This window comes from Ornithinibacillus massiliensis (genome assembly GCF_018310345.1).
In the GTDB taxonomy this organism is placed as follows: Bacteria; Bacillota; Bacilli; order Bacillales; family Amphibacillaceae; genus Ornithinibacillus; species Ornithinibacillus massiliensis.
The window spans coordinates 461,370-519,040 of the sequence record NZ_JAGXBY010000002.1 but is presented as its reverse complement, the minus strand read 5'-3'; the positions used below and the strand labels follow the sequence as shown (position 1 = coordinate 519,040).

61 protein-coding genes (2 of these 61 cut by a window edge) are annotated in these 57,671 nt (G+C 36.0%); 50 read left to right on the top strand and 11 right to left on the bottom strand.

Features of this window, described 5'->3' with window-relative positions; translation table 11 throughout:
* On the bottom strand, window positions 1-279 hold the 5' portion of the coding sequence (locus KGF86_RS06900; protein WP_186868767.1) for a DUF2621 domain-containing protein. 189 nt of this gene lie to the left of the window's left edge; the window shows 279 of its 468 coding nt (coding positions 1-279); it begins with the start codon at window positions 277-279; its stop codon lies off the left edge, out of view.
* A gap of 252 nt (window positions 280-531) precedes the next feature.
* Here KGF86_RS06900 and KGF86_RS06895 point away from each other — a divergent pair, with 252 nt between their 5' ends.
* From KGF86_RS06895 to KGF86_RS06865, 7 genes are all read left to right on the top strand, one after another.
* Window positions 532-1,647 (top strand): ATP-binding protein, encoded by a 1,116-nt coding sequence (locus KGF86_RS06895; protein ID WP_211741443.1) that lies wholly within the window; start codon window positions 532-534, stop codon window positions 1,645-1,647.
* A gap of 257 nt (window positions 1,648-1,904) precedes the next feature.
* Complete coding sequence (gene acnA / locus KGF86_RS06890) at window positions 1,905-4,613, top strand: aconitate hydratase AcnA (RefSeq protein ID WP_281413772.1); 2,709 nt, start codon at window positions 1,905-1,907, stop codon at window positions 4,611-4,613.
* A gap of 198 nt (window positions 4,614-4,811) precedes the next feature.
* On the top strand, window positions 4,812-5,405 hold the full coding sequence (locus KGF86_RS06885; protein ID WP_186868770.1) for a TlpA family protein disulfide reductase: 594 nt from the start codon (window positions 4,812-4,814) through the stop codon (window positions 5,403-5,405).
* 77 nt (window positions 5,406-5,482) lie between these two features.
* Window positions 5,483-5,629, top strand: coding sequence for an FbpB family small basic protein (locus KGF86_RS06880; protein ID WP_186868827.1), 147 nt, complete (start codon window positions 5,483-5,485; stop codon window positions 5,627-5,629).
* Window positions 5,630-5,790: 161 nt separating this feature from the next.
* Window positions 5,791-6,015 carry a small acid-soluble spore protein Tlp gene (tlp, locus tag KGF86_RS06875; protein ID WP_186868771.1) on the top strand — a complete coding sequence of 75 codons (225 nt, stop codon included), beginning with the start codon at window positions 5,791-5,793 and terminating at the stop codon, window positions 6,013-6,015.
* A 274-nt stretch (window positions 6,016-6,289) separates the two neighbouring features.
* Window positions 6,290-6,715 carry an acyl-CoA thioesterase gene (locus KGF86_RS06870; RefSeq protein ID WP_211741441.1) on the top strand — a complete coding sequence of 142 codons (426 nt, stop codon included), beginning with the start codon at window positions 6,290-6,292 and terminating at the stop codon, window positions 6,713-6,715.
* The gene (locus KGF86_RS06865) at window positions 6,715-7,014 is read left to right on the top strand and encodes a hypothetical protein (protein ID WP_186868773.1); all 300 of its coding nucleotides are present in this window, start codon (window positions 6,715-6,717) and stop codon (window positions 7,012-7,014) included. Before KGF86_RS06870 ends, KGF86_RS06865 begins: the two co-directional genes overlap by 1 nt.
* Before the next feature lie 22 nt (window positions 7,015-7,036).
* On the opposite strand, the gene yidD is transcribed toward KGF86_RS06865, so the two are convergent.
* From yidD to plsY, 3 genes are all read right to left on the bottom strand, one after another.
* Window positions 7,037-7,270: a membrane protein insertion efficiency factor YidD gene (gene yidD, locus KGF86_RS06860; protein WP_186868774.1), complete on the bottom strand. Its 234-nt coding sequence runs from the start codon at window positions 7,268-7,270 to the stop codon at window positions 7,037-7,039.
* 30 nt (window positions 7,271-7,300) lie between these two features.
* The gene (folE2, locus tag KGF86_RS06855; protein ID WP_186868775.1) at window positions 7,301-8,215 is read right to left on the bottom strand and encodes a GTP cyclohydrolase FolE2; all 915 of its coding nucleotides are present in this window, start codon (window positions 8,213-8,215) and stop codon (window positions 7,301-7,303) included.
* An 81-nt stretch (window positions 8,216-8,296) separates the two neighbouring features.
* Window positions 8,297-8,878 (bottom strand): glycerol-3-phosphate 1-O-acyltransferase PlsY, encoded by a 582-nt coding sequence (gene plsY, locus KGF86_RS06850; protein ID WP_186868776.1) that lies wholly within the window; start codon window positions 8,876-8,878, stop codon window positions 8,297-8,299.
* Between the two features lie 164 nt (window positions 8,879-9,042).
* Between plsY and KGF86_RS06845 the strand changes: the two genes are divergently transcribed.
* From KGF86_RS06845 to KGF86_RS06785, 13 genes are all read left to right on the top strand, one after another.
* A complete protein-coding gene (locus tag KGF86_RS06845) occupies window positions 9,043-9,456 on the top strand; it encodes a CoA-binding protein (RefSeq protein ID WP_186868777.1) in 414 nt (137 codons plus the stop codon).
* Between the two features lie 308 nt (window positions 9,457-9,764).
* The gene (parE, locus tag KGF86_RS06840; protein ID WP_186868778.1) at window positions 9,765-11,720 is read left to right on the top strand and encodes a DNA topoisomerase IV subunit B; all 1,956 of its coding nucleotides are present in this window, start codon (window positions 9,765-9,767) and stop codon (window positions 11,718-11,720) included.
* A 34-nt stretch (window positions 11,721-11,754) separates the two neighbouring features.
* Window positions 11,755-14,205 carry a DNA topoisomerase IV subunit A gene (gene parC / locus KGF86_RS06835; protein ID WP_186868779.1) on the top strand — a complete coding sequence of 817 codons (2,451 nt, stop codon included), beginning with the start codon at window positions 11,755-11,757 and terminating at the stop codon, window positions 14,203-14,205.
* A 154-nt stretch (window positions 14,206-14,359) separates the two neighbouring features.
* Complete coding sequence (locus KGF86_RS06830; RefSeq protein WP_186868780.1) at window positions 14,360-15,136, top strand: class I SAM-dependent methyltransferase; 777 nt, start codon at window positions 14,360-14,362, stop codon at window positions 15,134-15,136.
* 135 nt (window positions 15,137-15,271) lie between these two features.
* Entirely contained in the window at window positions 15,272-15,790 is a 519-nt protein-coding gene (locus KGF86_RS06825) for a TetR/AcrR family transcriptional regulator (protein WP_425516476.1), read from the top strand.
* A gap of 99 nt (window positions 15,791-15,889) precedes the next feature.
* Complete coding sequence (locus KGF86_RS06820) at window positions 15,890-17,032, top strand: acyl-CoA dehydrogenase family protein (protein ID WP_211741440.1); 1,143 nt, start codon at window positions 15,890-15,892, stop codon at window positions 17,030-17,032.
* Window positions 17,033-17,067: 35 nt separating this feature from the next.
* A complete protein-coding gene (locus KGF86_RS06815) occupies window positions 17,068-18,420 on the top strand; it encodes an acetyl-CoA carboxylase biotin carboxylase subunit (protein ID WP_211741439.1) in 1,353 nt (450 codons plus the stop codon).
* Window positions 18,421-18,444: 24 nt separating this feature from the next.
* Window positions 18,445-18,663: an acetyl-CoA carboxylase biotin carboxyl carrier protein subunit gene (locus tag KGF86_RS06810; protein ID WP_186868783.1), complete on the top strand. Its 219-nt coding sequence runs from the start codon at window positions 18,445-18,447 to the stop codon at window positions 18,661-18,663.
* Between the two features lie 24 nt (window positions 18,664-18,687).
* On the top strand, window positions 18,688-19,467 hold the full coding sequence (locus KGF86_RS06805) for an enoyl-CoA hydratase (RefSeq protein ID WP_186868784.1): 780 nt from the start codon (window positions 18,688-18,690) through the stop codon (window positions 19,465-19,467).
* Between the two features lie 18 nt (window positions 19,468-19,485).
* Window positions 19,486-21,015, top strand: a complete 1,530-nt coding sequence (locus KGF86_RS06800; protein ID WP_211741438.1) for an acyl-CoA carboxylase subunit beta — start codon at window positions 19,486-19,488, stop codon at window positions 21,013-21,015.
* A gap of 249 nt (window positions 21,016-21,264) precedes the next feature.
* Window positions 21,265-21,726: a CBS domain-containing protein gene (locus tag KGF86_RS06795; RefSeq protein ID WP_186868786.1), complete on the top strand. Its 462-nt coding sequence runs from the start codon at window positions 21,265-21,267 to the stop codon at window positions 21,724-21,726.
* Window positions 21,727-22,200: 474 nt separating this feature from the next.
* A complete protein-coding gene (locus KGF86_RS06790; RefSeq protein ID WP_211741437.1) occupies window positions 22,201-25,818 on the top strand; it encodes a dynamin family protein in 3,618 nt (1,205 codons plus the stop codon).
* A 14-nt stretch (window positions 25,819-25,832) separates the two neighbouring features.
* On the top strand, window positions 25,833-26,696 hold the full coding sequence (locus tag KGF86_RS06785) for a 5'-3' exonuclease (protein ID WP_186868788.1): 864 nt from the start codon (window positions 25,833-25,835) through the stop codon (window positions 26,694-26,696).
* Between the two features lie 52 nt (window positions 26,697-26,748).
* On the opposite strand, the gene KGF86_RS06780 is transcribed toward KGF86_RS06785, so the two are convergent.
* Window positions 26,749-26,931: a hypothetical protein gene (locus KGF86_RS06780; RefSeq protein WP_211741436.1), complete on the bottom strand. Its 183-nt coding sequence runs from the start codon at window positions 26,929-26,931 to the stop codon at window positions 26,749-26,751.
* Window positions 26,932-27,128: 197 nt separating this feature from the next.
* Between KGF86_RS06780 and KGF86_RS06775 the strand changes: the two genes are divergently transcribed.
* The 3 genes from KGF86_RS06775 to KGF86_RS06765 all read left to right on the top strand — a co-directional run bounded on the left by KGF86_RS06775 (window position 27,129) and on the right by KGF86_RS06765 (window position 29,237).
* Window positions 27,129-27,791 (top strand): CPBP family intramembrane glutamic endopeptidase, encoded by a 663-nt coding sequence (locus tag KGF86_RS06775; protein WP_186868790.1) that lies wholly within the window; start codon window positions 27,129-27,131, stop codon window positions 27,789-27,791.
* A gap of 97 nt (window positions 27,792-27,888) precedes the next feature.
* Window positions 27,889-28,509 (top strand): CAP domain-containing protein, encoded by a 621-nt coding sequence (locus KGF86_RS06770; RefSeq protein ID WP_186868791.1) that lies wholly within the window; start codon window positions 27,889-27,891, stop codon window positions 28,507-28,509.
* A gap of 68 nt (window positions 28,510-28,577) precedes the next feature.
* A complete protein-coding gene (locus KGF86_RS06765; protein ID WP_186868792.1) occupies window positions 28,578-29,237 on the top strand; it encodes a DNA alkylation repair protein in 660 nt (219 codons plus the stop codon).
* Between the two features lie 12 nt (window positions 29,238-29,249).
* Here KGF86_RS06765 and KGF86_RS06760 read toward each other — a convergent pair whose 3' ends face one another.
* Window positions 29,250-29,732 carry a ribonuclease H-like YkuK family protein gene (locus tag KGF86_RS06760; protein WP_186868829.1) on the bottom strand — a complete coding sequence of 161 codons (483 nt, stop codon included), beginning with the start codon at window positions 29,730-29,732 and terminating at the stop codon, window positions 29,250-29,252.
* Between the two features lie 259 nt (window positions 29,733-29,991).
* On the opposite strand from KGF86_RS06760, the gene KGF86_RS06755 reads away from it, so the two are divergent.
* From KGF86_RS06755 to KGF86_RS06715, 9 genes are all read left to right on the top strand, one after another.
* Window positions 29,992-30,711, top strand: coding sequence for a GntR family transcriptional regulator (locus tag KGF86_RS06755; protein WP_222618976.1), 720 nt, complete (start codon window positions 29,992-29,994; stop codon window positions 30,709-30,711).
* Between the two features lie 222 nt (window positions 30,712-30,933).
* Window positions 30,934-31,356 (top strand): phosphonate C-P lyase system protein PhnG, encoded by a 423-nt coding sequence (gene phnG / locus KGF86_RS06750; protein ID WP_211741435.1) that lies wholly within the window; start codon window positions 30,934-30,936, stop codon window positions 31,354-31,356.
* Window positions 31,357-31,389: 33 nt separating this feature from the next.
* Window positions 31,390-31,983: a phosphonate C-P lyase system protein PhnH gene (gene phnH, locus KGF86_RS06745; protein ID WP_186868794.1), complete on the top strand. Its 594-nt coding sequence runs from the start codon at window positions 31,390-31,392 to the stop codon at window positions 31,981-31,983.
* A gap of 2 nt (window positions 31,984-31,985) precedes the next feature.
* Window positions 31,986-33,095: a carbon-phosphorus lyase complex subunit PhnI gene (locus KGF86_RS06740; protein WP_186868795.1), complete on the top strand. Its 1,110-nt coding sequence runs from the start codon at window positions 31,986-31,988 to the stop codon at window positions 33,093-33,095.
* Entirely contained in the window at window positions 33,085-33,951 is an 867-nt protein-coding gene (locus tag KGF86_RS06735) for an alpha-D-ribose 1-methylphosphonate 5-phosphate C-P-lyase PhnJ (RefSeq protein WP_186868796.1), read from the top strand. The genes KGF86_RS06740 and KGF86_RS06735 overlap by 11 nt, the downstream gene beginning before the upstream one ends.
* On the top strand, window positions 33,941-34,783 hold the full coding sequence (locus KGF86_RS06730) for an ATP-binding cassette domain-containing protein (RefSeq protein ID WP_211741434.1): 843 nt from the start codon (window positions 33,941-33,943) through the stop codon (window positions 34,781-34,783). The genes KGF86_RS06735 and KGF86_RS06730 overlap by 11 nt, the downstream gene beginning before the upstream one ends.
* Before the next feature lie 12 nt (window positions 34,784-34,795).
* Window positions 34,796-35,971 (top strand): phosphonate metabolism protein PhnM, encoded by a 1,176-nt coding sequence (gene phnM / locus KGF86_RS06725; protein WP_211741433.1) that lies wholly within the window; start codon window positions 34,796-34,798, stop codon window positions 35,969-35,971.
* Between the two features lie 19 nt (window positions 35,972-35,990).
* Window positions 35,991-36,710: a phosphonate C-P lyase system protein PhnL gene (locus KGF86_RS06720; RefSeq protein WP_211741432.1), complete on the top strand. Its 720-nt coding sequence runs from the start codon at window positions 35,991-35,993 to the stop codon at window positions 36,708-36,710.
* Window positions 36,700-37,500, top strand: a complete 801-nt coding sequence (locus tag KGF86_RS06715) for a PHP domain-containing protein (RefSeq protein ID WP_211741431.1) — start codon at window positions 36,700-36,702, stop codon at window positions 37,498-37,500. The genes KGF86_RS06720 and KGF86_RS06715 overlap by 11 nt, the downstream gene beginning before the upstream one ends.
* Window positions 37,501-37,598: 98 nt before the next feature.
* Here KGF86_RS06715 and KGF86_RS06710 read toward each other — a convergent pair whose 3' ends face one another.
* Entirely contained in the window at window positions 37,599-37,838 is a 240-nt protein-coding gene (locus tag KGF86_RS06710) for a Parvovirus coat protein VP1-like protein (RefSeq protein ID WP_211741430.1), read from the bottom strand.
* 248 nt (window positions 37,839-38,086) lie between these two features.
* On the opposite strand from KGF86_RS06710, the gene KGF86_RS06705 reads away from it, so the two are divergent.
* Complete coding sequence (locus KGF86_RS06705) at window positions 38,087-39,538, top strand: DHA2 family efflux MFS transporter permease subunit (RefSeq protein ID WP_211741429.1); 1,452 nt, start codon at window positions 38,087-38,089, stop codon at window positions 39,536-39,538.
* A gap of 188 nt (window positions 39,539-39,726) precedes the next feature.
* On the opposite strand, the gene KGF86_RS06700 is transcribed toward KGF86_RS06705, so the two are convergent.
* Window positions 39,727-40,452, bottom strand: coding sequence for a ZIP family metal transporter (locus tag KGF86_RS06700; protein ID WP_186868803.1), 726 nt, complete (start codon window positions 40,450-40,452; stop codon window positions 39,727-39,729).
* A 177-nt stretch (window positions 40,453-40,629) separates the two neighbouring features.
* Between KGF86_RS06700 and KGF86_RS06695 the strand changes: the two genes are divergently transcribed.
* From KGF86_RS06695 to KGF86_RS06665, 7 genes are all read left to right on the top strand, one after another.
* A complete protein-coding gene (locus KGF86_RS06695) occupies window positions 40,630-40,956 on the top strand; it encodes an ArsR/SmtB family transcription factor (RefSeq protein WP_186868804.1) in 327 nt (108 codons plus the stop codon).
* Window positions 40,957-41,019: 63 nt separating this feature from the next.
* Window positions 41,020-41,952, top strand: coding sequence for a cation diffusion facilitator family transporter (locus KGF86_RS06690; RefSeq protein ID WP_186868805.1), 933 nt, complete (start codon window positions 41,020-41,022; stop codon window positions 41,950-41,952).
* 170 nt (window positions 41,953-42,122) lie between these two features.
* Window positions 42,123-42,821, top strand: coding sequence for an FAD-dependent thymidylate synthase (gene thyX / locus KGF86_RS06685; protein ID WP_211741428.1), 699 nt, complete (start codon window positions 42,123-42,125; stop codon window positions 42,819-42,821).
* Window positions 42,822-42,950: 129 nt separating this feature from the next.
* The gene (locus tag KGF86_RS06680; protein ID WP_186868807.1) at window positions 42,951-43,919 is read left to right on the top strand and encodes an HD domain-containing protein; all 969 of its coding nucleotides are present in this window, start codon (window positions 42,951-42,953) and stop codon (window positions 43,917-43,919) included.
* A gap of 105 nt (window positions 43,920-44,024) precedes the next feature.
* Window positions 44,025-44,438 (top strand): helix-hairpin-helix domain-containing protein, encoded by a 414-nt coding sequence (locus tag KGF86_RS06675; protein WP_186868808.1) that lies wholly within the window; start codon window positions 44,025-44,027, stop codon window positions 44,436-44,438.
* An 18-nt stretch (window positions 44,439-44,456) separates the two neighbouring features.
* Complete coding sequence (locus tag KGF86_RS06670; RefSeq protein WP_186868809.1) at window positions 44,457-44,813, top strand: VOC family protein; 357 nt, start codon at window positions 44,457-44,459, stop codon at window positions 44,811-44,813.
* 285 nt (window positions 44,814-45,098) lie between these two features.
* On the top strand, window positions 45,099-45,794 hold the full coding sequence (locus KGF86_RS06665; protein ID WP_211741427.1) for an aspartate/glutamate racemase family protein: 696 nt from the start codon (window positions 45,099-45,101) through the stop codon (window positions 45,792-45,794).
* Window positions 45,795-45,856: 62 nt separating this feature from the next.
* Here KGF86_RS06665 and KGF86_RS06660 read toward each other — a convergent pair whose 3' ends face one another.
* Window positions 45,857-46,771, bottom strand: coding sequence for a class I SAM-dependent methyltransferase (locus KGF86_RS06660; RefSeq protein WP_186868811.1), 915 nt, complete (start codon window positions 46,769-46,771; stop codon window positions 45,857-45,859).
* Window positions 46,772-47,118: 347 nt separating this feature from the next.
* Between KGF86_RS06660 and KGF86_RS06655 the strand changes: the two genes are divergently transcribed.
* Both KGF86_RS06655 and KGF86_RS06650 read left to right on the top strand, forming a co-directional pair.
* Entirely contained in the window at window positions 47,119-47,610 is a 492-nt protein-coding gene (locus tag KGF86_RS06655) for a DUF2798 domain-containing protein (RefSeq protein WP_186871452.1), read from the top strand.
* Window positions 47,611-47,844: 234 nt separating this feature from the next.
* Entirely contained in the window at window positions 47,845-48,255 is a 411-nt protein-coding gene (locus KGF86_RS06650) for an NUDIX hydrolase (protein WP_186871451.1), read from the top strand.
* A 183-nt stretch (window positions 48,256-48,438) separates the two neighbouring features.
* On the opposite strand, the gene KGF86_RS06645 is transcribed toward KGF86_RS06650, so the two are convergent.
* Window positions 48,439-48,969, bottom strand: coding sequence for a GNAT family N-acetyltransferase (locus KGF86_RS06645; RefSeq protein WP_211741426.1), 531 nt, complete (start codon window positions 48,967-48,969; stop codon window positions 48,439-48,441).
* A 158-nt stretch (window positions 48,970-49,127) separates the two neighbouring features.
* On the bottom strand, window positions 49,128-50,084 hold the full coding sequence (locus tag KGF86_RS06640; protein WP_186871449.1) for an acetamidase/formamidase family protein: 957 nt from the start codon (window positions 50,082-50,084) through the stop codon (window positions 49,128-49,130).
* 482 nt (window positions 50,085-50,566) lie between these two features.
* Here KGF86_RS06640 and KGF86_RS06635 point away from each other — a divergent pair, with 482 nt between their 5' ends.
* The 8 genes from KGF86_RS06635 to KGF86_RS06600 all read left to right on the top strand — a co-directional run.
* Window positions 50,567-51,295, top strand: coding sequence for an alpha/beta fold hydrolase (locus tag KGF86_RS06635; RefSeq protein ID WP_211741594.1), 729 nt, complete (start codon window positions 50,567-50,569; stop codon window positions 51,293-51,295).
* Between the two features lie 173 nt (window positions 51,296-51,468).
* Window positions 51,469-52,023 carry a CPBP family intramembrane glutamic endopeptidase gene (locus KGF86_RS06630; RefSeq protein ID WP_186871448.1) on the top strand — a complete coding sequence of 185 codons (555 nt, stop codon included), beginning with the start codon at window positions 51,469-51,471 and terminating at the stop codon, window positions 52,021-52,023.
* Between the two features lie 141 nt (window positions 52,024-52,164).
* Complete coding sequence (locus KGF86_RS06625; RefSeq protein ID WP_186871447.1) at window positions 52,165-52,641, top strand: GNAT family N-acetyltransferase; 477 nt, start codon at window positions 52,165-52,167, stop codon at window positions 52,639-52,641.
* Between the two features lie 194 nt (window positions 52,642-52,835).
* A complete protein-coding gene (locus tag KGF86_RS06620; RefSeq protein WP_211741425.1) occupies window positions 52,836-53,522 on the top strand; it encodes a VOC family protein in 687 nt (228 codons plus the stop codon).
* A gap of 206 nt (window positions 53,523-53,728) precedes the next feature.
* Window positions 53,729-54,436: a response regulator transcription factor gene (locus KGF86_RS19565; protein ID WP_211741424.1), complete on the top strand. Its 708-nt coding sequence runs from the start codon at window positions 53,729-53,731 to the stop codon at window positions 54,434-54,436.
* Window positions 54,429-55,439, top strand: coding sequence for a sensor histidine kinase (locus KGF86_RS06610; RefSeq protein WP_186871444.1), 1,011 nt, complete (start codon window positions 54,429-54,431; stop codon window positions 55,437-55,439). The genes KGF86_RS19565 and KGF86_RS06610 overlap by 8 nt, the downstream gene beginning before the upstream one ends.
* A gap of 70 nt (window positions 55,440-55,509) precedes the next feature.
* Window positions 55,510-56,277, top strand: coding sequence for an ABC transporter ATP-binding protein (locus KGF86_RS06605; RefSeq protein ID WP_186871443.1), 768 nt, complete (start codon window positions 55,510-55,512; stop codon window positions 56,275-56,277).
* Window positions 56,264-57,671 carry the 5' portion of an ABC transporter permease gene (locus KGF86_RS06600; protein ID WP_211741423.1) on the top strand. It continues 590 nt past the right edge of the window, so the window shows 1,408 of its 1,998 coding nt (coding positions 1-1,408); its start codon is at window positions 56,264-56,266; its stop codon lies off the right edge, out of view. Before KGF86_RS06605 ends, KGF86_RS06600 begins: the two co-directional genes overlap by 14 nt.

Genomic DNA, 57,671 nt, shown 5'->3' with positions numbered 1-57,671 from the left:
CCCTTGTTCAAGCGCCACTTGCCCTATTTTACTAGCAATTTTTTGCCTAGCTACATCTCGGAATAATTCAGGGACGGGGGAGACCAACTCCTCAAGTAGATCTTTCTCTTCTTGATTCCACATATGCTTCGACTTCTCTATATAATGGAGCTCCCAATCCATCATGGATTTTCCATCTTCTTTTGGAAGCTGTTTTAAGAATTTGCGGAACATAAAGTATCCACCGATTGCCATAAATCCAATCATAAAAAATCCCCAAAACACTATAAAATATGACATAATATCCACCTTTTTCCTTCATTTTACTTTACTATCGTATCAAAATTTAGTTGAATTATAGGTAGCAGTTATGTAATTTTACTACTAAGCGTTAAAATTCTGATAAACTTATTACTTTTAATAATTATCTATGCTAATATTATTATAATTATAGTTTACTTTTTAAACAACTTTCATATTTGGATAAATATCAACATATAGTATAGTAAGCTTGTGAGATTGTAAGAATTTTGTAGTAAAGGGGCGGATCCAATGGAGAAAGAATCAAATAAAGACAGTATAGAGCAAAATTCAGCAGTGGTAATCAGCCCTTTTGAAAGCGTATTATCAGAAACGGATAGTCTTCATATGTTACCAGAGTTTATCACAGATTGGATAGAGCAAAATAGTAATGAGTTTTTCTCTTTATGGGATAGTAGAGGTATAGGTCTATATTTTTCAAAATCGATTGAACATATACTCGGTTTAAAACCTAGAGAATTAGTAGGTAAATCTTTTCAGGATTTTATACTTCCTGAAGATGTTGCATACATAAAGAAGGATTTTAATCAAGACACGTTTACAAACCAAACCTTTAATGTACATATCGTTAATTATGATCAAAAATACATATGGTGTGAAGTTAAAGTTGCAAAAATTACCGATCCAACAACTGGGGAACATCTCTATATTTGCACGACAAGAGATATTACAGAAAAAAAAGAAACCGAGGAAATGATGATTCGTTCAGAAAAAATGTCTATTGCCGGTCAACTAGCAGCTGGTATTGCGCATGAAATTAGAAATCCGCTAACATCCATTAAAGGGTTTCTTCAATTACTACAGGCTGGGGTAAATCGCAAAGATGTATATTATAAGATTATGATTGATGAGATTGAAAAAATGGAAACTATTACATCAGAGCTGTTGTTTATTTCCAAACCGCTTACAGATAATAAGAAGCAAGAATCTATCTTACAAATGATCAAAGATGTAATGGAATTACTTAAACCCCAAGCAAATCTGAAAAATATATTAATAGAAATAATTGGGGATGAACAATTTATCTATTGTGATAAATCCCAGATAAAACAAGTACTAATCAATATTATTAAGAATGCAATTGAGGCAATGGAGGAAGCTGGAAAGATTACGGTAATACTAAAGGATATGGCTGATGAGATTAAGATTGACATAGTCGATGAAGGGCCAGGCATAGATGAAGAAGTTATCCATAAGCTAGGTGAACCGTTCTTCACTACTAAACAGCAAGGTACTGGACTAGGTTTAATGATTACAAAGCAATTATTGGAAAGACATAATGCAAAGTTAGAAATCTTACAAAATGAAATTAAAGGGAGTACATTTCGGATTATTTTCCCAAAATAGGACTCATTGTTACTGCTATTGATATAATTAAGTAGGAAATTAATTCGAACTTGTGTATAAGTAATGCTTATCACCTTGAATAAGATTTTTGTATAGTAAATCGAGTATGAAACAATTGTTTTATACTCGATTTTCATTTAAGATGAGTATGTAAGAAAACTAATAGACTTTGGAAGCGCTTATGTGTAGTTGAAATTATGTTATCTTAGTAAACGTTCCAAATCTAGAGAATTCCGTTTTGAAAGGGGTTTATGAAAATGGGGGAGAATAGTGTCTTCAATGCAAAGAAGAAATTCGAACTTAATGGTAAGTCTTATAACTACTATCAGCTTAAAGCATTAGAAGAATCTGGCTTAGGCAAAATTGATAGATTACCATTTTCTATTCGTGTTCTTCTAGAATCTCTCGTACGTCAATACGATGGCCGTGTAATTAATGATGATCATGTAAAAGGATTAGTAAAATGGGGAACAAAAGATGGTAAAGGGGTAGATGTCCCTTTTAAACCGTCACGTGTTATCCTACAGGACTTCACAGGAGTACCTGCAGTAGTTGACTTAGCTTCTTTACGTAAAGCGATGGTAGATTTAGGTGGAAAGCCTGAACAAATTAACCCAGAGGTACCGGTTGATTTAGTAATTGACCACTCAGTTCAAGTCGATCAATATGGTTCTCCAAGTGCATTACAAGCAAATATGGATTTAGAATTCAAACGTAATGGGGAGCGCTATGAGTTCTTACATTGGGCTCAAAAAGCATTTGATAACTATCGTGCAGTACCACCAGCAACTGGGATTGTTCACCAAGTAAACTTAGAGTACATTGCCAATGTAGTTCATGAAGTAGAAAATGGAAATGGTGAGTATGATGCATTTCCTGATACATTAGTAGGTACTGACTCACATACTACTATGATTAACGGGCTAGGTGTACTAGGTTGGGGTGTAGGTGGTATTGAAGCAGAAGCAGGAATGCTTGGCCAACCTTCATACTTCCCACAACCAGAAGTAATTGGTGTTAAATTTACTGGCAGCTTCCCACAAGGAACTACTGCTACAGACTTAGCACTTAAAGTTACTCAAGTACTTCGTGAGCGTAATGTAGTTGGTAAATTTGTAGAATACTTTGGTCCAGGTCTAAAAGATATGCCGCTTGCAGACCGTGCGACTATTTCTAACATGGCTCCAGAATATGGTGCTACTTGTGGATTCTTCCCAGTAGATGAAGAAGCACTTAACTACCTACGCTTAACTGGACGTAGTGAAGAGCATATTAAATTAGTTGAAAAGTATTGTAAAGAAAATGACCTATGGTATTCACCTGAAGTAACGGATCCTGAATATACTGAGGTTGTTGAAATTAACTTGTCAGAATTAGAACCAAACCTTTCTGGTCCTAAACGTCCGCAAGACTTGATTCCACTTTCTAAAATGAAAGAAGAATTCAATAAGGCAATTACGGCACCACAAGGTAACCAAGGCTTTGGACTAGATAAATCAGAGTTTGATAAAGAAGTAACCATTAAGCTTTCAAATGGTAAAGAGACCGTGATGAAAACCGGTTCTATTGCAATTGCAGCAATCACTTCTTGTACCAATACATCTAACCCATATGTTATGTTAGGTGCTGGATTACTTGCTAAGAAAGCAGTTGAAAAAGGCTTGGAAGTACCGGCTTATGTAAAAACTTCTCTAGCACCAGGTTCAAAAGTTGTAACGCGTTACTTAGAAGATGCTGGTTTAATGCCGTACCTAGATAAATTAGGATTTAGCCTAGTTGGGTATGGTTGTACTACATGTATCGGTAACTCAGGACCGCTTTTACCTGAAATTGAAGAAGCAATTGCAAGCAATGACTTAACGGTTGCATCTGTATTATCTGGTAACCGTAACTTTGAAGGTCGAATTCATCCATTAGTAAAAGCAAACTACCTAGCTTCACCACCATTAGTAGTTGCTTATGCACTTGCTGGCACAGTAGATGTCGACTTAGCTAAAGATGCTATCGGTACAGATGCAGATGGTGAACCAATTTATTTAAATGATATTTGGCCATCAATGGAAGAGATTAAGAATGAGGTTAATCGTGTCGTTAATCCAGAAATCTTCCGTAAAGAGTATGAGAATGTATTCAATTCTAACGAGAAGTGGAACGAAATCGATACAACTGATGAACCGTTATTCGAGTGGGATGAAGATTCTACTTACATTCAAAACCCTCCATTCTTTGAAGGGTTATCCAAAAATGCAGGTACTGTAAAACCTTTAAACAACCTACGTGTTATTGGTAAATTTGGTGACTCGGTAACGACTGACCATATTTCACCTGCTGGAGCAATTGCTAAAGATATGCCTGCAGGACTTTACTTACAAGAAAAAGAAGTTTCACCAAGAAACTTCAACTCTTATGGTTCCCGTCGTGGTAACCATGAAGTCATGATGCGTGGTACATTTGCGAATATCCGAATTCGTAACCAGATTGCACCAGGTACTGAAGGTGGTTATACAACCTACTGGCCAACAGGCGAAATCATGCCAATCTATGATGCGGCGATGAAGTATCAAGAAGAAGGTACTGGTTTAGTTATTCTAGCTGGCAAAGATTATGGTATGGGATCTTCTCGTGACTGGGCAGCGAAAGGTACTAACCTTCTAGGTATTAAGATGGTTATTGCGGAAAGCTTTGAGCGTATTCACCGTTCTAACCTTGTTATGATGGGAGTACTTCCATTAGAATTTGAAAAAGGTCAAAATGCTGAAAAGTTAGGTCTAACAGGTAAAGAAACATTCAATCTAGAAATTGGTGAAGATGTTAAACCTCATGACCTTGTAAAGGTTACTGCTACAGATGAAAATGGTAAAACAACTGAATTCAAAGCTGTAGTACGCTTCGATAGTGAAGTTGAAATTGATTACTACCGTCATGGTGGTATCCTACAAATGGTATTACGTAATAAACTAGCCTAATACTCAAGAAAGCGAGCTCCTTTGGGGCTCGTTTTTACATGGATAAAATGTATTATATGTCAAATAACGACGTACGAAATAGTTGTATTTGTGAAATCTCTTTGACAGATAGGTTTATTTCTTTATTATTTTAGCTAAGATTGTATACTATAAGCATAGATAGCAGAGATGGAATACATAATGTTGGGAGTTTAACTAATGATAAAAAAGTTTGTAGGTATTACAATCTTACTAGCTCTAGGTATTGCGTTAGTCATTAACGTATTGGATTTAAATAATAAAGAGACATCTGGTCCTAATTTAGTCGATGTAACAGGTGACACGTCTGTTGAAGGCGTAACCATCGTATCTCCTGGTACTAACGGCTTAAATGTCGGAGATCAGGCACCAGAATTTGAACTACCGTTATTAAATGGGGATGTAGTAAAGCTCTCAGATTTAAAGGGCAAAAAAGTACTGATTAACTTCTGGGCGACGTGGTGTCCGCCTTGTAAAGAGGAAATGCCTGAGATGCAGCAGTTGTACGAAGAATATGGAGATGATATTACGATTATAGCTATTAATGCCACCGGTTCAGAACGTAATGAATCTGCTGTTCGTGATTTTATTGATGAATATGGCTACACATTTCCAGTAGCAATTGACAAAAATAACGATACGACAGATAATTATATGGCTTACACGATTCCAACTTCTTATTTTATTGGTACGGATGGTGTTATACAAGTACCGCGAAAAGTCGGTCCGATGACATATGATTTTATGGTGGAAATGATGAATTCCTTAAACTAAAGGATTATATTTTTCTAAAAATTATTATACAAACCAACAGAAATGGTAATACTTCTATTAAAAAGGGAGTGATTACCATTTCTTTGAAAAAACGACTTTCATTTGAAGAATTGGTTCAAGCGAATAGACAGCAAATACTAGATGATAAAGAAATCTTGGACCGAATTGAGCAAAACCTAGAAAAGAGAGCCAGAGATTTACTATCAAAACGAAAAGAAGCATAGTTATTAGTATCAAGTACTTCAGACCTCCACTATGTGTAGCAAATTTGTTACATAGGGTGGAGCTTTTTCATTTTGTGCTTATTGTTTTCTTGAATAGTTATAGCAGAAAATCAAACAATAACATTGCCAATGGCAATCGAATACAACAAGGAGGAATGAACATGACGGAAAAAAATCATACACCAAAGCCAGATGATCGCAGTGATAATGTAGAAAAACTACAAAATATGGTTCAAAACACGATTCAAAATATCGAGGAAGCGCATGAAACCATGCAATTTGCTTCAGGTGAGGAAAAGCAGAACATTATCGAAAAAAATAAACGTCGAGAAGAAGCAATTGAAGGCTTCCGTTCTGAAATTCAAGATGAAGCGCATGATCGTTAGCCATAGGAATATTTGTGAAGTCACTTGGTAAAAGCCTCATAATATATAGCTGTCCTTGTTATATCTTTTGAAGAGGCTAATTATACTAAACATGGATACGCCACCAATCTATAATTTTGTTGAAGTATTAAACCGAACTATTATGAAATCGAACAGAATGGTATAGTAGTTCGGTTTTCCCTTTAGTAAATAGGATAAATTCTGAAGCCTCTTTATTTATGTTTCGACCAGGGTATATGCTAAACTAAACATACATAATAAGGGAGGACTTCAATTGAATAAAGTAAAAATACCAATCGAAGTAAGATATCAAGAAACCGATCAAATGGGAGTAGTGTACCATGCTAACTACCTAGTTTGGTTCGAAATTGGACGCACCAAATTTATCGAGCACTTAGGACTAAGCTATGTAAACTTGGAAAAGAATAATGTGGTTTCTCCTGTCTTGGATGCGCAAGTTTCTTTTAAAAAACCAGTTCGTTATGGTGATAACGTATTTGTAGAGACATGGATAGAAAAATATGATGGACTAAGAACCGTGTATGGTTACCAAATTATTGATGAAGAAGGGGAAATAAGGGTAACAGGAACGACTAAACACGTTATCGTGAAAAAGGATAACTTTAGACCTGTTTCTTTAAAAAAAGCATTTCCTAATTGGCATGAACGATATATGCAGAGTATAGAAGGGGAACAGTAATGGCTTTTGGATTGAACAGAGATGAATTAATAGAATGGAAAAGAAAAGTGGCAAAAGGGGAAATTGCCATTTTGACCCATTATTGGTTAGATGATCGTTTTCCAGGTTGCACAAGTGTAACGAAAGTAGGTTGCAAAGACGTTGAGAAGTTAATAGAGTGGGGCAATCAATATCATCTGAATCCTAACTATATCCACCTTGATGAAAGATACCCTCACTTCGACCTATTTGGTCAAAGGCAAAAAGAGGTATTAATCCAAGAGGGTAAATGGGATCATATAACCAAATTTGATTTATAAAAAGCGCTAAAGTACATAAATTTTAGCGCTTTTTCTTTTGCTTCTTTTCTGGTACATAGTCCACTCCACCAGGATGAAACGGATGGCATTTACTTATTCGTTTAATTGTTAAGTATCCGCCTTTTATTGCCCCATGCTTCCGTATTGCCTCAAGTCCATATTCGGAACAGCTTGGATAAAACCGACATGTAGATGGTGTAAAGGGACTAATGGCACTACGATAAAACTTAATAAGGCCTATAAATAGATATTTCATATACGAACCTTCTTTAAAAAGGAGTTAATATTATTTATTGAAGCGTATAGTTGCAATGGCATCATGCATATGGATAGATTCTTCATTTTGACATGATACCTTAAATCCTGTCACATAAGGTAATTCGTATAAATCAGCAGCTACTAATCTCGCCATATCCTCAACAAATCGGGGATTTTCATACGCTTCCTCGGTTACCATTTTTTCATCTGGTCGCTTCAAAATTGGGTGTAATCTAGCACTTGCATTACTCTCAGCAGCCTCTAATAAAGCAAGCTTCCAATCCTCCTCTAAATCAGTGAAATCATTGGAGAGGGAAACCTCCATCCTTACATTTCCACGTTGGTTGTGGGCACTGTATTCACTAATTTCTTTTGAACAAGGACAAAGTGTTGTAATCAGGACAGACATTCCAACATTCATGATGTATCCACTATCCTGATTGTAGGAAACTTCCATCGTTAAGTCGGCATGATTTAACCCCGCTATACCTGTACTAGGTCCTTTGCGTTCATAAAACCAAGGAAATTGTATCGTTATCTTCGCATCTTTTTGACCTAATCGTTCAGCAAGCTCTTTAGTGAATTCCTTTAACATGGAAAAATCAGCATGAAATCCATTTACACTATAGGCAGCTAATTGCTCCATAAACCGACTCATATTCGTACCTTTACTTGATTGTTGGATACTTGATGTAAAGGTAAATGATGCAACACTTGTTTGTGAATGTGGTGCAGTAGCACTGTCGATTATAATAGGGTATTTCACATTCGTAATACCAACTTCATCAAGCTCAAATAAAAAGTCTTTTTGTATATTTTGTAAATCAGCCATTTTTTCTTTTTCCACTGGTTTGTGCTTGGGACCAGGTTCTACAGTTCCAAATAATTTATGTCTTTCTTCTTTTGTAGGTAATGTTTTACGCGGTATGTTGTTTGAATTCATGACTATTTCCCTTTCTAGTGCAAGACTTGTCTCTGTCCAAAGTATAAGGCAAGTATTCATTCGATTTCAATTATACCGCTTTTACATCCACTTAATTTTAGGCTCGGTTTTATTTATAATCCGTTTTATATTTGCTAAATGTCGATAAATGACAAAAAGTGTTAAAACAGCTATCACAATCATTAAACCAATATCCCCAAAGAAAATAGAAACAATAAAGGATACTAGACCAGTAATCATAGAAGAAAGTGAAACATATTTTGAGATTTTTAATGATACTAGAAATGTCAACACCATTACACCAAATAAAATTGGATTGACACCTAATATAATCCCACCTGATGTTGCGACGGCTTTACCACCTTTAAAACGAGCAAAAATCGGGTAAGTATGTCCCAATACAGCAAAAATCCCAATCGCTAGTCTATATACATCCGCATCAAAAAATAATGGAATGAGGGTAGCTAGAGTACCTTTTAAAATGTCTGCTGCTGTAACAATAATCCCAGCTTTTACTCCTAGCACACGAAATGTATTCGTCCCGCCAAGATTTCCACTACCATGTTCGCGAATGTCAATTTTATAGCCAAGTTTACCTACAATAAGTGCTGATGGAATGGAACCTAAGAGATACGCAATTATTGCAAATAGAACATATTCCATTTAACTTCCTACTTTCTTCTTTAAAATTATATATATAGTTTATCATGAACTATTAATATTAGGTACTAAATTATGAAGGATAAATAAAATCTTAACACAAAAGGTGTTTTACTTACATGATAAACTAATAATAAGTATAATCGAAATGAAAGGAGTTACCAAATATGCAGAATCCTAGTAATAATGTCATAAGAGAAATATTAGAATCAGCTAAAACCATTGCGGTGGTTGGATTATCTGATAATCCCGAAAGAACATCCTATCAGATTTCAAAAATAATGCAAGATGTAGGGTACCGCATTATTCCTGTTAACCCTACGGTTGACGAAGTATTAGGGGAAAAATCCTATGATTCCTTATCAGAAATTAAGGAACCAATTGATATTATTAATGTATTTAGAAGACCAGAATTTTTGCCTGAAATAGCGAAAGAAGCTCAAGAAACGGATTGTAACGTTTTCTGGGCTCAACAAGGAATTACCAATGAAGAAGCATATGATTATTTAACCGAAAAAGGTTTTACTGTAATCATGGATCTATGTATAAAAGTTGCACATGCTGTATTAGTTAAAAAGTAAGTTAGATACGGAGCAAAAAGAAATTATCATAGTGTAATCCGAACTTTGGCAATTCTTCTATAAGGATTGGAATAGTTCGGTTTTTTTATGCCGATTTCAAATAACAGATCCTTGACTAAGCTATTTAGTGATAAGATATAGTGAAAAACCATGATAAAATAGCTATCATTATAGAACTTCTATACATTTTAAAATATGTTGTAGTATACTTATTAATATTGTGTTGGTAATTGACCTTTACAAAAACAAACACCTGTTCTACTATATTAAATATGACAATGAACTATTGGTGAAGGGAGCTAACGGAATTGGACAAGAAACCTTTACATTATTCTGATGATTCCATTCAAGTACTGGAAGGTCTTGAAGCTGTTCGGAAACGACCAGGGATGTATATTGGTAGCACCGACCATCGAGGATTACATCATCTAGTATTTGAAATTGTTGATAACGCAGTTGATGAAGCATTAGCAGGATATGGAAATAATATTAAAGTAACCATACATAAAGATAATAGTATTTCAGTAGAGGATAGCGGTAGAGGAATCCCTACTGGTAAGCATAGTACTGGTAAATCGACAATGGAGGTTATATTTACCGTATTACACGCTGGCGGAAAGTTTGGCCAAGGTGGTTACAAGACAAGCGGTGGATTGCATGGAGTTGGGGCTTCTGTTGTTAATGCCTTGTCGGAGTGGTTAGAAGTAACTTCTCACCGCGATGGAGAAGTCTATTTTCAGCGCTTTGAAAATGGTGGAACTCCCATTGGAACTAGCAAGAAGATTGGAAAGACAAAAAAGACTGGTTCCACAATACACTTTAAGCCGGATGCATCCATTTTCTCTACTACTGTTTTCAGCTATGACACCATTTCTGAACGATTACGTGAAGCTGCATTTTTATTAAAGGGCTTACGTATTGAGGTATCGGATGAGCGGACAGAAGAAAATGACGTATATGAATATCCCGATGGATTAAAGTCCTTCGTAAAATATTTAAATGAAGATAAGGATCCACTACATGAAGTAGTATTTTTTGAAGGGGAACAACAAGAAATTGAAGTAGAGTTTGCTTTTCAATTTAATGACGGTTTTTCAGAAAATATGTTATCCTTCGTTAACCATGTTCGTACGAAAGATGGTGGTACCCATGAATCGGGAGCAAAGGCTGCTATTACGAGAAGTTTCAATGATTATGCAAGAAGAACCAATGCCTTAAAAGAAAAAGATAAGAATCTGGAAGGAACTGATATTCGTGAAGGGTTAACGGCACTCGTATCAGTTAGAATTCCCGAAGAAAAATTACAGTTCGAAGGCCAAACTAAAGGTAAGCTCGGTACTTCAGAAGCTCGCTCAGCAGTTGATGCAGTCGTATCTGAAAAACTGAATTTCTTTTTAGAGGAAAATCCAGATGTTTCAGGACTATTAGTGAAAAAGGCTATAAAAGCAAAAGAAGCACGGGAAGCGGCTAGGAAGGCCCGTGATGATGCAAGGTCTGGTAAGAAAAAACGTCGTAAGGAAACCATCTTAAGTGGTAAACTTACTCCAGCTCAATCGAGGAACCCGGATAAAAATGAATTATACTTAGTAGAGGGTGATTCTGCGGGTGGTTCAGCAAAGCAAGGAAGAGATCGTAAGTTCCAAGCGGTTCTTCCACTACGAGGTAAAGTAATCAATACGGAAAAGGCAAAGCTCCAAGACGTATTTAAAAACGAGGAAATCTCAACTATTATTCATACTATCGGAGCTGGAATTGGGCCTGAATTTAATCTTGAAGATACCAATTACGATAAAATCATCATCATGACAGATGCAGATACGGACGGTGCCCATATTCAAGTATTGTTATTGACTTTCTTTTACCGCTATATGAGACCATTAATTGAAGCAGGTAAAATATATATTGCCTTACCACCTTTATATAAAATATCGAAAGGATCAGGTAAGAAAGAGCAGATCATCTACGCATGGGACGATGATGAGATGCGAGAGGCAATCAATAAGTTTAAAAATGGATATATTATTCAACGCTATAAAGGGCTTGGAGAAATGAATGCCGACCAATTATGGGAAACAACTATGAATCCAGATACACGGACATTAATCCGTGTAACCATTGAGGATATTGCCCGAGCAGAGCGTCGTGTGACGACATTAATGGGTGATAAAGTTGAACCAAGAAGAAAATGGATCGAATCCAATGTGGAATTCGGTTTAGATGATGATCCAAATATTTTAGAAAATGATAAAATTCACCAAGAATAATAAAGACCAAATGTAACAAGAAGGGGGAAATGACTTGTCACAGTCAGAAAAATTTCTCGATCTTCCATTAGAAGAAGTAATCGGTGATCGTTTTGGTAGATATAGTAAATATATTATTCAAGACCGTGCCATACCAGATGCAAGAGACGGGTTAAAGCCTGTTCAACGAAGAATTCTGTATGCCATGTTTCGTGAAAAAAATACCCATGATAAACATTTTCGTAAGTCAGCAAAGACAGTTGGTACTGTTATTGGTAATTACCATCCACATGGTGATTCCTCGGTTTATGATGCAATGGTGCGTTTAAGTCAAGACTGGAAAATGCGGAATGTACTAATTGAAATGCATGGAAATAACGGTAGTATGGATGGTGACCCACCTGCCGCTATGCGTTATACCGAGGCAAGACTTTCTAGTATTGCTTCTGAACTTCTTCGTGATATGAACAAGGAAACTGTAGACATCATGCCTAACTTCGATGATACCGATCACGAACCTGTTGTATTACCAGCAAAGTTTCCTAACCTATTAGTAAATGGTTCAACTGGCATCTCAGCTGGTTATGCAACAGATATTCCACCACATAACCTTGGAGAAGTAATCGATGGAGTCATCAAGCGTATCGATAAGCCAAATGCTACGATTGATGAGTTAATGAAGATTATTAAAGGCCCGGATTTTCCAACTGGTGGAATCATACAGGGTGTCGATGAAATTAAGAAAGCGTATGAAACAGGTAAAGGGAAAATAGTTGTTCGCGGAAAAGCATCTGTTGAACCGATTCGTGGAAATCGGGAGCAAATTGTAATTGATGAAATTCCATTCGAGGTTAATAAAGCAAATCTAGTTAAGAAAATAGATGAGCTACGTTATGATCGAAAAGTAGAAGGAATTGCAGAAGTTCGAGATGAAACAGACCGTACTGGTCTACGTATAGTGATTGAGTTGAAAAAAGATGTGAATAGTGAAGGGGTCTTGAATTTCCTCTATAAAAATACCGATTTACAGGTTACGTACCATTTTAATATGGTAGCCATTCTAGATAGAACACCGAAGCTATTATCTTTAACCGATATGCTAGATGCTTATATTACCCACCAGAAGGAAGTTGTTACAAGATCAACTAAATTCGATTTGAAGCATGCGAAGGATCGTTCTCATATTGTGGATGGTTTAATCAAAGCGATTTCAATCTTAGATGAACTAGTTGCAACGATTCGCGCATCAAAAGATAAGCAGGATGCGAAGAAAAGAATCATGGATTTATATGGATTTACGGAAAAACAAGCCGAAGCAATTGTGATGTTACAGCTTTACCGTTTAACCAATACGGATGTAACACAGCTACAGGAAGAGTCAGAGGTATTAAAACAGAAAATTGCTGAATACGAGTCTATTTTATCTAGTGAAGCGAAATTATTAGAAACGATTAAGATGGACTTGAAACAAATGAAAAAGCAATTCTCCGATCGTCGCAGAACTGTCATTGAAGAGGAAATTGAAGAATTGAAAATCGACATTGAAGTGACGGTAGCAAGTGAGGATGTCCTTATTTCTGTTACAGAAGAGGGCTATATTAAGCGTACAAGTATTCGTTCCTATGCTGCATCGAATGGAGAAGATTTCGCCATCAAGGAAGACGACCATTTAGTAGGATTGATCGAAGCAAATACAACCGATAAGCTTCTATTATTCACGAACAAAGGAAAGTATCTTTATATTCCAGTACATGAGCTACCAGATATTCGTTGGAAGGATATCGGTCAGCACGTCTCGAATATTGTTTCAATAGATAAAGATGAATATATTGTCCATGCTTTACCTATAAGAGAATTTAAAGAGGAAGAATATCTCATATTCTTTACGAAAAACGGTATGATTAAGCGAAGTGAATTAAAAATATATGAAGCACAGCGTTATTCAAAAGCGTTAGTTGCGCTTAATTTGAAAAAAGATGATGAAGTGGTAAGTGTATGCCAAACGAAAGGTTACTCTGACGTATTTATTACGTCTGACAAAGGCTATGGACTTTGGTATCATGAATCAGAAGTTCCGGTTGTAGGCCAGCGTGCAGCAGGTGTTAAAGCGATTCAGCTAAAAGACGGAGAATCTGTAGTTGGTGGACAAGTCTTTGATGACTTATCAGAACCATCACTTGTCGTTATTACACAGCGAGGCGCATGCAAACGAATGAAGCTTCGGGAATTTGAAAAATCAAGTAGAGCTAAACGTGGTCTGCTGATGTTGAGAGAGCTTAAGAATAAACCACATCGAATTGTAGGGTTCTTTGCTACGTATGAGCAGGATACGATTTCCTTTACCACATCAAAAGGGGAAACACATCAAATCTTCCCATTAGAGTTACCAAATAGTGATCGATATAGTAATGGCTCGTTTGTCATTGATTCTGATAATCAAGGTGAAGTTCTGAAAGCATGGAGAGAAGCCAATTACGAAAAACCATTTGATCCGACAATGGAGTAATATAATGGAGGCAGACTGTATATTCGCAGTCTGTCTTTTTATCTTGAGCATATCAGGGTAAATCCTTAAGAAAGCTCTACTAATGTATTCAGTTAAAAGCGGAATTAAGGTAAGATGGAAATAAATAAGACAGACAACTTTACAAGGAGAAGCTATGATTATTACGACTGCAGGAAAAGCAACAAGCCTATTAATTCGAAGAGCAATGAATCTAGCACAAACTTATCATATACCATTTAAGGAAAGACAAGGTTTATCGATTGAAGAGATGAAGATGATCTATCAGGAGGACGTGCTTATTGTAGGAAAGGAGCAATTAGTTATTGCACCAAAAAACAGTGACACGCGACTGTTTTTTCATCCGAATTTAGCAATGATCCGAGCAAAACGGGTTCTAAAAGGGGAAACAGAGCCACTAATCGAAACTGCAAAATTAAAAAAAGGGATGTCCTTTCTTGACTGTACACTTGGACTAGCATCAGACAGTATTATTGCAAGTCTTGTAGTTGGATCTACAGGTCGGGTCACAGGTATTGAAGGAAACGAACTACTCTATTTACTAGTAAAAGAGGGTCTAGCTTCACATATAACCGGCAAACTAGATATAGACCAAGCAATGCAACGTATCCAAGTAGTCCGTGAGGATCATTTACATTACCTTCAACATGCAGAAACGAATTCGTTTGATATTGTATATTTTGATCCAATGTTCCAAGAAGGAATTGAAGAATCGAATGGCATCAATACCATAAGAGAACAAGCTATTACATCAGACATAACAGCCGAGATTATAGAGGAAGCAAAAAGAGTAGCAAAAGAGAGAGTGGTATTAAAAGATCATTGGAAAAGCAAAAGGTTTCAAGAGTTAGGTTTTACCCAGTTTAAAAGAAAGACATCCTTGTTTCACTATGGAACGATTGAAGTACGTTGATTATTTTTAACTTTCTATATTGCGAAAATTATGATAAGCTAAAATGGAAAAGAGAGAGGAGGGCTTGTAACGAATTTAAGAGATAAAATTGTCGATGCAGCGTTACATTTATTTGAGAAAAAGGGCTTTCATGGTGTGACAGTTAATGAAATTGTTGATAGTATTGGGACCTCCAAAGGGGGATTCTATCATCACTTTTCATCGAAGGATGAATTGTTATTTGTTATCCACGATACTTTTATCACTTATGTGCTCGAAAAAGCATACATAGCCAAGAACACCTACGACTCTCCAACGAAGAAACTGCAACAAATTATTAAAAGCTTTGTTCAAGTCTTTGACTTGTATAAGCCGCATATTTCAGTGTTTTATCAAGAAAATGTATACTTAAAAGCGAATTATGAGGAATTGATCAAAAAGAAGCGGGATCAATTTAAGAACATTATCATTGATACTATTCGAGAAGGAAAACAAGCTAACGAATTTCGAAAAGACTTATCAGAAGAAATTACAGGTATGGCCATTCTAGGCATGGTTAACTGGACATATAAGTGGTATAAGCAGTCTGGTGAAAAATCAATTGACGAGATTGGCGATATCTATGTTGAATTAATTATGCGGTCGATTATAAACCAACAAAATGTAAGCGGTTAAATAGTTTGGCTACTTCCAGCATAGCTTTAGAGAAAGCTATATTTTTCCGTTGAATACCGACCAACCAGTCGGTCTTATACGATAACAGGAGGGGAACTTATGGATTTTAATTTAACAAAAGAACAATCGATGATTCGGAAAATGGTACGTGATTTTGCAGAAGAAGTAATTAAACCGAGAACAATAGAAATTGATAAAGAAGCTAAATTCCCAGTAGATATTTTTGAACAGATGGGAGAGCTAGGTTTACTTGGAATTCCGTTTCCAGAAGAGTACGGTGGTTCTGGTGGGGATACCTTATCCTACGCAATTGCTGTAGAAGAAATTGGGCGTGTCTGTGGAAGTACTGGTTTAAGTTATGCTGCTGCAGTCTCTTTAGGAGCTAGTCCAATCTATTACTTTGGTACAGAAGAACAGAAGCAGGAGTATTTAAAGCCATTAGCAGAAGGAAAGGCTTTAGGATCATTTGGATTAACGGAACCAAATGCTGGTTCTGATGCAGGTGGAACGAAGACAACTGCAGTAATTGATGGTGATGATTTTATTATTAATGGTGAAAAGTGCTTCATTACGAATGCAAGTTATGCCAAGACATTAATCGTAACAGCTGTTACAGGAAAAAACGAAAAAGGTAAAAATATTATTTCCGCTATTATCGTCCCTACCGATACAGAAGGGGTAAAAATAACTAGTAATTACGATAAGATGGGCGTTCGTGGATCAGATACAGCAGAAATTGTGTTAGATAATGTCCGTGTTCCTAGAGCCAACTTATTAGGTGATCCACAAAAAGGGTTTAGCCAATTCTTATATACGCTAGATGGTGGTAGAATTTCAATTGCTGCTTTAGGGTTGGGAATAGCACAAGCCTCACTAGAAAAAGCATTACAATATGCAAAAGAACGCAAACAATTTGGAAAATCTATCTCGAACTTCCAAGCTATCCAATTTAAACTCGCAGATATCGCCATGGAAGTAGAGCTGTCTAGAAACATGGTCTACAAAGCCGCATGGTTAAAAGATAATAATCAACCATTTACGAAAGAATCTGCCTATGCAAAGTTATTCGCGACAGAAACAGCCTTCCGTGCTGCGAACCAAGCAATTCAAATACACGGGGGATATGGTTATATGCGTGAATATGAGGTAGAACGATACTTACGTGATGCTAAGCTGCTAGAAATTGGCGAAGGTACATCGGAGGTTCAAAGACTTGTTATTGCTAGACAACTAGGATGCTAGCTAAGGAGAAATACGATGTAGATAGGAGTGAAGAGATGATTTCTAAAGTACTAATTGCTAATCGTGGTGAAATTGCGGCTAGAGTTATTCGCACTTCTAAAAAGATGGGAATTGAGACCGTTGCAGTTTATTCGGAGGCAGATGAAAATGCGCCGTTTGTAAAGATGGCAGATGAGAGCTATTTAATTGGCCCATCACGAGTCAATGAAAGTTACTTACATGTGGATAAAATCCTTTCTATAGCAACGCAATCTGGGGCAGATGCCATCCATCCAGGCTATGGTTTTTTAAGTGAAAATGGTAGATTCGCAGAGAAATGTGAGGAAGCCGGGATTACATTTATCGGTCCTTCAAGCAAGGTCATGGATATGATGGGCAGTAAGATTGAAGCAAGGAAGGTAATGAAGCAGGCTAATGTTCCTATCGTCCCTGGAACAGAGGAAGCAATAGAAACTCCTGAGGAAGCAGTAGAATTAGCAAAGCAAATTGGTTATCCCATTATGTTAAAGGCATCAGCAGGTGGCGGGGGCATTGGGATGCAAGTTGTAAACAGTGATGAAGAGCTACGAAAAGCATTTGATAATAATGCTAAACGTGCAAAAAGCTTCTTTGGCGATGGGGCCATGTTCCTGGAAAAGAAGATTGATGATGCTAGACATATTGAAATACAAGTACTTGCTGATAAGTTTGGCAATGTTATTCATCTATTTGAGCGAGAATGTTCGATACAACGCCGTAATCAAAAGGTAGTAGAAGAGGCACCATCTCCTTTTCTTTCCGAAACTACGAGAAGGAAAATGGGAAATGCTGCGATTGAGGCTGCTAAAGCAATTGGATATACCAATGCAGGTACCATTGAATTTTTAGTGGATGAGAAGGAACATTTTTATTTTCTAGAGATGAACACTAGAATTCAAGTGGAGCACCCGGTCACAGAGGAAATCACTGGAATTGATATCGTAGAGCAACAGATTCACGTAGCAAACGGTCAAAAGCTCTCCATCTCACAAGACGATTTAGAAATAAAAGGGCATGCAATTGAAGCAAGAATTTATGCCGAGGACCCAAAGACATTTTTCCCATCACCAGGCTATATTTCAACCTTTGATATCCCGATGGGGAAAAATATTCGTTTAGAGAGTGCTGTGACAAGTAATTATCAGGTCACCCCTTTTTATGACCCTATGATTAGTAAGTTGATTGTCAAAGGGGCAACTCGAAAGGAAGCAATAGAATTATTGATTGATACATTAGCAAAAACAACGATAGAAGGCATTAAAACGAATGTCCCAATACTATTAGATATTGCACGACATGAAGCCTTTCAATCTGGTAAAACGACAACAAAATTTATAGAAACGTATTTCAGTCCAGTTAAACGAAACTAGTTCATTATACGAGGAGGAAGAAACATGGAAGAAATAAAAGCAATGATGGCAGGTAACGTATGGAAGGTTTTAGTATCTGTGGGCGATACAGTAGAAGAGGATCAGGATATTGTCATTTTAGAATCGATGAAAATGGAAATCCCTATAGCTGCTGAAGAGGCTGGTACCATCACGGAAATTAAGGTAGCGGAAGGCGATTTTGTTAATGAAGGGGATACGTTAGCTATTATAGAAATAGACTAAAAGAATAGTATTTGGGAGGATTCTATGACACTAGTAGAATTAGAAATCGTAAACAGTCACGTGGCGGTCATCACATTAAATCGGCCCCAGGCAGCAAATGCTATGTCTAAAGCTTTACTAGATGAATTAAATCAAGTTATACAAAAGGTAAATCATGACCCTAACATTTACTGTGCCGTATTGACTGGTGCCGGTGTAAAAGCCTTTTGTGCAGGAGCGGATTTGAAGGAGCGCCGGGGCATGGCGGATGATCAAGTAATTGCGGCGGTTCGAAATATTGGGAAGACGGTTTCAGAAGTAGAAGCCATGAAGGTTCCCGTAATTGCTGCTTTAAACGGTATCGCATTTGGTGGTGGGTTAGAGCTTGCACTTTGCTGTGATATTCGGATTGCAGCGGATCATGTGAAGTTAGGATTAACAGAAACTTCCCTAGCCATCATACCAGGCGCAGGTGGCACACAGCGACTTCCTAGATTAATAGGCATTGGTCGGGCGAAGCAGTTAATTTATACAGCGAAACCAATCACTGCCCAAGAGGCATTTTCCATTGGTCTGGTAGAACAGGTAGTTTCGAATGAGGAACTTCATGATGTAGCAATACAAATGGCATTAGATATTGCTAAGAATGGGCCAATAGCATTGCGACAAGCAAAAACAGCTATCAATCAAGGAAGTCAGGTGAATCTTGCTACAGCATTAGAGATAGAACACCTATGCTATAAAGAAACGATTCCAACTAACGATAGACTGGAAGGTTTGGAAGCTTTCCGAGAAAAACGATCTCCAGTATACCAAGGAAACTAACCAATGGGAGGCCTGTACATGTCATATTTGGAAGAGCTACGTAACAGAGTTCAACAGATTGAAAAAGGTGGAAATGAAAAATACCACAAGCAAAACGAAGAAAAAGGAAAATTATTTGTTCGTAATCGCTTGGAATTACTATTAGATGAGGGAATAGATATAGAAGATGCATTTTTTGCTAATTGTATGGATGATAGTTTACCATCAGACGGTGTTGTCACCGGAATAGGGAAGATTAACGGGCAAGATGTGTGCGTTATGGCAAATGATTCAACTGTTAAAGCCGGTTCTTGGGGTAAGCGCACCGTAGAGAAAATACTACGAATTCAAGAGACAGCATTAACACTAGAATTACCAATTATTTATTTGGTGGATTCTGCGGGTGCAAGAATAACGGATCAAATCGAAATGTTTCCTGGTCGAAGAGGGGCTGGTAGAATATTTCATAACCAGATAAAGTTATCTGGTCGTGTTCCACAAGTTTGTTTATTGTTCGGTCCATCTGCAGCAGGAGGTGCCTATATCCCTGCATTCTGTGACATCGTTGTCATGGTGGACGGTAATGCTTCTATGTATCTAGGCTCACCAAGAATGGCAGAAAAGGTTATTGGTGAGAAGGTAACTTTAGAAGAAATGGGCGGAGCAAAGATGCATTGTTCCGTATCTGGAGTTGGTGATGTCCTAGTAAAAACAGAACCAGATGCTATAACGTATGTACGAAAGTATTTGACATACTTCCCTAAGAATTTTAGATATAAACCAGAAGCATATGAACCGATTGCTGCCAAACAATTTGAAAAAACAATAGAAGAAATTATTCCTAAGAATCAAAATGCACCATTTAACATGCATGATCTTATTAATCGAATTATTGATGAAGATAGCTTCTGTGAAATTAAAAAGAAATTTGCACCAGAATTAATTACAGGGCTATCCAGAATCAATGGAAAATCGGTGGGGATTATTGCGAATCAACCCAAAATGAAGGGGGGAGTATTGTTCCCCGATTCTGCTGATAAAGCAGCCAAATTCATTCAGCTTTGTGATGCATTTAATATTCCGTTGTTATTCCTGATGGATGTCCCAGGATTTATGATTGGTACAAAAGTGGAACGTGCAGGGATTATCCGTCACGGGGCAAAAATGCTAGCGGCAATGAGTGAAGCAACTGTACCTAAAATTTCGGTCATTGTGCGTAAAGCCTATGGTGCAGGTTTATATGCCATGGCTGGCCCTGCATTTGAACCGGATTGCTGTATTGCGCTGCCGACTGCTCAAATTGCAGTTATGGGTCCAGAGGCTGCTGTAAATGCCGTATATGCCAATAAAATAGCAGCGTTACCAGAAGAAGAAAGAGCTGCATTCATTAAACAGAAACAAGATGAATATCGAGATGATATTGATATTTATCGACTAGCCAGTGAAATGGTAATTGATGCGATTATTGAGCCGAATGAATTAAGGGAAGAATTAATGAAACGCTTCCGTATATACGAAGCAAAAAATGTAGTTTTTACAGAAAGAAAACACGGTGTTTACCCAGTATAAATAGGGTAGATGACTCAGATAAGCTTAAGCTTATTTGGGTCATTTTTTTTAGGTATTTGCCTAACAAAATGACTGTATTGACATATCCTATAATAAGCAACGCTATATCACCTTAATTAACAATATTATTATTATGTAAACTGATAATAGTTCTTCCATTTAGTGTTAATCTTGTTATTTAAGGTAATAATATTGGATAGATTGGACTAATCATGAATGAACTATATTCTAACGTAAGATGGTGACAAAATGTTAATAAAAGAGTTCATGATATCGGACGTTATCAGTGTAAAAGAAGATACTACTTTGAAGGCCCTATTAAAACTATTAGTTTCACATAAAATTGGTGGTGTTCCGGTTGTAAATGAGGATAATGTTCTAGTTGGTGTCATAAGCGATGGCGATGTCATTCGCTATTTGAAGCCCAATAGTAGAACGATTTTTGATATGTTTGCTGTTGTTATGGTAAATGAGCAGGAAAAACTAACCGATAAGCTACAATACGCGTTAACAAAGCCAGTGTCCAGTATGATGAAGACAAAGGATATCAAAACGCTAAGACCAAACCATGACATAGATGATGCACTTCGTATGTTTTCACATTATCGATTCAAAAAGATCCCAGTCATTGATTCCGCAAAGAAAGTCGTTGGAGTAGTCAGTAGAGGGGACTTACTTCGACATATTACCAATGAGCTTATTCAGGGGTAAGTGAGGCTTAGACATAACGAAAAGAATTAAATGTATAACCGAATGATACACGATATTAGCTCCGGAAAACTCCTGCGGGAGGAAAGGGCAAGGTTGAGACCCCAGATGCACCTGTGTCTACTAGCAAAGCTACGGCGGGCTTCCTCGGTTCAAGGCAGCAGCCCGGCGGTAAAGAAGACACTGCGAGGTCTTTTTCGAGCAGATGTCGCCTCTTTGCTGGAAGCAACCGCGAGTATATTCCAGAGCGGGGTCTTTGCGTATCATTCGGTTTTTCCTTTAAGATAAATTCTTTTGTCCCGTTTTCTTTTCTGCTTTAAAACGTTTAATTGCTTCTCCTAATCATATGGAGATTTATTGTCACTATCTACATAACAATGAATATGTGTTATGATAAAAGGTCTCCAAAGGTATAGTAATCCGATACGAGATTAAGCTATAATAAGGATACAAGAAGAAATAAAGGGGTTTAGTTTCGTGAAGGTAACTCACCAACATACATCTGTATTGAATTATGATAATTTACTAGGCATCTATCATGTGATGAAGGAACATGGTGATCAGTTTAATGCCGATAAAATAGTCGATCTATACAAGAAAAAACAAAGGAATGAATTTATCATTAGTTTTGCTGGTCATTTTTCCGCTGGCAAATCCTCTATGATTAATGCGCTTATTGGAACTGAATTATTACCAAAAAGTCCCATTCCGACTAGTGCTAATATAGTGAAGCTTTCTTCTGGAAGAGGGGTAGCACGTGTTTTCTTCCATCAAGAAGCACCGATTGAATACGAAGAGCCGTATGACTTAGATATGATTAAGGAGTATTGTAAAGACAAAGATTCCATCGAAAAGATAGAGATTAGTTCTAGTCAGCCAATCATCCCAGAAAATTGTTCCATTATTGATACGCCAGGAATTGATGCGGCAGATGATACCGACCGAATTATTACGGAATCCTCTTTGCATATCGTTGATGTGTTGTTTTATGTGATGGATTATAATCACGTACAATCTGAAGTTAATTTAATGTTCTTGAAGAATGTTCAAGCTATGAATATTCCTTTCTATATTATTATCAATCAGATTGATAAGCATAATGAACAAGAACTAACTTTTGAATCCTTTGAGAATAGTGTCAAACAAACGTTTGACCAATGGGGCTTATCACCACAAGAAGTATATTTCTCTTCCCTGTTCAAGAAAGAGATGGCAATAAATCAATTTGAACAAATTAAAGCAAAAGTGAACGAATTATTTTTAGAGGAAAACGTTCAACGCATTGATTCTTCCGTACGAACTATTATCGAAGCACATAAGCAGTTTTTAAAAGAGAAGTTAGAGGAGTCTGTTGCGGAGCTTTCTAGTAGGGTTGGGACAGAGGAGGGTTTAATCTATCAAGTTGAAAATCTACAAAGCTCAATCGAAACGATTAAACAAAAGCCAATAAATTTAGAAAAGGATTTTATCGAAGCATTGGACCAAACATTAAAAAATGCTTACCTCATGCCAGCAACCGTACGTGACAAAGCATTAGATTTTCTAGAATCCCAACAAAAGGACTTTAAGGTTGGTTTTCTTGGTGCCAAGAAAAAGACTGAGGAAGAAAGAGAGAGACGGTTAACGGAGTTTCTTACTGCTGTAACAGAAAGCATGCAGGCTAGTATTGAATGGAAATTACGTGAAAAATTCACAGCACTACTAAAAACATATGCTGTTGTAAACCAAGATCTAAATACGGATCTGCAACAATTGACAGTAAACATCGGTCCCGATGACTTATATGCCCATGTAAAGAAAGGGGCAACCGTCAATGGCGATTATGTACTGAATTACGCAAATGATCTTGGCCATTCAATAAAAACGAAATACCGCAACGCTAGTCGTAAGCTCCTACGTAGAATTGTTGCTGTGATGGAAAATGACGGGCATCAGACCATTGCCCAATATGAAAAACAATTACGAGAACACAAAGAGCTAATTAAAGTTCATGATGATCTTGCGTCGTGGAAGGAAGCGTATCATATACAATTATCCCGGATTGAAAATCAGTTGCATTCTCCTGAGTATTCCAACGAAACGGAGTCTATTTTAAAAAAGCAATTAGAAAGCACCATATTTTTAAAGGGAGAGACGATATCAGAGCTTGCTTCTAATACGGAAACGCAACGAGAGGAAGTAAGACCTTCCGTTATAACAAATGAAGATGACGTTCCACATGTACAAAAGGTGATTCAAGCAATCGATAAAACGGCTCAATTAGTAGAAGAATTACCCGGATTTGAGTCCATTACAAGAGAATTAAGGATAAGAAAAGAGCGATTGGAAAATCGTGACATGACTATTGCATTATTTGGCGCGTTTAGTGCCGGCAAGTCTTCGTTTGCTAATGCATTGATTGGAGAAGGCGTATTACCTTCATCACCAAATCCTACTACTGCGGTAATTAATCGGATTACCCCGGTTACAGACGAATATCAGCATGGAACGGTAGTCATTCAATTAAAGAATGAACATACCCTTTCTATGGATTTAGCAAATATTCTAAAGCATTTTTCACCGCCAACAAAAGCGGATATAAGCACTTATGTGGGGTGGATTAAACAACATCAGATTCAATATCATGAAGATTTAAGTCAGATGTATCAGAGCTATTTACAAGCACTTATTAAAGGATATGACGCGCATAAAGATTTAATTGGTAAGACTATAACCATTCAGTTAGATGAATTTGCAGCGTATGCAACAGATGAATCGAAAGCATGTTTTGTAGAGACAATTGATTTATATTATGATTGCTCGATAACCCAAAAAGGTATTACATTAGTAGATACACCTGGTGCTGATTCGGTGAATGCTAGACATACGAATGTAGCTTTTGATTATATTAAAACAGCTGATGCGATTCTCTATGTCACGTATTATAACCATGCTATTACGAAAGCAGACAAAGATTTTGTCATGCAGCTTGGGCGTGTTAAAGAGTCATTCCAATTAGACAAAATGTTCTTCATCATCAATGCAGCAGACCTAGCATCTGATCAAACAGAATTACAGCTCGTCACCAATTATGTGAAGGAGCAGTTAACGAAATTAGGTATTCGTAATCCAAAACTATATCCAGTCTCTAGTAAAAAATCACTGGAAGAAAAATTAGTTAAAGCTCCAATAAATGAGCAACTCCGTACGTTCGAAGAAGATTTCTATCATTTCCTTGAGAATGAATTATCTCATTTAGCAATCAAATCTTGCATACACGAGTTGCATAGAACAAGACAGCTGCTAAACCATTTCAAACAAAAGGCAAATTTAAACAAACAAGAAAAAGAGAAATATAAACAGGAACTACTGGATAAACAGGAAATGCTCTCTAAGGAAGTTCTTACTGTTGATGGAATGGTCTATCAGGAAAGAATCAATCAAAAAATAGCGAAACAATTGCATTATGTTATGGAACGAATTGGAATTCGTTTTCATGATATGTTTAAGGATAAGTTTAACCCTACTACAGTGACAGAATCGGGTCGTAAGGCAGTACATCAATTACAAAAAAACACGATTGATTTGCTAGACTACACCGGATATGAAACATTACAGGAAGCAAGAGCTGTTTCACTTCGTATGGAGGCTTTTATGAAGGAACAGCAAATAGATCTGATTGACAATTTCAAGCATACGCTAACAAAGCTAGATGAGAATTTTGGCTTACCAGCTTTCGATACAGTTAATTTAGATACGCCAGAATTCATTCAGCCACTTCAAGACTTGGACTTAAATGCATTTCAAAAATCCTATGCTTTGTTCAAAAGTACAAAGTCTTTCTTTGAAAAGAATGAAAAAGAAAAAATGAAGGAATCCATCTATGAGATTTTGCAACCAGGAATTCAAAGCTATTTAATGCAAACAGAAGACATCATGAAAGAGGCATATGGGAAGCAATGGCAGACGATTGTTACTACGATAACAGAAGAAATTAATAGTGAAATTAACCAATATGTTCAAAGTAGCATGGCAATTCTAGATGATGCGATTGATATCAATCTTTTAACAAGTAAAGAAGAGCATTTAGCTGTACTACTAGAAAGTATAAATTAAAGGACGTGTCAACCATGCAGCAATCTATATTATTAGTAGATGGGATGGCCTTGCTATTTAGAGGGTTTTTTGCAACATCTATTCGAGGAAACTTTATGAAGAATGAAAACGGGGTACCTACCAATGGTGTCTATCAGTTTGTAAGATATTTATTAGATGCCGTCAATACGTTTCAACCGACTCATGTTATTTGCTGTTGGGATATGGGTAGTAAGACCTTCCGAACTTCGATGTATGAGGATTATAAAGGGAATCGTTCTGCACCACCAGAAGAGCTTATTCCACAATTCGATTTAGTGAAGGAAGTTGTTGCTGCATTTGATATGCCAAACATTGGAATTGAAAATTTTGAGGCAGATGATTGTATCGGCACACTTGCGAAGCAATTTTCTAACGAACATCAAGTATTGATTCTAACTGGTGATCAAGATATTTTACAATTAGTAGAGCCTGGCATAAGTGTTGCGATTATGAGAAAAGGGCAAGGAAATTATGAAGTATTTAATGAGGAGAATTTCTTGGAGAAGAAGGGACTTGCACCACGTCAAATTATTGATTTAAAAGGATTGATGGGGGACACATCTGATAATTATCCTGGAGTAAAAGGTATTGGAGAAAAGACAGCCTTAAAGCTTCTTCAAGAAAATGAGTCTATTGATCAATTGCTCGAGAATATTGACCAGCTGCCAAAGGGAGTACAAACCAAGATTAAATCTAATTTAGATATGCTTCATTTATCCAGAAGCCTGGCAGAAATTCGTTGTGACGTACCAGTTACGGTTCCTTTAGAACAAGCTACCTGGAATTATAATCGGGAGAACGTTGTGAAAAGATTAGAAGAGCTTCAAGTAAAAAGTGTAATAAAGCTCTTATCATAAAGCCGAAACAAAAACCTGTATTAAAAAATACAGGTTTTTGCTTTGAAGACTACTAACGATTATTGTTGTTATTGTTGTTATTGTTATTATTGTTGTTGTTGTTATTGTTGCGGTTGTTGTTATTGCGATTGTTATTGTTGTTGTTATCTAAATTATCATTTAGAAACTCATTCGCAAATTCAACATTATCATTGTTGTTATTGTTGTTGTTGCGATTCTTATTGTTTTTCGCCATTTTTCTGACCCTCCTATAATTTTTTTGTGAAATAGACATTGTCCATTTCACCTTACAAAATGTATGTTACCCCGAAAATCTTTTTTAATTCATTTTTTTTTAACATAATTATCCTATATTTTTTACTTTGACCATTTCTTCCTTAATATGTCATAATCGAGAAAAAGAATGTCAAATACGTTATATTAGGGGAATTTATGGAGAAAAAACATTACTTCTTAGTAAGCAGTACTTTATTTACATGTATCTTGCTTGCATTCATCGAACATGGATTCGAGATGAATTATTTAATAAAATCGGGGTTAAAAATACTTTTATTTTTTCTAACAGTAGGGTCATTTGTTTGGCTGTTTAAGAATTATCGGTTCAAAAATCCAGTTCGCATGGAAAAGATATCAGTCAGAGAATGGAAGCGAATTGTGATTCTTGGTTTTTCCTCTGCTGGAATTGTATTACTTGCTTATCTCTTATTTTCACCATTTATTGATCTTCATACCATTAAAAATGATTTAACAGAGAGATTAGGAATTACAACAACGACTTATATTATAGTTGGTATTTATATTACTTTCGCAAATTCATTTTTAGAGGAATACTTTTTTAGAGGATTTATCTTTTTTAATTTACCGAAAAAAGTTGGCTACATCTATAGTCCGTTACTTTTTGCTAGTTATCATATTCCGATGATTATGCTATGGTTTAGTCCGCTGATTATAGCACTTTGTTTTGTAGGGCTATGGACGATTGGATTTATATTCCATAAGGTGAATGAACGAAATCAAACGATTTGGGCTTCATGGATGATTCATATTTGTGCGGATATAATGATAATCCTTATTGGTTTAACCATGTTTTTCTAAGATAGAATGTACCAAGAATAACCAGGCATTAGGAAGCAGGTGTAGAGGAAAATAGAAGCAGGGGATTGCTAAATTACGTAACTTAGGTGACTTTATTATGTTAAAGCGAACCATTTCCCTGGTTCTTGCGATTTTGATTACATTTCCTATAGGAGTCAGTGCCGAGGTTAAAATGTTTAAAGAGGCTCCATTTGATTTTTATAAAGTCTCTAAGGGAGATACTTTTTGGTTTATAGCCAAACGGTATGGGTTGGATTATAGAGAACTAATGCGGTTAAATCCAGATGTTGTACCAACAAACATGCAGATTGGATCTGTCATTCGACTAAGGGCTACTGCACCAAGTCCTACTACCTTTGAGGAGCAAGTGGCCCAACTAGTAAATCAGGAAAGAGCTAAAGCTGGATTATCTCCGTTGAAACACCGTGCAGATATTAAAGCTGTGGCAGAGAAAAAAGCTGAAGATATGATTAATTCCAATTATTTCTCCCACACAAGTCCAAATTATGGCTCGCCATTTGATATGTTGAAAACGTTTGGTGTTATGTATCGAACTGCAGGTGAAAATATTGCGAAAGGCCAAGATTCCCCACAAGCGGTAATGAATGCATGGATGAATTCGCCAGGACACCGAGATAACATATTAAATCCGAACTTTGATTCCATTGGTGTGGGGTATTACCATGGTGCTTGGGTACAATTGTTTACCGGATCTTAGTTTGTTAAGGTCTAATTTTGGCTCACGTCTTATTAGACCTTACTATTTTACTAATGAGGGGGAGATTAATGTTGCTAGAGCGGTTAGTCACTGAACTTGAACGAAATCGTAATCATGAGAACGCTTATCATATGGAAAGGTACATGAAGAAACGTTTTCCTTTCCTCGGTATTAAAACCCCGGAAAGAAGAAATATATCCAATCAATTTTTTAAACAAACCGGTATAACGAAAGAACCGTTTAATGTGAATCTTGTACAAGCTTTATGGGAACGGAGGGAAAGAGAGTATCAGAATATTGCATTGGATTATATCGAAAAGATGCTTCCTAAGGTGGGAAAAGAACAACTTGAATTATTGGAGAAGTTGATTACAACAAAATCCTGGTGGGATACAGTGGATATGTTGGCACAAAAGCCGATTGGCAAAATAGCAATGGAATCTCCAGAGGTGATCCCAGAAAGAATAGCGCAATGGGCTCATCATGAAAATATGTGGCTTAGAAGAACTGCTATCTTATTTCAGTTGAAATATAAGGATAGGACAAATGAAGAATTGCTATATACGTACATAAAAATAAATGCTTCAAGTACAGAGTTTTTTATACAAAAGGCAATTGGCTGGGCTTTACGAGAATATTCCAAAACCAACCCTGCATCTGTAAGAATGTTTATCCAGGAAAATGATTTAGCAAAATTAAGCATACGCGAAGGAAGTAAATACATCTAAGCGAGAGCCGTGCTATTTAGTAAATCGATTAGCATAGGAACTCGCTACAAAGGATTCAGGCTTAATCTTTGGTTCTATCCCTAAAGATTCCATCCTTCCAACCATTTCATTTACAAACATTCTTGTTTTATTTTGACTATTGGCGCCTATGTCAATATGACCTTCAATCGTAAAGGAAGATCCTTTATATATATTGGGTAAGACAATATTAATCAATTGATTTTTTTTATCTTCGGTGAACATGGATACGACTTCCTCTGTCAAGGTTGTTTCGTAGGAAATTCGTTCATGTAGATTGGTCATTTTTCTTGGTACGACAACTTTTCGAATACACGCCCATGCACCCTTTGATTCACAATGAATGACAATTCCAGTTATAAATCGAGTGTAGGTTGGGTGTATTTGTGAATCGGTACCAAATATTAACCGATACCTTCCGGTTGGATCTTTTTTCATAAATCGAACGATATGCTGGAAAACTTCATGAAAGGTCATATGTTTATGTGTTAAATTTTGAAAGCTGAAATCTAATAATCTTAGGTTAGCCACGATAGAACCTCCTATGTTTGGGACTTCTTACTACTTAGTGTAGCGAAAGTATGTAGTACTATTCTTTAGCTAATGTAAAATTTCCTTGAAAATCTTAACAATTTTAATTTTGTTATTACCATTAGTTAATGCAATACGCTTATAATATGTTATAAGCTAAAAGTACAAATGCGTTATACGTAAGGAAAGAGGGGAATCGGTTGCGTTGGGTATCCATAAAGAAGCTGTAATTATCGATGACTTAATCCAACAAATTATAGAAAAGAAGCTCCTACCAGGGTCTAAGTTACCTTCTGAGAATGAGCTCGCTGAAAAATATGATGTACCTAGAATAACGGTTAGAAATGCCTTGATTAAATTAGAAGAGCGCTCTTATATTTATTCTGTACAAGGGAAAGGGAGGTATTTAAAAGACAAATCCATACCTATCCAACTTTCGCTTACAGGAAAAACGAGTTTTACGGAAAAAATGAAATCTATGGGGCATGATTTAAAGACCGTCACGATATCATGTAAAAAAATTCTTTTCGAACCAAAAATATATGATATTTTACAAGCCAAAGAAACGGATACGGTTTATCAAATTGGAAGGTTACGTATCATAAATGGCGTCCCAATGGCTATCCATTATTCCTACGTAAGTGAGCATCGTTTTCCAACGATTAAACAAGATAGTCCAACGATTCATTCTATGTTTGACTACTACCGTCAACAAGGGACGGAACGATTTTCTAGCAGAAAAACCTATCTCAGTATTACGTTTCCCACTCTAGAGGAACAACATTTATTATCTTGTAATAGTATGGTTCCACTAATTATTCTGGAGACGGATTGTGTAGACCAAGACTCAAATAGCATTTTAGAATATACGAAAATACTATATCGTAGTGACCAATTTAAATATGATATCACAACCGATCCGTGAAAAACATTTATCATTAGGTATGTGTTTTTACATTCGTAGATAGGGAATATAAATAACCATACCGCCTCATGATAAAAACTAGCACATTCGCTTATTTTCTAGCAAATGTGCTAGTTTTTTATATTATCTTTGTTAAATGAATTTACAAATACTTCAACATTTCTTAACACATGGTAACTTGGCAACAAGTTACCATGGACGTAGAAGAAAGGAGATGGCTAAATGAATCGTCGAAGAAGAACCGAAATACTTATTCAAGGGAGATCAGAATTAGCAAAAGAATTAGCAGAAACAATTATGCTGCAATATCCATATCGAGAAGTGATTTCCCCTAGATATGGACTGACGATGATAAAAATGAGAGAAACCGCTAAAAGCTCGCTATTCTATCTTGGCGAGGTAGTCATAACCGAAGCGAAAGTGGATATAAAAGGTCATATTGGAATCGGTATTGTAACTGGGATGAAAGATGAGCTGGCAAAACACTTAGCCATCATCGATGCAGCTTATAAAGCGAATCTGAAAGAGACAATAGAATGGGAAGAGCCCTTATTAAAAGAGGAAAAAGCGCTCTTAGAATCAAAAATTAAAAAACAAGCTGAACTACTAGCGACTAAAGTCCATTTTGATACGATGCAAGTATAGTTAGCCTTATCTATGTAAAGGAGATTTGTAATGATGATGAATATTGTACATGACACACAAGCTGTATTCCGTAATTTACTTCATAGTATGTCGCGACCTGGTGAAATTTCGAAATTAAACGAGACTTCTTTTAACCTCTCTAGTTGGAAATGTCACGAAGCAACTATGTTAACAATGCTAACTCTATTTGATGCAGAAATCGGCTTTCATATTTTGACTAATAATCAGCAGAATGAGCTTCAAAAACAGATCATGGATTACACATCTGCAAAAATAGTACCGATGGAAGAAGCTGACTTTGTGATTGTTTTACAAGGTACAGATGACAGGACCATTGTACAGGCAATGGAAGAGTGTAAGATAGGTAATCTAATGGATCCACAATATTCGGCAACATGGATGCTGGAGTGTGCATCAATTAGGACAGGAAGGAGTTTGCGTTTAAGTGGACCAGGTATTAACCAGCAAACTACTATCCAGGTAAATCTATCGAACGCAATCTTTGCTAAACGAAATGAGCTAGTGAAAGAGTATCCGTTAGGTATAGATATGATTGTTACGGATGCAAGCTTACAGGTTGTTTGTATACCACGTACAACTACTATCGAATCGCTAGGAGGTGCTTAGGAATGGGTTATGTAGCAGTAAAAGGTGGAACTGAAGCAATTGAAGCATCGTTGAAACGATTACGGTATGAGCGATTAAAGGGTCAAGAGGTATTAGAGATACACACCATCCTAACTACAATGCGGTCATTAATTGATCAGGTGATGTCTGAAGCTAGTCTATATGAACTAACGTTAGCGGCACTAGCAATTAAACAAGCTGAAGGGAGTATGGAGGAGGCTGTATTTCTACTTCGAGCCCACCGCTCTACATTACCAAGACTATACTATAGTGAAACAGTAGATTCAGAGAGTATGTTTGTCGAACGCAGGATTTCTGCTAGCTTTAAGGATATTCCGGGTGGCCAGATACTAGGGGCTACAAATGATTATAGCCACCGTTTGCTAGATTATACGTTATTAAATGAGACAAAAGAAGAAATGAAGCAATGGTTATCGGCTTATGAAGCGGAGCTATCCAAGGACCATCCTCGTAATGAATTAATCTATTTTCCTAAAGTAGTGGAGTATTTACGTAAAGAGGGGTTGTTTACTAGTTATGTGGAAAATAATGAACCACCTGACGATATTACGAAAAAAAGTCTACAATTTCCTGCTACTCGAAGTCAACGATTACAAACGTTAACCCGCGGTCAAACAGGTACCGTTACATCATTGGGCTATGCATCGTTACGGGGCTATGGACAAGTCCATCCAACAGTCGGAGAGGTTCGTGTTGGGATGGCACCGATCTATATTGCACCAGCTACAGAAACAGGAAACGAGGAGGAAAATTATTACATTGGTGAAGTGAAATTAACAGAAGTGGAGTCGTTTGTTCCAGTTAAGAAACATACGCAGCAAAGGGAAGAACTAGAATTTGAGATTGGCTATGGGATTTGTTTTGGTCAGAATGAAACGAAAGCAATAGCTATGAGCATTCTCGATCAATGCTTGGAGCATCCAGAAGCTGATTTTCCAACCCATGACGAGGAATTTGTTTTATTACATATTGATTCCGTAGAGTCGACTGGTTTTATATCCCATTTGAAACTACCGCATTATGTCACATTCCAATCCAAACTTGATAGTGTGAGAACCGTGAAACAAGGAGGAAAAAAACATGAAGACTAGCCCTCATTTTGCTTTTTTAGATGAAGGATCTAAAAAAGAAATACGCCGTAGCATTCTGAAGGCTGTTGCGATACCTGGATATCAAGTACCGTTTGCATCAAGGGAGATGCCGATAGCTCGTGGCTGGGGTACGGGCGGTCTCCAGATTACATTATCAGTTATCGGGAAGAGGGATGTATTAAAAGTCATTGACCAAGGTTCAGATGAATCGGTGAATGCTGTTAATATTAAGAAACTTGTCCATGAAACGACAGGTGTAGCGATAACCGAGCAAACAAGGGAGGCAACATTAATTCAATCAAGACATCGAATTCCTGAAATTCATCTAACGAATGATCAAATCCTTGTGCTACAAGTGCCTGAACCGGAACCACTTCGGACATATGAAGCAAAAAATACAATAACGAAACTACTTCATTCAGAAGAAGAATATAGTGGTGCCTGGCTTATGCTATTTGAGCAAATCATGAAGCATGGTACAACGTCCACCGGAGCAGATCACCCTGTCTATGTGAATGGTCGTTACGTGATGGCACCTAGTCCTATTCCGCGTTTCGATAATGAAAAGCTCAATCAATCCGAGGCACTTATTCTATTTGGAGCGGGTAGAGAAAAGAAAATCTATGCAATTCCACCTTATACCGATGTCGTTTCCTTGGCATTTGATGACCATCCTTTCAGAACAGAAGATTTTACAGATAAGTCATGTCATCTATGCGGAACAAGTGGTGTATTTCTTGATGAGTTAATCGATCACCATAGAGGTGAGCGGGTGTTTCAATGTAATGATACTAATTTCTGTATAGAACAGTTGAATAAAAAGGAAAGAGAAGAGGTGGGGACTAGTGAAGGATGAACAACCACTATTAGCTGTTCGAAATTTAAATCAGCAATTTGGACCGGGGTGTAATAACTGTAAAAACCCAGATAATAGAGCTTTATCCAAAAATTATTGTGAAGTATGTGGAACGGTTTATGCTTGTCGGAATATCTCACTTGATTTATTTGCTGGTGAAATACTTGGTGTAGTTGGAGAAAGCGGAAGTGGAAAATCTAGCTTAATGAAATGTCTTTATTTTGACTCAGAAGTAACTACTGGGGAAGTGTATCTCGATGATGAGGAATTTATCGGAGACAACTTATTTGAATTGTCATCGCAAAAGAAGCGATATATTCGAAATTACAAATATGGAATGGTCTATCAAAATCCTGTACATGGATTAAAAATGAATTTTTCTTCTATAAGCAATATCGCAGAAAAATTAATTGCTGCTGGAAATCGCCATGTTGGTAATATGGAGGAAATTGGAAAACGATTGCTTGACATCGTGCAAATTCCTGTCTTTCGAATGAAAGAGGAGCCGCGGAATTTTTCGGGTGGTATGCAGCAGCGAGTTCAAATTGCTAAGGCTCTCTCGAATAACCCACCTGTTTTATTTTTAGATGAAGTAACAACTGGACTGGATCTTTCTGTACAGGCAGATGTATTAGACCTAATTAAACGGATACAACGTGAGTTTGGGATTAGTATGATTGTTGTATCGCATGATTTAGCTGTCATTCGAATGCTGGCCGATCGTACTATTGTCATGTTAAATGGTGAGATTGTGGAGCAAGGATTAACAGATCAAATTTTAGAGGATCCGACTGATAAATATACGCAACAATTAGTTTATTCGTTGTTATAGGAGGTACGTACTTTGATTATTATCCATAACGGAAAAATTGTCATGGAAACAGGAATTATAGAAGGGCATGCTGTCGTGATTAAGGGTGATCGCATTCAGGATATTATCTTAGAGAGCGATATTGAGTATGGATCGGATAAGAAGTTTATCGATGCAAAGGGTGGCTATATTTCCCCTGGTTTTATAGACATCCATTCTGACTACATTGAGACGATTGTCTCGCCAAGACCTACAAGTATTATGGACGTAAATATGAGTCTTAGAGAAGCGGAGAAGAACTTAATCAGTCATGGAATTACTACCATTTTTCATTCGTTATCTTTTTACCAAGAAGATATCTTCTCCCATAAACCAATGCGCTATCCTGAAAATGTCCAGCGACTGGTGGATGCCATTGATCGAACAGCTACTCAGCCCCATTTAATTCGTCATCGTCTGCATGCTAGATTTGAGATAGATAATATGGATGGTGTGGAAAACTTAATCCAAAATATAAAACAAGACAAGGTTCATCTATTATCCTTCATGGATCATACACCTGGTCAAGGCCAATATCGTGATTTAGAAGTCTTCCGCCATACGATTAAAGGCTATCGTAACGTATCAGATGATGAGGTGGATGTTATTATTGCAGAACGAAAAAGCAGAGCGTCTTTAAGTTTACGTGAAATATCAGAAATAGCAAGGATAGCAATAGACAATGGAATTGCCATTGCTTCCCATGATGATGACCATATAGATAAGCTAGAATTAGTACAATCCTTCGGGACGACTATAAGTGAATTCCCTATTACCTTGGAAGTGGCGAAGAAAGCAAAAGAATTAGGGTTACGAACATTAGTTGGTGCTCCTAATGTATTGCTAGGTGGATCTCATTCGGGAAATCTTTCTGCTATTGAAGCGATCCAGCATCAGTTTGTCGACATTCTTTGCAGTGATTATTATCCATCTGCATTACTACATGCTATTTTTGAATTACATGAAAAACATAATAACAAGCTACATGATATGTTTAACATGGTTACGATCAATCCTGCTAAGGCTGTACATTTGGGCCAAGACCTAGGTTCGATTCACCCTGGTAAAAAGGCAGATTTACTTATCATTGAACGAATGGAAGACGGCTATCCGATGTTAACGATGACGATGGTAAATGGTCAAGTCATCACAACAACCAATTATAGGTAGAACGATAGGAGGGAAGGTCATGGCCATTTTAGAAGTTCATAATCTGGGAAAGAATTTTATTAATCACTATCTCGGTACGACAAGGCAAGCTATAAATGGGATTAGCTTTCAACTAGAGAAGGGCCAGTTTATTGGCATTGTTGGAAAAAGTGGTAGTGGCAAATCTACCATATTAAAGAGCATTTATCGTACATACATTCCCAATCAAGGGAATATATTATTTGAGTCTGAGAGATTTGGACGACTTGATTTAACGAAAGCAACAGAAAGACAAGTGATTTATTTACGAAAACATGAGATTGGCTATGTTTCTCAATTTTTAAATGTCATGCCAAGAAGGACGTGCAGACAATTAGTAGAAAAGGCTGTTTTGGAAATGGGAGAATCTGATTTCCGTGCAAAGTGCCAAGCGGAGGCAGCACTCGAACATTTCGAGCTGGACCCAAGTCTATGGGACACATTTCCGAATACATTTTCTGGTGGTGAGAAGTTACGATTAAACATAGCAATGGCAACAGTTAAAAAACCAAGACTATTGTTGTTAGATGAACCAACTGCTAGCCTAGATCATCAATCGAAAGAAAAGGTTAGAGAAGTTATCGAGAAATTAAAAGCAAGTGGGAAGACATTAGTAGGAATTTTTCACGATATTACGTTCATGGATAATCTCTGTGATCAAATTTTTAACATGAGTACGAAACCAACTATCATAAAAGCGGGTGTTCGTAATGAAAGCTGATCTCCATGTACATAGTCATTATTCTGATGGGGCTGATTCCATAGAAACGATTATGACGAAGGCTAAGCAAAATGGTGTAACCCACATTAGTCTTGTAGATCATGACACAGTTGACGGACAAGATATAATCCGTCAAGTTGGTCGAGCATATAATATTACGACCATCCCTGGAATTGAAATATCCGCCTTTGATTATAAAAGAAAACGTAAGGTTCATATACTCGGTTACCATTATAGACCTGTTGCATCCCATATCCTTAAGGTTTGTAACCCTATATTGGAAAGAAGAAATGAGTTATCGCTATGGCAAATCCAACAATTAAGAAAACTTGGTTATGAAATAGAGCCGGATATCATAAAGGAAAAGGCGTTACCAAGTCAGACGATTTATAAACAACATGTGATGGAATATTTAATAAAAGCCCCTTATTCCTCAACAACGTATAAAGAACTATATCAAAAGCTATTTAAAAATCTTATTGCTGGAGATATTGAGTATGTCGATGTATTCGCTGCAGTGGAGGCAATTGTAAAAGATGGTGGATTGGCAGTTGTCGCACATCCTGGACAACTAGATTCCTATGATTTGGTTCCTGAGCTAGTAGAGGTCGGACTAGGTGGTATTGAACGGAACCATATCGATCATACAGAACAAGATCACAGAAAAGTGGAGGTACTAGCAAAATCGTACAACTTAGTTATGACGGGTGGGTCAGATTATCACGGGAGCTTTGGTGTCCCCATTCAAATAGGCGATATCACTAGTCCATTAAACCCGCTACTAAGTTAGCCATCTATAAAAAAATAAATAATAGAAAATAAGACAATCGAATGGATTTGTGATTGTCTTATTTAGTCTTGATGGGCTAAGTTAGTGTTTTTGTTTGTTTAGAAACCCAATTTAAACGAAATAACCCGATACATCAATCGAGCATCTCTACCTAATTTATCTCGTCTAGTCATATATGGTGCAAGTTGTCGTAAAAATTGTTCATCACAAAGTCTTCTTGGTAGACCTCTCTGGTAGCATTGATCATGCTGCAGACAGAAGTAGTCAAGCTGATTGGTAGGTGCTCCTGGACCACTACATCCTGGCCCACAATAACGGTAGCCTGGTAAACAGATCATCGTGATTCCCTCCTATTCTTTATTAGTGCCATACATGTAATAATGTATGCTAGGGATAGAACGAGATAATAGGCGTTAATATTTATCGTCATTGAAATTAGGAAGTTTATTGTTAAATCAAGCATTCCAAGACTTGCCAAAGTAAGCTATTGGCAGTAAGCAAACTTATAGATTAATAGAATGGATTCATGTATCCTGTATAAAGTATATGATTACAGACATTAAGATAGGTGGAAGAGAGGGTATTTATGCAGAATGTAGAAGTAAACAGAAAAATGATAGTACCATTGTTATTAGCAGGTTCGTTTATTGCCATTTTGAATCAAACGCTAATGATAACCGCTATCCCACCAATAATGGAAGAAATGGGAATTACAGCGAATACTGGACAATGGCTAACTACTGTGTTCATGTTGGTTAATGGGATTATGATTCCAGTTAGTGCGTTTTTATTAGAACGTTTTACGACGAGGCAATTGTTTATTACAGCGATGAGTATATTTGCAGTTGGGACACTAGTTGCAGGTATCGCGCCTAACTTTTCCACATTATTAATAGGCCGTGTCATCCAATCTGCTGGCGCTGGGGTTATGTTACCATTGATGCAGACGGTATTTTTAATGATTTTCCCTGTACATAGACGTGGTGCTGCAATGGGACTAATTGGACTGGTAATCTCGTTTGCTCCAGCGATCGGTCCCGCTTTGTCTGGGTATGTGACGGAACATTACTCGTGGAGATTGTTATTCTTTATTATTCTGCCAATTGCAGTAATTGATATTGTCATAGCTTGCTTTGCTTTGAAAAATGTAACAGAGTTACAGAAACCAAAATTCGATATTCTTTCCATTATTTTATCTTCATTTGGATTTGGTGGATTACTATATGGATTTACTTCAGCAGGAAATAATGGCTGGTTGGCTATGATGACTATCATATCACTTGGTGTTGGTGTGGTAGCATTATTCGGATTCATTCTAAGACAATTAAAGCTAAAGCATCCAATGCTCGAATTCAGAGTGTTTACTTATTCCATTTTCCCGCTGGCCGTTGCGATAGGCATGATCGCTTTTATGGGATTAATTGGCGTGGAGACATTAATACCACTATATATGCAAAATATGCGTGAGTTTACAGCCTTTGAAGCTGGTTTAGCTCTGTTACCTGGAGCATTAATTACTGGATTGATGTCACCAATTACAGGTAGAATCTTTGATAAATTCGGTGCTAAAAAACTAGTAATAATTGGATTAATAATCATTACCGTATCGTCAATCCCGTTTACTAGATTAGATACATCGACTTCATTAGCTTTTATAACCATTCTATACAGTATCCGAATGTTCGGACTGTCGATGGTAATGATGCCGATTGCAACCGCTGGATTAAATCAATTACCTAAACGATTAATTCCACACGGGGCTGCAATGGATAATACGATGAGACAAATAGCGGCTTCTGTAGGTACAGCAATTCTCGTTACAGTCATGACGACATCAGAGGAGAGTGCAGCAAGTAGGGAAATTGTCAATCCAGACATTTATGGTGCCAATGTAGCTTTCATTGTTGTAGCAGCACTTTCATTAGTCGGATTGTTGATTGCTCTCTTTATTAAAGATAAGCGTCAATCCCAAGAAGAATTGGAAAGAAAAGATCAAGAGAGATTAAAAGCTAGAGAAACTAATTCTGCATCATCATGAAATCTCCCTTATGGAGTAATAATCCAAAATAAAACTCCTCTTCCTTTGTGGTGGAGGAGTTTTACTGTGTAAAAGGGTATTATTGTACAGAAAAGTTCAACTGTAGGGAATACTGCAGTTTAGTCTCGTACAATGTACCGACAGTATTTCAAGAAGGTTTAATTGTTGATTAAAATGAACCTAAGATATTAGTTAATAAAAGTAAAATACATATAGACCAATGTGATGCCAAATAGACTAACTAGTAAACCATACCATATAGAAGATTTTTTCATTGCTTCCCAAACAATTTCTCTTACTGCGACTATGAAAATCATAGAGATGGCAATATTAATCATAAAAGCAAATAAAAGAGGGACTTCAGCAGTAATAAATAACCCAAGTAACGAGCCTATTGCTACTGGGACGGTGAGCACAGCTGTGATTACCAACCAAGTGAAGAAGCCGTACCCAGCTAAAAATAGTGGAGTAAAAATGATCACTCCTTCAGGAATATTGTGTAACAGGATGGTTAATAACATGGGTTTGCCAATTTCCGTACCGATAGCTGCTCCAAGCGCCAGCCCAACTGGGAAATTATGCATTGCAATACTAATGGTTAATAGAACTCCAGTACGGAGTAAGAGAACTTTTTGTTGAGTATCTGTTACAAGGGTTATCATGTTTATGACACGATGAATACATAGATACAGAATAACTCCAGTTGCAGTCCCAAGAGCAAATATAACCCAACCGCCAAGTTGGATACTTTTAGGGATCATTTCAATAAATAATAGGCCAATTATTAATCCGCCGCAGAGAGAATATAAAAAGCTAACACTACCATGGATACGCTTCATGAACCATGCTAGTCCACCCCCAGCACTAATACCCAATGCAGAGGCAATTACTCCTGATAACCATATGAATGCCATCATACGACTCCTTTTCCTTCCTTTGTTAATTTATATTGCCTTGTCCCACTATTTATACGGTATTTATAAATTATTGACCATGATCCATTTCTTGTTTTATAATATGAACATATACTAATATATACACATTAATGAATTTATCTTAACCCTAGGAATAAGTGTAAAGGAGAAGATCTTATGGATAATAATCAAAATCAGACAGCGTTTAATAATAAGGATTTGGATGAAGAGACGTTATTCGTTGTTTCACAAACGTTTAAGGCATTGGGTGATCCAACGAGAATCCGGATACTAAATCTTTTAATTCATCACGAATACTCAGTAAATGGAATAGCGGAAACCTTACAGTTAAGGCAGTCAACAGTTTCGCATCAATTACGCTTCTTGAAAAATTTACGTTTAGTAAAATATCGCCGGGAGGGTACAACGTTGTATTATTCTCAAGATGATGAACATGTAATGAATATGCTGAAACAAATGATTGATCATGCTTGTCATAACTAATTTGTTCCTTTTTATCATTATATGAATAAATGCTCATATTTTAATATTAGAAGGTGGGATATAATGGGACACGATCATAACCATACACACACTACAAATAAAAAAATGTTAATGTTAAGCTTTATTATAATTACGACATATATGGTGGTAGAAGCAGTTGGGGGAATCTTCACTAATAGTCTTGCACTCCTTTCTGATGCTGGGCATATGTTGAGTGATGCCATTTCTCTTGGTGTAGGACTACTAGCCTTTAGATTAGGGGAGAAAGCAGCAAATTATAAAAAAACATACGGTTATAAAAGGTTTGAAATATTAGCAGCAGTATTTAATGGGGTTACCCTCATAGTAATATCTCTCTATATATTTTATGAAGCATATCATCGATTCTCAGAACCACCTGAGGTTGCATCTACCGGTATGTTCATTATCGCTTTTATTGGTCTCCTCGTTAATATAATGGTTGCCTGGATATTAATGCGCAGTGATACGAAAGAAAATTTAAATATGCGTGCAGCTTTTCTACATGTTTTAGGTGATTTACTTGGATCTGTAGGAGCCGTAACAGCCGCATTATGTATGATGTTCTTTGGATGGGGATGGGCGGACCCACTAGCTAGTGTACTAGTTGCGATCCTTGTGCTAATTAGTGGCTTTAGAGTGACCAAAGATGCTGTACACGTTTTAATGGAAGGGGCTCCAAAAAGCTGCGATACCGAGACCGTTATAAAAACGATCGAGAGTGTAAAAGGTATTCAAAAGATTCATGATTTACATGTATGGAGTATTACGAGTGGGCAGCATGCTCTTTCATGTCATGCGGTTGTAGATGAAAATCTATCTGTTCTCCAAAGCCAAGAGATTTTAAGAGAGGTTGAACATGAATTAGAGCATAAAGGAATAAACCACGTCACGGTACAGATGGAGAACGAGGAACATCCACATGTAGATTCGCCATTATGTCAACAGAATCAATTACCCTTTACGCATGAATATTAGGTAATAGGAAACAGGCCCCATTGAAATTTCAATCGGGGTTATTTTTTTAGGTAATTTTAATCTAAAATACAGATGTTAAAGGGATAGCTTTCCAAATTTAAAATGTGATTAGTTTTAAATAGGATATAATTTTGGTAAAATTTAGACAGGAAAATGAGAGGCGGGATGCTATGACGAAAATAGACATATTAAATGGTGGCTATGTCATCTTACAGGATCATATGGGTTCAGACCTATCTGTTGTTAATTCAGCTCGAGTGTCGTACAACAAGAAAAAAGAAATGCTAGATGAAAAAGATGAAAGACTGATAGATTTTCTGGCACGGGAGGGACATACCAGTCCATTTAGGCACACTTCACTACAGTTTGAGATATATGTTCCACTCTATGTTGCGAGGCAACATTGGAAGCACATCATCGGCTCAGGCTTCCAAGATCCTTTTGTTGCTTGGAATGAATCATCACGTCGATATATTACAGAAGAACCAACATTTTATATTCCACATGACAATGAATGGAGAACAAAGCCTGCAAACTCAAAACAAGGATCAGGTGAAGCATTACATCCATCCGTAGGTAGTACTTTTACGAAGAAATTAGAAGAACATGTTGCGCAAGGAGAGCGTCTGTATGAAGAAGCAATGGAAACTGGGATTGCACCGGAACAAGCTCGACTATACCTTGCCGCCTATTCAATGTTTGTGAGATACTATTGGACAGGCTCATTACAGGGTGTAGCACATTTCTTGGAATTAAGACTACCAGAGGATGCACAATATGAAATTCGAATACTTGCTAATGCTGTTAAAGAATTAACTTATCAAAAATTCCCTATATCACTTGATGTACTTCTGAAATATTCAGATTGATAAATCACCCATAAAATTAGAGTATTATTAGTCAATTAATATGAGGAATATTATCGCTTATTTGTATCTCTACCTAATGGTTCCACTATCGAACTAAGAAAAGTCAAAATGGAAGGAATTAAATAATTTATGAGCGAAACGAAACTAATCTTAGAAGCACTTTATCCACCAATCAAACCAACTGATCTCGAAATACAATTAATTAAAAGCAAACCGCTTCGAAGGCTGAAGCAATTAGCACATTTCGGTGCCGGAGCACTCGTTTCACCTGTTGTACATAGTAGATTTGAACATTCTATAGGTGTTTGGAAATTAACTTCTTTCTATTTTCCAAATGACATAGAATTACGAGTTGCAGCCTTGTTACATGATATCGGACATCTGCCTTTCTCCCACGCGGTAGAAAAAACGCTTGGATTTGATCACCATCAATTAACAGAACAATATATAGAAGAAGAGGAAATATCTTCTATGTTAAAGGCCCATAATATTGATCCGAATGTAATCATTAAAATTTTAAATGAACCATCACCTATCACAGGAAAGGACAATATACTTGGAATTGATCATTTGGATAGTTTTTTAAGAGATACGTATATGGCTGGTATGGTGGAAATGCTTCCTAAAGATTTATTAGACAGAATGACATGTACCTCTAAAGGAATCGATACGGATTTAGAAACAGGACACTACCTATTAGAACTTATCTTGTCAGATCATAAACTGTTTCTATCGCCATACATGGTCGCTGTAGATAGAATCTTGGCTGAGTCTATTAAGGTTCACTGGTCTTCAGAGCCCATGAATAAGAGTGGATTTGCGCGTTTAACAGATACAGAAGTTGTGTCGATGTTAAAAGCATCTACTTCTAGTAAAGCCAAGGACTTAATCAATACGCTACTCTTTGAACCAGATCGAATTACAATTAATGATTCCAATACGGGAAGTGGGTATCCAATTAGCATTAGAAAAGTATACAGTAAGGTGCCAATGTATGAAGGAAAACCAATAACACAATATAGTATAGCTGCACAAAAAATACTAGAAGAATTGAATGGATTATCTTTTCATTCAGAAGTAGTGATTGCTTCTAACTAGACTGAAAGATTTGATAAAGATTCTTGATGTATAACGAATAATGAATAAGGAGGAGACCATTCGAGTTCTAATCCTAAATTACCACTAACACTAGAAGAAAGAGTAATGCTTAGGAAAGCTAAAGTGAAATTAACTGAAATACGTACACTTCACACGGAAAGAATAGCTAGTCTATTAAATGCTTCAATTGATAGGGCGAGAATTATTAAAGGATTAGCTGAATTTCAAACTGTACCATCTATTGGTTATAAATTAGCTGAAAAATTGGTTTATCAATTAAACATCTATTCATTAAACGAAATAAAAGACAAACAAGGTGCACAATTATTTGATGAATTAGAACAACAGTTAGGCGTATGGACAGATGGATGTGTGGAGGACCAAATTCGATGTGTCGTATACTATGCGAATCACCCAACTAGTAAAAAGCAATGGTTTGATTTTACACATGAAAGAAAAAAGTATCGAGAAAAAAACGGTTACCCAGCAAATAGACCTCAATCTGCCTGGTATGATTAAAAGGAAGGGGTAGGAAAGATGAAGACCAACTTATCACATGTACGAGTTAATGTGAAAGATTTAGCTTTAGCAATAGATTGGTATCAAACAAATTTAGGATTAAAGGTTGCAGCAACATGGCCACCCGAAAAACCTAACTATGCCCATTTTGAGGCTGATAGTGGAGCAACTTTTGCCATCATGGAAGATAAAAATTACCCATCACATGGACGTTTTAATTTTAATGTAACAGATGTAGAGATATTATGGAATGATGTAAAAGATAAAGTAAATGTAATAGAAGAACTGTTTTCAACCCCTTATGGGACTAAAAAATTTACTATAAGTGATTTAGATGGTAATGAGTTAGGTTTTGTTCAAGATTCAGGTAGTTAGTTCCTATAATAGATATACATAAAGGATTCTACTTATTTGTTCAACAGTTAAGTAGAATCCTTTTTTATAGAAGGCTTAAGGTAGATCTTTACAATTTACCAATATAAATCATAAATGATGTTAAATGGTGGAGAGCTCTTGATTTTTCCAGTTACAATAACCTTATTATGGTATCATAAACTAAATGGCTAAGTATGTACAGACTATCAGAGTGGATTTGATTCATATTAATTTTATGGTAATTATACGCATCAAATATAGTTATTTAAGTAGGGAGAGATAGTAATGAAAACGATTGGACTTATAGGGGGAATGAGTTGGGAATCCTCCTTAGAATATTACCGCATCATAAACGAAGAAGTGAAAAATAAATTAGGTGGTTTACATTCAGCGAAATGTCTTTTGTATAGTGTTGATTTTAGCGAAATTGAACAATATCAAGCAGAAGGTAATTGGGAAAAGGCAGGTCAAGCTTTAGGTGAAGTTGCATTATCGTTAGAAAAAGCCGGTGCAGATTTTATAGTAATCTGTACGAATACGATGCACAAAGTCATTGATTCAATAGAAGAAAAGATAGAAATACCTGTTTTACATATTGCTGACGCCACGGCAACCCAAATCTTAAAAGCTAACATAAAAACAATTGGATTACTTGGGACTAAATATACGATGGAACAAGATTTTTATAAGTCTCGACTTGAGTCACAAGGAATCCATGTGGTTGTTCCAAATAATGAAGAAAGGTTACAAGTGAATAGGATTATTTATGAAGAGTTATGTTTAGGGGAAATTAATAAATCATCAAAGGATTATTACAAGGATGTAATTCATAATTTAGTTAAAAATGGTGCAGAAGGAATTATCTTAGGTTGTACCGAAATTGGATTATTAGTTAAACCTGAAGATTCAGAAGTTCCGTTGTTTGATACAACGGTAATTCATGCCACTGAAGCTGTAAACATTGCTATAGACAATACATGAAGATTACAAATAGAGTCTCTCAATATGGTAATCATTGAGAGACTCTTGAATTTATTAGCAGGCTATTTCTTAACAGCGTGGATATAATGTATTGTCTCGAATGCGGACAAATAATCTGTTCTATTTTTGAAATAAACCTCATTTATTTTAGTTGGTGTTAAATGTTCATAAATTAGTAAACCTGATTGTTCTAACATTTTCTCCATCTCACTATACGTGAAACTCGATTTCATTGGTTCTCCGCTTGCAGAAGCCATCTTAACCATGTTTTCAACACGATTAGATTTTCCTTTTACTTTAAATAGATTTTCATCTGCATAATCAAAAACAATAGAGCTACCTGTTGGAACGGTAGCGAATAATTCACCTATTAAACTCGCAATCTCCTCTTTCGTTAAATAATAGGATACACCTAATAAGCTAAAGAAGGTCTTCTTGTTATCAAACCCTACATCAATTAAATCACGGTGAGATAACTTACTAGTAAAATCCATAGGAACAAAATGCAGATTGTTTGGTATAGAGAAATTAGCTTTTGCTAACTTCTTCTTTTTAAATTCTTGTGTAGCAGGATAATCAATTTCAAATATATCTAATTTGTCTTCTAATTCTGGATGTCGAAAGCAGAAAGTGTCTAAACCAGCCCCAAGTATCACATACTGTTGGGCGCCTAAATTAATTTCATTAAGTAATACACTCTCACAATAGGCTGAGCGTGCTATAGGTGTTGGGGAGAGCTGTACTTGGGTAATCCATTTTAAAATCTCATCTGGATTTTCTTTAAATCTTTCCCCGATATCCTTGTTAAAAAATGTTATACCATTAATCATATTCTGGCTAATAGCTGCAAAATCATCTTCGGAAATTAAATTGATTACTATAAAATCATCAAAAATGATTGGTGTGTCATTTTTACTGTGATAAGCTCGACCAAATGCTGATACTAAGGAAGTTAAACTAGACTCATTCTGTTTCAAACCATTTCCTCCTATAAAAAAATAAGATTCCCCTGGCCAGGAGAACCTTATTATATAAAACAATTTGATAATTGTAAATTATAGCATAAATAAAAATATTTGTCAATATTTTTGGTGTGATTTTTTTAGCTTTTTTCCGGTGAATTTAGGTTATTATTAAGGTGGATTATAGTTTGATTGAGGTTAGTTCCGTTATAGAGACTTTTATATTAAAGAACTAGCCTAAGTCAACTCAAACAAAATTGATCTGCAACTTCTATTATCATAAACGCTCACAAAATGTTCACTTACGAAAGTGTTTATATAATCACTATAATACAAAGGTATAAAAAGAGAGGATGATATAATTGCCGACAACTAAGAAAGAAAGTCTACAATTTGGAGTAATGATGTGTTTTGGGATGGTTTTACTGATGACTGTTTATAATTATTATTTAAATGGTATGATTGGTAAAATGACTATTATGGAAGGATTATCCGATTTTCTAATTGGTTTTGTTATTGCATTAATTCTAGATATGTTAATAGTAGGACCTAATGCTAAAAAAATTGCTTTAAAAATAACTGCAAATACCAAAAAGAAAATCTATACAGTACTAGCAATTTCAATATGTATGGTAATTGGAATGGCTTTTTTTATGTCTATTTACGGTTTAGTTACAACTTATATTCATAATGGTTTTACTTCTAGTTCAGTTGTAAAAGATTATGTTGTCATTTTCAGCAGTAACTTGATTATGGCTTTACCTCTACAAATTATCATTATGGGTCCTTTTGTTCGTTTTATATTTAGTAGGTATATTAAATCAACTAAACATAGTGAGTTACGAGGAGTGTAATGGCTTATTAGCAGTTCGCTGTTATTTTAAATAGAAAAAGGAGACTTTTTGCAAGACGCAAAAGCTTTTTTGGTTGAGATACTGTAATGGTATTTTTTCTAAAATTTGTCTAAATAATGAATATAAAAGACGATAGTTTAGAAGGAGTAAGTATTTTCTAAAAATAGTTAGAAAAGTTAAGTACTAATACAATAAACCAATATTATTGGTTCAGTTAATGTGGGGGAGGACAATATGCAAAGGATTGACGTTGTTTATGCTTTGATTTGTAACAAGGATAAAGAGCAAATAGTTATGGTTAATAATGCTGGTCAAGGTTGGTCGTTACCAGGGGGAGCAGTAGAAAATGGTGAAACTCTAGAACAGGCAGTTATTCGTGAAGTAGAGGAAGAGACAGGGTTAACTGTTAAGGTAGGAAGTGTAGTAGCAATTAATGAAGCGTTTTTTAAAGAAGAGAATCACCACGTGTTATTTATTACATTCAAAGCAGATGTAATAGGGGGAGAATGTGAAATTAAGTATACGGATGAAATCCTAGAGGTAAGATGGGTTGATTACAACACAGCAAATACATTAATGCCATACCATCCAAACGGTGTAGAAAGCCTAATTACATCTTCCTCTATTTATACTTATCAATCATAATGTTATAGCGATTTCTTTTGTTAAAGGGGTACTAGTAGATTTTTTTATCAACGAACTTAATAAAAGTGCTGACAGGGAAGTGTATGAGTAAAAGCCGATTACTGATAAAGATACACTTCAATTGTTGGAAGCCTTAAGTTATTAAAAAGCCTATATTTTTTATATAGGCTTTTTAAACTAAAATTAATCAGTTACTAATTTTGAATACATATTTAGATCAATAAACGTGTCTTTTGATCTTTCCGATCTTCTTAGAGTACCTTCAAATTGAAAATTCAACTTTTCAACAAGCTTAATTGAATTTTTATTATCAGGTTCAATTTTTGCTTCAATCCTATTGAAATTAAGATTATGAAACGCATAACTTACTAGTGTAAGGATAGCTTCTGAACCAAATCCGTTACCCCAATATTCTTTACTAATTTCATATCCAATTACTGCTTTTAAATTTTCAAAGTCTAAGGAGTTGTAACCACAAGAACCTATAATTTGGTTGGACTCTAAAAGAAAAATGGAGTATCGAATAGCTTTGTTTTCTTGAGATAACATGTCAAGCATTTCAATCATTTCTATTGCTTGACTTTCATCTGTGAAACTATTAATATTCATAAACTTTGTTACATCGGGATCAGACCAGATTTTAAATAGACTAGAAGAATGGGATACTTCCATTTTTTTCAGCAGTAATCTTTCTGTTCGTAGTTCGGTAATCAATATTTTAGCCTCCAATGTGTATTATTTTATTATGAGGTTTGGAATATTGATATCTGCGCATAGTTCAGTCCCTTCACATAAAAGTCAAAATAATTATAACAAAAAAATGATTGGATTACTTGATTACTTGTAATAAGGATTAATTTTTATGGCGTAAACTATCTTAATGCATCAAACGGAAGAAATGCATGAACTCCTTTTGCAGTATTTACGATTTGGGTAACTCTTAAGTCAACAACTAACGAAGCATATGCGTATGCTTCTGTTCGAGATATATTGTATAAATTTGATATAAGTTGTAGCATGTCATCTAAAGCAATCCACATTGCTTCCTCTAGGTTTTCGTGAAATGCCATCGTAAGCCATCCATCCTTAGTTTTAGCCATAGGTCTTTGTATTGGAAAATCGTCTAAAACATTAAATGTCAAACTGACTTTTTCCATAGGACATTCTAATGCGGGACCACTAACTTCACCATCTCCTTGTGCAGCATGCCCATCTCCTGTAGAAAACAAACCGCCCTCTACTTCAATTGGTAAATACAATATGCTACCGGCTTGTAACTCTTTGCAGTCAATATTTCCTCCGGTTGACCGGGGTGAAATGGTGGTATGTTGTCCTGGTGTAGACGGTGGCATACCCATAATTCCCATGAAGGGAGTCAGCTTTACTGTGAAATCAAAATTTCCAAATTGGCTTTTTCCAATCATTTGATTAGTATCTAATTCAAAGTCTAACATTACTTCTTTTTCTTCAACCATTCCTAATCTCTGATTCCAGTAGCTAGGGAACCCACCTGCTGAAGTCCATCCCCACAACCCAGGTATAATTTCATTAATCTGAACTTCTAAAGTTTGCCCTGGGCTTGCTTGCTTAATATTGATAGGACCAATTAATGAATGACCAAACCCCTTAGGTATCCGGTGTGGCTGAACATCGCTAAATCTTTCTCTAGGTTCACCTATTGCTTTCCGTTTCGCAACACCCCATGCACTGTCCAGTGTTTTAAAATGAACGGTATCTCCTGAATCTATTTCTAATGCAGGTTCTAAATCTTTACTGAAGAAGCCGTGGAGTGATTTAGAACTCGGGCTTAATTGGTGAATTTTTGTCATAATTGAAAACCTCCTTCTAAAAATATGATTGTAAAGTTTTCGTAACGCTAATTTTTTTGAGAGATAATAAGGTACTTACCTTACCTAAAAATGTAGAAACGGTTGTCACAAGCAAGCTTGCAAGTATTCTTTGTTAAAAACACTGCAAATTCTACTACGTATTAGAAATAAAAGAAGATTGGCTATGTTATTTATTACTGATTACTGACCTCTTATATATAATAATTGAAATATCTAATTATTTCAATTAAAATTACGCTATGATTAATTTTAAATTACTCTACGAAGTAATAACAGTATACTTTCAAAAAATATGAAAATAAAAGGAGTGGAAAAAACGAAATAATGAACAAAAAACTCTATATGTTTACATTTTGTATTACTACACGTTCGCCCACAAACAATTCTAGAAAATAGAAGGAATTTTTCATATTTAAATGGAATTTATTTGCAAAATAATAAAAAGGGGAGTATGAGTGAAAATGGATAGTAATCTAGTAAGTAATAAAGGTACATTAATTGAATTTATAGACAGCAAGTCAAATTCAACAAAAAACGAAACACCTTTCGTTATCGTTCCAGGTCTTTCAGAGTCCGCAGAAGATTATATTCCTCTAATTCAATCGCTATATCCTAGGAGATGTATTGCAATTTCGCTAAGAGGAAGGGGAAAAAGCGATGATCCTGAAGTAGGATATACGTTAGAAGATCATATAAGTGATATTGATGCAGTGATTAAACACCTTAAAATAAATGAATTGATCATTATGGGCTATTCAAGAGGAGTTTCCTACACATTAGGGTATGCTCTAAGCAATTTAAATTCAATTAAAGGTCTAGTGTTGGGGGATTATCCTGCTTATCACTCCCAACTCCCGACTAATTGGGTAGAGCAATTTACCGCTTTACCTATTTGGAGAGGTAAGCCTTTACCAGGAAGGATGAAAATACATTCATTATATGGAATTCAAAGAGAATCAAAGCAAGTATCATTTTGGGATAGATTAGGCAATATTCTGTGTCCTGTTCTTATTATTCGAGGTGGGAAAACTGGGTCACTACTATCACCAAAAGATAGCAATCAATATTTGGAGAGATTTCCAAATTCTAACTTAGTTGTATTGGAGGATTCCGATCATAATATATTTGAACCTAACATAGAAAATCTTCTAAAGGAGTTGAAAGAATTCTTTGTACTGGTAGAATCATAATAAACTATTATTATTTTGTAGAATTCATGAAGTAAGAGAGGCATGATTTTATAAGAGAAATGGGGGAGCTTCTAATAAACTCAAGTGTAAATAAAAATTATATCTGGGTGTATTTCATAATATTCTTTATCCTATGGTGTATTAGAGAGATATGGTTAGTTCAATATTTAGATTTGTTAGATTCTATACCGAGAACATTAGTATCAGCCATAGTTAAAATAGTAATCTGGATCGTTCCAGTTATATATTTAATTAGACTGATAGAACAAAGAAATGCATTTTCCTATTTAAGGTTACGTCAAAACGATAGAAAAGGTTTGAAATGGGCCGGATGGGGATCTGTCGTTTTCATATTCTATTTTGTAGTAGTAAACTTTTCTGTTTTAGAGCAAGTTGATTTTCAATTAGGGTTTAACCAATGGCTTAATACAATTCTATTAGTTGGAATAACCGAGGAAATTGTCTTTAGGGGGTTTATATTAAGAAAACTTATGGATTCATTTCGATTTTGGGTAGCGAATGCCATTACAGCTTTACTCTTTGTATCGATTCATTTCCCTATTTGGTTTTATAAAGATATGTTCGGATTCCCTTATGTTTTAGGTTCTATATTAAATGTCTTTGTAATGGGGATTATTTTTGGATTTGTGTATAAAAAGAGTAATTCGCTTTGGTCTGTCATTATTCTTCATTCTTTGTATAATTTGCTAGTAACTGTTTTCTACTAAGGTACAATTGGTAAATATGATGAATGATCGCCTCTTATAATCAGCTTATTTCAAAAGAAGAAACGGAGGTTAATGTCATATAGTTGTTGGTATTAGATGGACGCAAACAGTAATTTAAATAGATGAGGAGGGATTTTGTTTATGCAATCAATAGATGAAGTTAAGTTGGAGCATTTTTCGAATGAGCATATGAAGGAATTAGCTACTTTTGAACTTCCTGAAGAACAAGCACAATTTACGGCATTACCATCTAAATATAAGGTAGTGAAGGAAGGGCAGCATCGTATTGTCTTACTATGTGGAAATAAGCCAGTTGGTTTCTTTCTATTACACTCCACTGATCGGATAAAGGAGTATTCAAATAATCCCAATGCTATGTTATTAACGACACTGTCTGTTAATTATGCTGAGCAAGGTAAAGGATATGCTAAACAAGCAATGCTCCTTCTACGCGATTTTGTTAAAAGTGAATTTCCTAGCTGCGATGAAATTGTATTAGCGGTTAATCATAAAAATTTTCCCGCTCAGAAATTATACTCAAAAGTAGGGTTTAAGGATACGGGTAGGAGAAAAATTGGTCGGATTGGTGAACAGTTTATTTTTAATTTGGATTTATAAATTTTACTAGCAAACATAAGGAAAATTGTAATGTAACGAAACACCGATGTTTGTTAGTTCTATCTACTTATAAATCTACTATTTTGTAATAAGTTTTACTTATATGTTCCAATATAAAAATAGTATTTTAAAAATTCATCTATATAAACTATACTAATTCCCAAAGAGTTACGAGAAAAGAGGTGTATTACATAGTGGAAATCAAATCATTGACACTCCAAACACGTCATATAAAAGAAATGAGAGCCTTCTACGTCGATATGTTCGGGTTTCCTTTAGTTAGGGAGGATGAGTATAGTTTTCGTATTAGAGTTGGTACAAGCCAACTGGAGTTTACTTCTGAAAGTGTAAAAGGCAATCCATATTATCATTTTGCTTTTAACATTCTAGCTAATAAGTTTGTTGAAGCGAAATCATGGGTTAAAGAAAGAGTAGAATTGAATACAAGGGAAGAAGAAGACGAAGCATTTTTTTCTAACCTACCAGCTCATGCTTTATATTTTTATGATCCTGCAGGTAACATTGTGGAGTTCATTTCAAGACATTCCATATCCAAAAAGGGTGAGGAGCCTTTTTCCATTGAAGAAGGAATAGTAAATATTAGTGAAATTGGACTTACCATGGAGGATGCTATAAGTGCTGGGAAAAAACTAATGACGATTGGTATTCATGAACGAGATAATGCTCCTTTATCTTCAACATCCCTTAACTTTATGGGAGATAGATCAAAGGGAATATTTATAATACTAAATCAGCCTGGTAGGGAATGGATATTTTCTGATAAATTATCCGCTACATACCCCATGGAAATAGTAACCGCAACTAATAGTAAAATAGTTGTAACCTCTGAGCATGTTTTAGAGGTTTATAAGGGACAATAGGAGAATCATAATACTACCAGCTCATTGAAAAAGCTAACGAAATGAAACTAAGGATCATCGATTGATGGTCTTTTTTCATTTTGCATCGCTATAACCAAATGATATAGTTGTAACTGTAAGTTTTGAAGTAGTTAGAAAGAGAGATAGCTAGTTAGCTAGTAGAATACCCTTCGTATTAATCTAGTCGCTAAGGGAGAGGGAAAATTGTGTACAAAGTGTTCATAGTGGAAGATGATTATGAATTACGATCATTGATGAAAGAATCACTTGAGGAACATAACTATGAAGTGATGATACAAACGGATTTTAAAAACGTAACCAAAGATTTTTTAGAGTATAATCCCGATCTTGTTCTTTTAGATATTCATTTACCATATTTTGATGGATATTTTTTATGTCACAGTTTGCGTAAACATTCTAATGTGCCTATCATTATGATTTCAGCCAAAAGTGATGATGTGGATCAAATCATGGCTATAGAATTTGGAGCAGATGACTACATTACAAAGCCTTTTACGTTTGACAAATTATTATCCAAAGTAAAAGCTACCATCCGTAGAGTGTATGGTGAGTATGCACATTCCGATACTAGTATTTGTTGTGTGGAAGGTTTATGTATCGATAGTCAGAAGCTAACGATGAGCCATAAAGGTATTCATGAAGAGTTAAGTAAAAATGAATATAAACTCCTAAAGAAATTGATCGATTATCATGGGAAATTTTTGACGAGAGAGGAATTAATTGAAGAAGTCTGGGATGATATTACCTTTGTTGATGATAATACATTAACGGTTAATATGTCGAGAATCAAGCAGAAGTTAGTGGCAGTTGGACTACCAGATACGATGATTAAAAGTAAACGCGGGGTAGGTTATATGCTTGAGTACCCAATAATGGGTGATAGTGATGAGTAAATCTATTCTGAGAGATTATGTCAAAGATCGAACATTACTGCTCATTTCTTATTTGTTAAGTATCGTAACGATCATTTTATTTAATTATTTAAGTGATCCGATGGAGAAGGAATTCTTTTATCCATTCGGTATTGGCGTCTTTTTTCTAGTTGTGATTATGTGCTTGGATGGAGCGAAGTATTATCAGTTCCATAAACGTATTAGGCTCTTATTGGAGGATGAATATGCAGAAATTCATCCAATGACAATAGAACAAACACGTGTGAAGCAACTAATTGATAAAAACAATCGTCAAGCAAAGGCAATACATAGCACATTAGTGGAACAGCATAAGGAAGATATGGCGTTCTTATCGCATTGGATTCATCATTTGAAAACACCTGTTTCTGTGATGGAACTTATCATGGAGCGTCATACTGATGAACGAGGGAAAGAAGAGGAGTATATCACGAGATTAAAGCAAGAAAATAATAGATTGCAAATAAGGATAGAGCAAGGTCTCACGATGATTCGAATGCAACGTTTTGAAAATGACCTAGAGGTTCGTGCGGTTGATCTTGTTGCCTCGTTTCGGGAGGCTATTAATGAACGTAAAAGTGAATTCATCTACCATCACGTCTATCCTGTTATGGAGTGTTCCTATGATTCGTTATACGTCCTAACAGATAAAAAGTGGAATAAAATATTGATCGATCAATTTCTGTCCAATGCGATTAAATATTCTGGTGGGAAAGGAAAACAAATCAAGATTTCGATGGAGATAGTCGAAGACAAGTGTTTGGTTTCGATAATCGATCAAGGCATCGGCATCCCTTCTTACGACATAGACCGGATTTTTGAACCATTTTTCACAGGAGAAAACGGCCGAACGGAACGAAATGCATCCGGTATTGGACTCTATTTAGCTAGAAGAATTAGCGAGAAATTAGGACATAGCTTAACGATTCAATCAGGGGTCGAGAAAGGGACAACTGTCACAATTCAGTACCTTACAAAAATGTAAGGTATTTTTAGTGTAACCGATGGCTGTATTATTGGAAGTTTATTACAGTATACAGAGAGGAGGCGATGAAATGGAAATTGTACGTACGGAACGATTAATGAAAATTTATGGAGATCATCAACAAGAAGGAGCAACAACAGCACTGGATGGAATTAATCTATCAATCCAAAAGGGTGAGTTTGTTGCGATTATGGGGCCATCTGGAAGTGGGAAGACCACTTTGTTGAATATTTTAAGCGGGATAGATAAGCCCTCTGCAGGCTCTGTTCGTATTGCAGGAGATGAATTAAGCACCATGGAGAAGGAGGAGCTTGCTTTATTTAGAAGGAAGACGCTAGGATTTGTGTTTCAGGAATTTAATTTACTGGATAGCTTAACCATTAAAGAAAATATTTATTTACCGATGGTATTAGAAAAGAAATCTGCTAGCCAGATGGAACAAAAAGCAGACGAATTAATGGAGTTATTTGGTATCCGCCATTTACAAAACAAATATCCATATCATGTATCTGGTGGACAACAACAGCGTGCAGCAGTTACACGGGCTTTGGTGAATGAACCAGATATTATATTAGCCGATGAACCGACAGGAAACCTAGATTCTAAATCATCTACTGCCATTTTGGAATGCTTTGAAGAAATCATTACTACATTGCAAACAACGATATTAATTGTCACACATGATGTGTTTGCAGCTAGTTATTGCCAAAAAGTCATTTTTATTAAAGATGGGCGTATTCATTCCCAGATAAATAAAAAGGGAAGCAGGAAACAGTTTTTGGATCAAATTATGGACAACCTTGCAGTTTTAGGAGGAAAAAGCCATGACGTTCATTGAACTCGTTTGGAAAATGGCGAAGGTTAACTACAGAAAATATCTCTTCTATTTTCTGTGCAATAGCTTTGTAGTAATGGTTTTCTTTATGTTTTCTACGGTGTACTTTAATGAAGGCATTCGGAATGCGAATGAAATGGATGGAGAATCCCTATCTACTATCTTAATGATTCCATCGGTTGCATTAATAGTCTTTACGGTGTTTTTTATCCATTATGCCCATTCGGTTTTTATCAAGCGGAGGAAAAAGGAATTTGGACTCTTTATGATGGTGGGGATGTCGGATAAGGATATTAGTAAAGTTCTCTTACTGGAGAATAGCGCCATTGCTCTATTATCACTAGGAGTAGGGCTGTTATCAGGTAGTATCTTTTCCCGTTTGTTCTTTCTGTTATTGATGCATGTTTTAGAAATGGAATCAATTGCTTTTGAACTACATATAACGATGTTTGCTACAACGGTAGGGGTCTTTTTAATTGTTTTTTCAATTGGTGTAGCTAAATCTATCCTCGATATTAGAAGAGAAGAAGTTTTAACAATCTTTAAAGAGGATCGTGTAACAGAGAAGAATAAAGTTCGTAGTCCTTTGCTTGGTGGAGTCGGGCTACTATTAGTTATTGGTTCTATCAATTTTCAATATTATTTTTTCTCAAATTCTGATTACGATATAAATGATGGTTTAGTACTTCTTGTTGGATTAATTAGTTTACTTAGCGGTCTGTTTTTCACTATATCCCATTTTGGGAGTTTTTTGATACAGCTCGCGAGATCGAGAAAATCCGTTTATTATAATCGGATGTTATTTTTAGCAAATGTGGAATATAAGTTTAAACAGGTAAAAGGAATTTCATTACTATTGATTACGATGACCATGGTTACGATTTTTTACACCTCTATGTTACTATATTTCTACGCTTCTGCAGAGAAATTGGCTGAGGAACAACGTATTTATGATGTATCTTTTGCGCAGACAGCTATGAAGAACGCCATCTCGGATGATGAATTAAAACAACTATTTAATACAGATAATCATGAGATTAAGGAGCATGTAACTTTAGATGTCCTAGATTACTTTGAACAAAGTCCTCTAGGAGATTATTTCAATCGGTATAGTTTTCTTTCTGCAGAACAGTTTAATCAAATGTATTCGAAACATGTGGAAGTATCTCCAGGAGAAATGATTCGATTAGATAACATAAACCCCGAGTATCATGACCCGTATGTAGACCATGAGAATGGGGAAGGGAAATATTCAATTGCTCTAAAAGAAATCAAGTTAACGGAAAAGCAATCCATTATAGAACCGGTATTTGATCAACTTAACTTATATGAGGTTAATTTTTTCATTGTGCATCCCGATGATTATGATCGGATTGCTCAAAAACTTGAAGTGTACA

Excerpts from the sequence above, each read along its gene's own strand:
- KGF86_RS06815 (WP_211741439.1), top strand. The coding sequence starts at position 17,068 with ATGATTTCTAAAGTACTAATTGCTAATCGTGGTGAAATTGCGGCTAGA.
- KGF86_RS06735 (WP_186868796.1), top strand. The coding sequence starts at position 33,085 with ATGAAGACTAGCCCTCATTTTGCTTTTTTAGATGAAGGATCTAAAAAA.
- KGF86_RS06770 (WP_186868791.1), top strand. The coding sequence starts at position 27,889 with ATGTTAAAGCGAACCATTTCCCTGGTTCTTGCGATTTTGATTACATTT.
- KGF86_RS06820 (WP_211741440.1), top strand. The coding sequence starts at position 15,890 with ATGGATTTTAATTTAACAAAAGAACAATCGATGATTCGGAAAATGGTA.
- KGF86_RS06740 (WP_186868795.1), top strand. The coding sequence starts at position 31,986 with ATGGGTTATGTAGCAGTAAAAGGTGGAACTGAAGCAATTGAAGCATCG.
- phnH (WP_186868794.1), top strand. The coding sequence starts at position 31,390 with ATGATGAATATTGTACATGACACACAAGCTGTATTCCGTAATTTACTT.
- KGF86_RS06845 (WP_186868777.1), top strand. The coding sequence starts at position 9,043 with ATGCAGAATCCTAGTAATAATGTCATAAGAGAAATATTAGAATCAGCT.
- phnG (WP_211741435.1), top strand. The coding sequence starts at position 30,934 with ATGAATCGTCGAAGAAGAACCGAAATACTTATTCAAGGGAGATCAGAA.
- KGF86_RS06665 (WP_211741427.1), top strand. The coding sequence starts at position 45,099 with ATGAAAACGATTGGACTTATAGGGGGAATGAGTTGGGAATCCTCCTTA.
- KGF86_RS06705 (WP_211741429.1), top strand. The coding sequence starts at position 38,087 with ATGCAGAATGTAGAAGTAAACAGAAAAATGATAGTACCATTGTTATTA.
- KGF86_RS06625 (WP_186871447.1), top strand. The coding sequence starts at position 52,165 with ATGCAATCAATAGATGAAGTTAAGTTGGAGCATTTTTCGAATGAGCAT.
- KGF86_RS06895 (WP_211741443.1), top strand. The coding sequence starts at position 532 with ATGGAGAAAGAATCAAATAAAGACAGTATAGAGCAAAATTCAGCAGTG.
- KGF86_RS06650 (WP_186871451.1), top strand. The coding sequence starts at position 47,845 with ATGCAAAGGATTGACGTTGTTTATGCTTTGATTTGTAACAAGGATAAA.
- KGF86_RS06775 (WP_186868790.1), top strand. The coding sequence starts at position 27,129 with ATGGAGAAAAAACATTACTTCTTAGTAAGCAGTACTTTATTTACATGT.
- KGF86_RS06640 (WP_186871449.1), bottom strand. The coding sequence starts at position 50,084 with ATGACAAAAATTCACCAATTAAGCCCGAGTTCTAAATCACTCCACGGC.
- KGF86_RS06700 (WP_186868803.1), bottom strand. The coding sequence starts at position 40,452 with ATGGCATTCATATGGTTATCAGGAGTAATTGCCTCTGCATTGGGTATT.
- KGF86_RS06680 (WP_186868807.1), top strand. The coding sequence starts at position 42,951 with ATGAGCGAAACGAAACTAATCTTAGAAGCACTTTATCCACCAATCAAA.
- KGF86_RS06765 (WP_186868792.1), top strand. The coding sequence starts at position 28,578 with ATGTTGCTAGAGCGGTTAGTCACTGAACTTGAACGAAATCGTAATCAT.
- KGF86_RS06710 (WP_211741430.1), bottom strand. The coding sequence starts at position 37,838 with ATGATCTGTTTACCAGGCTACCGTTATTGTGGGCCAGGATGTAGTGGT.
- KGF86_RS06865 (WP_186868773.1), top strand. The coding sequence starts at position 6,715 with ATGGCTTTTGGATTGAACAGAGATGAATTAATAGAATGGAAAAGAAAA.
- folE2 (WP_186868775.1), bottom strand. The coding sequence starts at position 8,215 with ATGAATTCAAACAACATACCGCGTAAAACATTACCTACAAAAGAAGAA.
- KGF86_RS06810 (WP_186868783.1), top strand. The coding sequence starts at position 18,445 with ATGGAAGAAATAAAAGCAATGATGGCAGGTAACGTATGGAAGGTTTTA.
- tlp (WP_186868771.1), top strand. The coding sequence starts at position 5,791 with ATGACGGAAAAAAATCATACACCAAAGCCAGATGATCGCAGTGATAAT.
- KGF86_RS06605 (WP_186871443.1), top strand. The coding sequence starts at position 55,510 with ATGGAAATTGTACGTACGGAACGATTAATGAAAATTTATGGAGATCAT.
- plsY (WP_186868776.1), bottom strand. The coding sequence starts at position 8,878 with ATGGAATATGTTCTATTTGCAATAATTGCGTATCTCTTAGGTTCCATT.
- KGF86_RS06805 (WP_186868784.1), top strand. The coding sequence starts at position 18,688 with ATGACACTAGTAGAATTAGAAATCGTAAACAGTCACGTGGCGGTCATC.
- KGF86_RS06830 (WP_186868780.1), top strand. The coding sequence starts at position 14,360 with ATGATTATTACGACTGCAGGAAAAGCAACAAGCCTATTAATTCGAAGA.
- KGF86_RS06715 (WP_211741431.1), top strand. The coding sequence starts at position 36,700 with ATGAAAGCTGATCTCCATGTACATAGTCATTATTCTGATGGGGCTGAT.
- KGF86_RS06760 (WP_186868829.1), bottom strand. The coding sequence starts at position 29,732 with ATGACCTTTCATGAAGTTTTCCAGCATATCGTTCGATTTATGAAAAAA.
- KGF86_RS06785 (WP_186868788.1), top strand. The coding sequence starts at position 25,833 with ATGCAGCAATCTATATTATTAGTAGATGGGATGGCCTTGCTATTTAGA.
- KGF86_RS06670 (WP_186868809.1), top strand. The coding sequence starts at position 44,457 with ATGAAGACCAACTTATCACATGTACGAGTTAATGTGAAAGATTTAGCT.
- KGF86_RS06720 (WP_211741432.1), top strand. The coding sequence starts at position 35,991 with ATGGCCATTTTAGAAGTTCATAATCTGGGAAAGAATTTTATTAATCAC.
- KGF86_RS06635 (WP_211741594.1), top strand. The coding sequence starts at position 50,567 with ATGGATAGTAATCTAGTAAGTAATAAAGGTACATTAATTGAATTTATA.
- KGF86_RS06780 (WP_211741436.1), bottom strand. The coding sequence starts at position 26,931 with ATGGCGAAAAACAATAAGAATCGCAACAACAACAATAACAACAATGAT.
- KGF86_RS06885 (WP_186868770.1), top strand. The coding sequence starts at position 4,812 with ATGATAAAAAAGTTTGTAGGTATTACAATCTTACTAGCTCTAGGTATT.
- KGF86_RS06695 (WP_186868804.1), top strand. The coding sequence starts at position 40,630 with ATGGATAATAATCAAAATCAGACAGCGTTTAATAATAAGGATTTGGAT.
- acnA (WP_281413772.1), top strand. The coding sequence starts at position 1,905 with ATGGGGGAGAATAGTGTCTTCAATGCAAAGAAGAAATTCGAACTTAAT.
- KGF86_RS06795 (WP_186868786.1), top strand. The coding sequence starts at position 21,265 with ATGTTAATAAAAGAGTTCATGATATCGGACGTTATCAGTGTAAAAGAA.
- KGF86_RS06675 (WP_186868808.1), top strand. The coding sequence starts at position 44,025 with ATGCTTAGGAAAGCTAAAGTGAAATTAACTGAAATACGTACACTTCAC.
- KGF86_RS06800 (WP_211741438.1), top strand. The coding sequence starts at position 19,486 with ATGTCATATTTGGAAGAGCTACGTAACAGAGTTCAACAGATTGAAAAA.
- yidD (WP_186868774.1), bottom strand. The coding sequence starts at position 7,270 with ATGAAATATCTATTTATAGGCCTTATTAAGTTTTATCGTAGTGCCATT.
- KGF86_RS06690 (WP_186868805.1), top strand. The coding sequence starts at position 41,020 with ATGGGACACGATCATAACCATACACACACTACAAATAAAAAAATGTTA.
- KGF86_RS06610 (WP_186871444.1), top strand. The coding sequence starts at position 54,429 with ATGAGTAAATCTATTCTGAGAGATTATGTCAAAGATCGAACATTACTG.
- thyX (WP_211741428.1), top strand. The coding sequence starts at position 42,123 with ATGACGAAAATAGACATATTAAATGGTGGCTATGTCATCTTACAGGAT.